Below are 57,671 nucleotides of genomic sequence, written 5' to 3' on the forward strand. Positions count from 1 at the left end.
CCGCCGGCCAAAGTCCGGTAGCGCGATCGGCGCCTGTGCGGTGGCGCGATTGGCGGGAAGCGGGGGCCCAATCGGCGATTATTACGGTAGCGCTAACACCGTCCGCGAGGACAGCCTCCTTCGTGTTGCTCGTGTTCGTGATCTGCGTGTTGGTCACGGGGTCTGCCGCCACGGCGTCGGAGACCGCATTGACGGCTCGGGCCTTCACGAGGGGGTCGCCCTCGTCGCCCCACGTGCGGTTCAGCCTCTCCACGATCCTCGCCATGGTGTCGCGCTTGGGAGCGGCGCCTGAGCCGCCCGCGCCCATCGGCATGAGCTCGCCGCCCTCGACCCCCTCGGGGACCTTCTGGGCCGATATGCGGAAGTCCCGGAGCACGAGGCCGCGCACGTCGACGTCGTCGAGCGAGGTGCCCGCGATCCTGTGGCCGAGCAGCTTTGCGAAGCTGTAGAACACCTCGAGGTCGGGGTCGCCGAAGTCGAGCGCCTGGGACAGGAACGTGTAGGCGGAGCAGTACTTGGAGAGCTTCTTCCTGAAGGTCATCAGCTCCGCGACGCGTCCCGCCGCCTCGTCCGCGCTCCTCTTGGCCCTCTCCGCCTCCTCGGCCTCGCCGGCCGCCTCCGCCCGGTTGGCGCACTCCAGCCAAGTCTCGTAGGAGTCCCTGGCCGCCGCGAACCTCTCGCGGAAGATCTCGGCGGGCCCGGAGACGGCGGAGTAGAGGGCGGTCCTGTAGGCATCGCTCTCCCCGCCGGCTGCGAGGCCCTTGGACCTGTAGAGCGCCTCCTTGAACCCCTCGACGTCTCGCGTCGCGAACACGTCGGCCGCGTCGAGGGCGTCCTTCAGGTCGTAGACGACGTTCGGGTCCTGGGCCGCGCTCATCGTCGCGCCCTTGTCGTAGGTCTTGAAGGCGGCGAGAACCGTCTCGGGGTCGTTCACGAAGTCGACGACGAAGACCCTGTCCTTGCCGGAGCACGTCCTGTTGACGCGCGAGTAGGTCTGCACGATCTCGATGGCGTTGCCGAGCGGCTTGTCGACGTAGAGGGCGACTAGCTTCTTCTGGTCGAACCCGGTCTGGAACTTGTTGGCCACGATGAGCAGCCTGCTCTCGGGGCGGTCGAACGCCCTCTCGACCGGGCCCTGCCCGGTCGGGTTCATGTTGGCCTCGGTGTACTCGTATCCGCGCTCGATGAGGGCGAACGGGTTGTCCTCGAGGTACTCGTCCTCGGGCAGGACGCACCTGTCGCCCAGGACCTTCTGGGAGAAGGCGACGAGCGGCTCGCCGGGCACCTTGAAGCGCAGCCTCGGCTCGACCTTGGCGGGGTCGAGGTCCGGGCGGGCGCGGAGGTACGCCTCTATCGCGTACTTGTAGCGCACGACCTCGGGACGCCCGGAGGTGACGATCATGGCCTTGGCCTCGCCGTTCAGGAGCGGCGCCACGTTGTCGACGAAGTGGTCGATGATCCACTTGGCCTTCTCCATGACGTTCGTCGGGTGGAGCGAGCGCCACTTGGCGATCTTCCTCCTGGCGCGGCGCTCGTCGACGAGTCTCCCGTCGGCGTCCTCGGACTCGTCCTCGATTCTCGTGAGGGTCTTCAAGGGCACGTATCCCGAGAGCGGGTCGATGATGTAGCCCTCCTCGATCGCCTGCCGCATCGGGTAGAGGTGGAAGCTGCCCATGACCGGGTTGCCGTCCTCGTCCTCCTCGCCCGTCGGCGTGCCGAAGAGGGTCTTGGTCTCGGCCTTGGGGGTCGCGGTGAACGCGAGGAAGGAGACGTTCGGCGGCATGAGGTTGCTCGCCTGCATCTGGGCGAAGTAGGCGTCCATGACCGACCCGTCGTCGCCCGAGTCGTCGTCGAAGTCGAGCATCCTCTCGAACTTCAGCTTGTCCGCCGCCGCGTTGAAGGCGGTCTTGAGGGACGCCGCCGAGCTGCCCTCCTGGGAGCTGTGCGCCTCGTCGACGATCACCGCGAAGCCGGCGCCGTCGAGCTCGGGCAGCACCGCGATGTCCGGCCAGGCGTAGAGGAACGTCTGGATGGTGACCACGACGATCTCCCTCTTCTGGCGCAGGGCCTCGACGAGCTGGGAGCTCTTTGAGCCGTCCGAGACGGCGTTGCCCCTCTCGTCGCGGCCGATCATGACGACCTGTCCCGTCACCTTGGAGAGCTGGGAGATGGTCTTCTTTATGTTCTGGTCGAGCGACAGCCTGTCGGTGACCACCACGACGCTCGAGAACATCTTCTCGCCGTCCGCGCGGCGGAGCCTCGCGAGGTCGTGCGCAGCCCATGAGATGGTCTCGGTCTTGCCGGAGCCGGCCGAGTGCTCGATGAGGTAGCGGCGCCCCGCCCCGTGCTCGCGCGCGTCGGCCAGGACCTTCCTCTCGGCGTCGAACTGGTGGTAGCGGGGGAAGATCTGGGTCGCCTGTCTGCGCCACCGGCCGCTCGCGTCCTGCCTGTCCTCGACCTCCTCGAAGACGAAGCGGTCGAAGATGGACAGCCAGTTGTCGCGCTGGAGGATGGTGTCCCAGAGGTAGTGGGTCCTGTACTCGCCCTCCGGCGCGTCCGGGTTGCCCGCCCCGCCGTCGCGTCCCAGGTTGAACGGGAGGAAGCGGGGCCTCGCCGACTTGCTCGGGAAGGGGCCGAGGTTCGTGCACATCCAGACCTCGTCCTCGGAGACGGCGAAGTGGACCACGGCGCCCCTCTTGTACATGAGCAGCGGGTTCTTCCTGCCGCCGTCGGGCTCCACCGGCTTACGCTCGTCGGCGTACTCGTCGATGGCGTCACGCACGGTCTGGGTGAGCTCGGTCTTGACCTCGCCGGTGGCGACGGGGATGCCGTTGACGAACAGGACGAAGTCGAGAGACTTGCTCCCGGCGGTCTGGTAGTGGACCTGGTGCATGAAGCGCAGGATGTTGGCGTCGTAGCGCTCCCTCGCCCCGGGCACGCGCTCGTCGTCCGGGTAGCCCGCCATGCACTCGATGGTCTGATAGCCCGCCATCTGGAAGCCCTTGCGCAGCGTGAGGACGGTGCCGTTCCTCTCGAGACTCTTCACCAGGGCGCGCTTCAGCTGGTCGGCCCAGCGGGCGCCCTTCTCTCGGCGCATCTTGTCGAGCTTCTCCGGCGCGGTGGCCTCGAGCCAGGCGACGAAGTCGTCGAACACGAGTGCGTCGTTCGGGTCGAACCCCGTATCGTCAGGTGAGAGGGCCCAGCCCGAATGCTCCAGCCCTGCGACCTTGCGAGATATGTAGCGCTCGAACGGCGCCTCCTGATGGATCTTCCGGCTGCCGTCGAAACTGACGTCGAGATCGGATTTGCCTGGGATATGCATATCGACCTTTGTCATGGTTAGGCCTCCATACAGTCGATTTTGCCGGTCACGGCGTGGTGGATGACGGACTTGCGGTACTCGCCGAGCTTCTCGATGAGCTGCTCCTGGCGGGCGATTGCCTCGTCGATGGCCGCGCAGCGCTCGTCGAGGTAGTTCGCGACGGTTATTTGCGTTTCAAATGGGGGTTCAACTATGGTGATGCCCTTCATCTCTGCCCATTTTGTGGTCCAAAGGTCGTCTACTATTCCGTGACCGTTCTTATAAAACTCATCAGCAAATAGGGTCGTGTGAAACAACCAGTCATAGAAGCGTGGCTCCATATGTTCTCGGGGGATAAGTACCGTATTGATAAGGGATACGGAGCCATCTTGTCTTGCTATTCCGCATGATCCACGTCTATCTGACCTGCTGTTGATTACGAAGTCTCCCTCCATAACCAACTTCCTATCGTCATGCGCATCGGTCTTGGCAGCGCTATCAAGTTGAGGAACGATGCCTTGCATGGTTACGGACAATGGCTCGTAATCGCAATCGCTGACTTTCGTGTTGCGCAGGTCATAGACCTGTCCGATTTTCGTTAGACGCCAATTCGCCGGCACCTCGCCGATCCAGTCGACTCCGCTGTCCTTCATCTCTGTGTTCGGGTCGAGGCCCTTCGTCACGGCATGCGCAATGAGTGACTTCTTGTATTCCTTGAGCTTCCCGATGACATCGCGACGCTTCGCGACATCCTCGTCGATGGCCGCGCAGCGCTCATCGAGGTATGAGATGATTCGTCGCTGCTCCGCAAGTGGAGGGCGGGGGATTCTCGAATTGTCCCAGTCAAATTGAGTCATACTCGGCTTAGCCGTGTTGGTCATATATGGCTTAATGTCAACACAGGTTGCAGCATAGTAGAAGAACTTCAGTGAGAGCTTTTTACTTGTGATTTTCGCATCAAAAGCTGTATCGACGTTCCAGTAGAGCCCGGTAACAAGTTGGGGGCAATCTAATGTTCCCTTTCGTCCAAGAAGCACCGCTGGCCCATTCTTATGCTCGCCACAGGTTTTAAAGGGTTCGCCCCCGCTGCCCCAAACCGGAATATCACCAGGCGTTGTGGGGTCGGAGCCATGTCCAATTGAAACATCCGCCTTTATCGGAACGATTTCCCAGTTGACCGGCACCTCGCCGATCCAGTCAACGCCACTGTCCTTCGTCTCCCTCATGCCAGGAACCCCCTCATGAGCTCGCCGAGGCCGTCCTCGAGCTCGAGGATCTCCTTAGCGATGACTTGCGGGTCGCGAGGCTTCTCGTACTTGTAGAAATACCTGTTGAACGAGATGGTCGTTCCGACGACGCCAACCCCGCCGTCGCCGAGCGGGTTGGCCGTGAGCCCGCTCTTGGCGTCGTACTTCGGCTCGTCCTTTACGGACTCGTCCACCACGGCGTCGGGAGCGTAGGGCAGCACCTCGGTCGCCATGTAGTCGTTGATTTCCATGCCGATTGGAACGTTCTCCGTGTCCTTGAGCTCGGGGTCGAACACCGGATTGCCCTTCGCATCGATTGCGGGAGTCGCGGACGGGTCTCGACGTCCGAAGACCTTGACGAGGGCGTCGGCGAGGGCGGCCTTCTGTGGCTTGGGCTTTTCGATCGCTTTGTGAAGCTTCTCGGTCGCAGCCAGGACCTCGCTGTATGTGAGCGAGGCGCCCTCGTTCTTCTCAACCCAGGAGCGAATGGCGGCGCGGCTCGCGTCCGACAGCTTCTCCATGGGCTTGCTGAGGGTAAAGAGGGCATCCAGCCCATCGACCGAGGGCTCAATGACAACGCGCAGCGGGCGCTGCGTGGTCACCTTGCGGTACATGAAGTTCTCGACCGGGACGATGACCGACCTGCCGTGGTCGTGCCCGTCTACGTAGGTGCGCACGATCCACGCGGCCTGGTCCTCGCCGATCTCGTAGCGCTTGTTCCCTTGGCTCTTGCGCAGGGCGGTCTTCTCCTCCGAGGCGTCGATGAGCTGCACGTACCCCTTGCGGTTCTCCGGCTTGTGGTTGTTGAGCACCCAGATGTAGGTTGCGATGCCCGTGCGGTAGAAGATCTCGGTCGGCAGCTTCACGATGCAGTCGACGAGGTCCTCGCTGAACAGCCAGCGGCGGATGCCCGATGGCCCGCTGCCGGCATCCCCGTTGAACAGCGGGGAGCCCGAGAGCACGATGGCGGCCTTCCCGCCGCCCTCCTTGGGAGGGGCCATCTTCGCCGCGACGTTCTGCATGAAGAGCATGCTGCCGTCGTCGATGTCGGGCTTGCCGGCGCCGAACCTGCCATCGAACCCACGGCCCATCTCCTCGAGGACGGCGTCCTTCTCCTTCTTCCACTCCTTGCCGTAGGGCGGTTCGTGAGCTGGTAGTTGAAGGTGCGTCCCTCGAACCTGTCGTCGTCGAGGGTGTCGCCGAGCATGATGCCGGCCGACAGGTCGGTCATCTGGTCGAGCACGTCTCCCGAGCCCCCGGCGATATTGCGCAGCATGAGCGCGGCCTTGCCCATGGCCCAGGTCGCGTCCTCGAGCTCCTGGCCGTAGGGGACAATCTTGGTTGGGCTCTTGAAGTGCCCCTTGTCGTGCCACTCGTCGAGCTGGTCGAGCGCGTCGCAGATGAAGCCGCAGGTGCCGCAGCTGCCGTCGTAGAGCGTGCGGATGTCGCCGTTGTCGGCGTTGAGGAGCGTGTCCTCGTTCGCGAACAGGAGCGCCGTGGCGAGCCTCGCCACGTCCTTCGGCGTCATGAAGTCCTCGGCGTCCTGCGAGATCTCCTCGCCGTATCGCTGGATGAGGTGCTCGTAGATGTCGGTCATCATGCGGTCGGAGACCGTCTCGGGCCCGAGGTCGAAGCCCGAGAAGCGTGTGCACACCTCGTAGAGCATGCCCTTCTCATCAAGCTTCTCGCAGGTCTGGCGCATCTCGAAGCGCTGCAGGACCTCGCGGGCGTTCACGGAGAAGCCGTTGATGTAGGCCATGAGGGCGTCACAGGTCTTCGTCGCCCCGAGGTTGGAGAGCGTGAAGCTCGTGACGTTGTAGAAGCAGTGGCCGGAGAGGGCGCAGTACTTCGGGTCGTCGTCGTCCCAGACTCCCTTGGCGGCCTGTCTGCTCACGGCCGCCCGCGTAGGCTCGAGGGCGCACTCGAAGCGCCTCAGCACAGCGAAGGGAAGGATGAGCTTGTTGTAGTCGGCGGGGCGGATGACGTCGCGCACGTAGTTCGCGATGCTCCATATCTCATTAACGTAGTCGAACGCGGTCTTATCGGCCATGGTCGGACCTCTCTGCGTAAAATACATTCCCAACCATGTATTTTACAACCTAGGTCCCTCATTTGGGTTAATGGCCAACCAATTGTTCAACAAATCTGGTAAGTGGTATCACCAACCACTGATTTAACGAACTCAACCAGTATATTTACATACCCCAAAAAAATAGGGCAGAAACGCTTTCGCGATCCCGCCCCGCAAACCCGAAGGTTTCTGTCTGGCTATAATTATCGTGATTGCGGCCCGTTTGTCAAATCGAGCATATAGGATTTACCAGTATCACCGTTGGCTCAGCCATGCCTGGAAGACCTTTGACAGAAAGTCGTATGCCGAGATGATAGTCGTGTTCCCCCTGTACCAATCCGAGTTCTCCTCTGCACGTTGCCTAAATGCCAGGAATCCGTCGTATGCTCTCGCCTGCCTTTCTCGGGTGACGAAACGGTTGCAGGCATAGGCGAGCACCGTCGTCTGGAGCACTCGCGGATTGCGCATCTTGGATCGTCTCAGGCGCTTCGAGACACCTGCGTCGCCGAGCGCTTTCGCGACCGATGCGGGGTATCTCGTCGACGTGGCCGAGGAGATACCCAAGCCGTTGATGATGGCGCTCGAATGGGCAGCGGCGTTCCTGAGCGAATTCGCTCGCCTGAGAAGGTAATGGTCATCTCTCATTTCCGTATCGCCCCATCGGTTTGCGCAGAAGAGGTAGAAGCTGGCAAACGCGCCGAACGACGACAGCTCCAGGAACACCCATGCCGGCATCTCGTCTAGCGGATAGCGCTCGACGAGCGGTCCGAGGTAGGCGTCGTTCTCCAAGCGCGAGATCTCGCCTTCGCGCCTGTTGCGCTCGGCGTGGTTGAGGTGCGTGAGGTAGTCGGCGAGGACGGAGTAGCCGTCCTCGTTGCGATTGTCGGTTATTTTCTCGACGAGTTTTGTCTTGGCGGCGTTCTCCACGTCGAGTGTGAGCGGCAGCAGGAACCTGCGCAGTTCCTGGTCTATCCCCGCGAGGTCGACCAGTTGCCCGAAGTCGAGCTCGGCATACTCGCCGTCGTGCTTGCCGCCCACCCGTTTGGGAAAGAGCACGCGGTACGCCGCGAGGCGGAAGTAGTGGTCCTGCTCGGAGAGGATGCGAGAGGCCTCTCCCTCGTCGCACAGCTCGAAGGTCACGCCCTTGGACTTCAGGTGCTCTATCTGCTCCTCGACGGTGAGCTTGGGCTTTCTTTTATTATCTTCTGCGATTTCGTTCATAGCTTCGATCTTTCGTGCTTGGATAGGGATCGGTCTCGAGGGACGGAATGCGCGCCGTTTCTCAATTATCCTTCTTTTCGCATGCAATTGCGCGTGAAACGGCGATTGGAAGGTGCGCCTTGCCTACATGAACCGGAACACCGCCTTGAACATCCAGCGGACGAACGCCCCGATTCCCCTGAACACCGCTTTAATCATTTCCGAATCCTTCCATCCAATCGTCTTCCATGTCGTCTGCTGGCACCTCCTGTGCCGCTTCGGCCTCGACCGCCCTTTCGAGTGTAAGCGGAGTGACGCCGACCGCCTCCGCCATGAGCGCCTGGCTTGCCGCCAGCCTCTCGTCGTCGTTCGCCAGGTAGCCGCTCAGCCTCACGATGCGGCTGGCGAGCGACCCTCCGGGCCCGACGAAGAGGGCGCAAGCGCGATCTACCCTGGCGACGTCCACGAGCTCGCCGAAGAGCCTCGCGAGCACCGTCGAGCCGTCCAGGGTGACGCTCTCGATTCCGGCGGCCTCTCTCGGGGTGGCGAGCTGGAACCTCCAGCCCTTCTCGCGCCTCGCCTCGGGGGCCTCTCCGCCGTCTGTCCGGTAGGCCTCGTTCGCGGCGTAGCAGTGCGCCGTGAGCCAGAGGCCCTTCTTCTCGACGTCTGCGTAGTCGAGCGTGAGATCGGCGAGCATGCTCTTGCCCGAGAACGGCTGCGCCTCGGTGAAACGGTCGGTGTCGAACGCCTCGATGCGCCCGCGGTAGGCGACCTCCACCCTCATCGGAGCTCCCTCCTTTCTCGCCGCCGTTCCTGCTGTGCCTGCGTCTCGCGGCTACGCGGTTTCGCGTCGCCGCGCCTGACGGGCGCTTCCTCGCCCTGCGGCTGCCTTTGCCGCCTTGTCTGCGCGGTTTCGGGCAGGAGCCTGTTCGCCGCCGCGTATGCGCGCACCTCGCGCAGCGCTTCCGCCCGTTCGGCGGAATCGCCGTCGGCGCGGCCTTCGAGCCTTTCGATCCTCCTGTCGAGGTCTGCCAGGCTGTGCGCGTTCGCGGACATGAACGCCTCTATCGCGCCGGCGAGACGTTCCAGCTCCGACAGGTCGTTCAGCTCGATGGCGCTTTCGGCTTCGGAGAGTATCCGTCGGGATGCCGCCGGGGCTGGGTGCCAGGCGGCGATCCTGTCGAAGCGCCGCCTGAGCGCCTCCTGGCCGAAGGAGAGCCCCAGCTTCTCGCCTCCGATGCGCCAGGTGGGGTGGTCTGAAAGCGAGTAGATCCAGTCACGTCGCCACGACTTCTCCGAGTTCTGCGAAACATCCACTTCGAGCGCCTCGAGCACGGCCATGAACTCGTCCTCGTTGCGGGCGAGCGCCTTGGCCACCGTGACCCGGTTGCGGATGTCTGCGACCCACGAGTAGCCACCCTCTTTCTGGATCTCCCGCTCGGCGCGCCGCATGTATACGCTCTGCAGCGTCGCGGGCGTCGCCTTGCGCGTCTGCCCCTCGTCCTCCTCCCTCACGGTGTCGTTGCGCATGAAGCGATATCCGCGTTCCTCTGCGAGATCCTGAAGGCTGCGGTTGAGCTCCAGCGGGTCGGGGGTCTGCAGCCTGCGTTCGGTGGCGAGGTTGGTGTTGTTGACGACGATGTGGGCGTGGGGGATCCTGCGCTCGTTGTCGTCGTGCAGGACAATCGCCGCCTCGAAGTCGGCGAAGTGCCTGAGCGCCCAGGCGCTCGCGAGCTCCGCCACCTGGTCTGCGGTCAAGCCGTCTTGAGGATCGGGCGACATGACGAAATGCTTGAAGGTCCTCGCCGGCTTGCCCCGATACGGGGTGTCGTTGCCGCAGGCGCGCCTCGTCGCGTCCATCGAGTCCGCCCAGTCGAACCCGGCCGGGGCGGCCGAGACGTCCTCGAAGGCGCGCTCCTCCTGCCATGCGAAGTTCATGACCATGATCCCGAGGGCGCGCCCTCCCTTCTCGAGGTAGTGCTTTATGCCGGCGCATCCCGTGTGGCCGGCTATGGGCTTCAGCAGCGGCATGCTAGTCTCCGCCCACTATGGCACGGCCTTCGAGCGAGGCAAGCTCGCCCGCCATCTCGCAGCGACCCTCGTCGACCTGCGCGAGCAGAAGCGCGCACTCGTCGAGCTTGCTGGACACCCACTCCAGGTCGCCCCTTCCGTGGTCCAGCGCGAACTTGATGGAGTTGAGGGCGTGCACGCCCTGGTTGTAGTGGTGCCCCCACCTGACGAGCTCGCGGGAGAGCCTGCGCATTGAGAGTCCGTCGAGCAGCACGCCTCCGCGCTTCGCGTTCTCGGCATCGTCCGCGACCATGCGGGCGACGTAGCGCAGGTACTCGGAGCGGGTGAGCCCCTCCTCGTCGGCGCGCTCACAGACCGCGCGGAAGTCCGCGTCGCTCACGCGGGCGGTCAGCACGTTGTCGTATCTCAAGACCTTCGTCATCTTCTCCATCCTTCGCATCCTCCGCCGCCCCGATGCGGTGGAGGCTCGGGCGGCGCTCTTTCCAGGGGCGCGGGGCATCCCCCGCATGGCGCGGGCCGGGGAGCTTGCGGCAGCTTCGCGCGCCCGGCGGCGTCGCCTCCGCTTCGGGCTCTGGGCTCCGGGGCGGGGTGCGCCGTGCGCCCAGGCCGCCATCTATCTCGTGTATACGAGATAGGCTACTTGCTGGAAACGGTGCAGGAGCCCCTTCGGGCGCCTGCATGGGACTAAATGCGTCCAAGGAGCCTGCTGGCCGTTCTCGAGATCTTCTCGAGCACCTGCCTGTCCAGCCCGCTCGGCGGGTTTTCCGCCTTCGACTCGTAGCGCCTGAGCGCGCGAAGGGCGCTTGCGAGCGCCGCCGCGGGCTTGGGCGCGGGGCCCTTCACGTCTTCTTCGGCGGCGGGCTCGGCGGTCGACTTCTTGAGGAACTCGGTCGTCTCCTTCTTGCCCAGGGGCTGCGCCCGCCATGTCGCATGGAGCCGGTCCTGCGCATCGGAATCCAGATCGGCGAGGATCCCCACGGCGTCCGCCGAGAGCGCGTCCGCGAGCGCGGCCTCGCGCCACTGGGGCGTGAGCCTCTCCTCGATCTTGCGCGCGAGCGACTCCTGGCGCTGGATGGTCTTGCCCGATACCTTGCGTCCGGTCTGCTCGGATATGATCGCCGCCTTGATGTCCTCGGTGCGCACGCCGGAAAGCTCGGGGTTCTCGGCGCGCATGCGCTCGACCTCCACGCCGAGCGCACGGCTCGCCGCCGCGCGCTCGGTCACGGTGAGGCTGCGCACGAAGTAGTTGGCGGCGTGCAGCAGCATGACCGACTGCTCGTCGGTGATGCCCCGGATGACGCGGCAGGGGATCTGGGCGTATTTCTCATCTTCTTTCGCGAGGAGTGCGTAGGCCGCCTTTCGGCGGTGCCCGCTCACCATCTGCCAGCCGCCGTCGTCGAGCTTGCGCACGAGCGGCAGGTCGGTGAGCCCCTCCTCCTCGATGCTCTTCGCGAGCTGCGCGATGCCGGCCTCGTCCATCGAGTAGGCGGCGTTGGCGGGGTGATCGGCTATCTCTTCGATGGGGATCCTCTCGACGGGGTAGTCGTTGCGGGTCGATGCGCTCCTGTCGAGCAGCCCGGAGATGGTGAACCCCGATGTCGTGGGTTTAGCCATGGAGCACCTCCTCGGCGAGCGCCTCGTAGTCCTTGGCGGGCCGGCTGTTCGGCTTGAAGGCCGCGACGGGCTGCCACTGCCAGCTTCCCTCGCAGACCTTCGAGCTCGCGTGGATGACGGTGGCGAACTGGTTGTCGGGGAAGTACGCGTCGAGCACGTCGGCCCCGGTGGCCTCCGCGTTGGTCATGAGCCCGGGCACGCACGTGCGCAGGATGCGCCATGCGGGCGTGGGCACGCGCAGCGCGTCGGAGATGGACTCGATGGCGCTGACCGTGAGGGCGGTGCCGCGCATGACGGTGGAGTCGAGCTTCACCGGCACGATCACCATGCCGTCGCCCGCAGCGGCTAGGTAGGCGTTGAAGGCGAGGCGCTTCATCGTGGGGCTGCAGTCCACGATGCAGACGTCGTAGTCGCCCGCGCAGTCGTCGAGCGCGAAGCGAAGGCGCTGCTCGCGCAGGAGCAGCTCGTTCTGGTCGACGAGTTCTATGGTCGAGGGCACGACGGAGAGCCCATCGGCCTCGGTTTCGAAGGCAACGTCGCCGACGGGCGCGTTCCCGTAGAGGAGCTCGACGGCTCCCCGACGCTCGGCCGCGGCGCGGTCGTAGAGCCCGAAGAAGTCCGTGGCCGACGCCTGCGGGTCCAGGTCTATCAGGAGCGTCCTCAGGCCCCGCCTGGCGTAGATGGTGGCGAGGTTGACTGCAGTGGTGGTCTTTCCGACCCCGCCCTTGTAGTTCGATATCGCGAGCGTCCTCATGCTTCCTCCGTCCTCTCTGCGATCGTCGATGGCGTTTACCCCGAGTATACAGAACGGAAACGTTCTGTTAATACTGACCGTTCGCCATGGGGTGGCGGTTCGCCATGGGGCGAGCCGCCTGCAAACGGCCCCCTCCGTCCGGAGGGGGCCTGCCCAGGCGGGCCGGAGGTCCTAGGCCTCGCCGAAGGCGTTGATGTGGTGCCTGAGCAGCGCGCGGTCCTCTCCGACGACAATCATGCTGATCTTGTCGAACCTCACGCCGACCGATTCGGCGAAGTCGTTCTCGACGAGCCAGGAGACCGCGAGCAGCTCCATCGTCTCGCGATCGTTCCTCCCGTCGCCGAAGCCGGCGCCGGAGTTCGGGCGCGCGGAGACGTCGACGAACACGAGGTCGTCGGACTCGGGGTCGCGTGCGACCAGGTCGATGGTTCCTCTCGTCTCGGGCGACTTCCACCCGGTCGCGAGCGTCTCGTAGCCGCGGACCTCGAGGAAGCGGGCCGCCGCCTCGACCGCCCTGTCCTGGAGAGTGGGATTGGTGTTCATGGTGACCTCCGTTCGGTTGGGGCGGAGCCCCTTGCCCCGCCTTGTGGCATCGGGGCCGCACCGCCTGCCGCGCCCCGCAAGGGAGGAAGCGAAGGCGCGTTCCTCGCCCCATCGGGCCGTTGGTTTTCCGAAGCCCGGAGGGCGCTTTGTTTTGCCGCTTTCGCCTTTTCTCTCGGGCGGCAAAAGAAATCGGAAAAGCATCGCGACCCTTGCGGGGCGCATCGGGCGGCTGTGCGAGCCTTTGATGCCCAAGGAGGAGGCAAGGCGATCCGATCGAACGGAGCCCGCCGTGCCGCGAATGCCCCCAGGAGGCTGTCTGAGGGTCGGCTGCTCGGGGGAAGCCCTTGCCGGGCCGCCCGGCGGAGCTAGCCCCTCGCCATCCTGAGAACCGCCGCGTCCTGCTGCGCCACGTCGTCCCCGACCGCCCCGAGCTCGTCGGCGCCGAGGTCGACGAACACGCGCGTCAGCACCTGCATGAGCTCGATGAGGCGCTCGTCGATGCCGTCGGCGCTCCTGAGCCTCCTGAGCTCGACGTAGACGGATTTCATCTGGTCGCGCAGCATCCTATAGACCCTCACGTTCGGGCTGACGTTTATGTCGCGGCACTCGAGCCTGGAGGTTATGTAGTCCTGCTTGGTCATGCCGCTTGCCGCGACGAGGGCGTTTATCACCTCGTCCTCCTCCGGCGAGACCCGGAACGCTATCGTCTTGCTGCGCCGGCGCCCTTTGTAGTCGACGATCGGCCTGGACATCAGGGCCTCCTTCCCTGGTCGAGCGCCGCTGCCATGTCCGACTGCTTGCTGGGGAAGAGGTGGGCGTAGCGAAGCGTCATCTCGTAGGTCTCGTGCCCCAGCCGGTCCGCTATGGCGATCGCGCTGAACCCCATCTCTATGAGGAGCGAGACGTGGCTGTGGCGAAGGTCGTGGATCCGGATGGGCTCGAGCCCGCATGCGGCGCAGCCGCGCTTCATCTCGTGGTGCAGGTAGCTTTTGGTGAAGCAGAAGATGCGGCAGGCGCGCCGCTCCTCAGGGATGGATCCGAGGAAATCGGCGAGCTCGTCCGCGAGGAACTCCGGCATGACCACATCCCTCTTCGATTTGGGCGTCTTGGGGGAGGTGATGACGTCCCTCCTCCGAATCCGCTGGTAGCTCTTGGTGACGTGGATGAGGCACTTTCCAAGGTCGATGTCGTTCGGTTCGAGGGCGAGGAGCTCGCCGACCCTCAAGCCGCACCAGTACAGGATCTCGAACGCGTAGAAGCTGGCTGGCTTGTCCATCACCTCCTCGCTGAACGCGAGGTACTGCTCCTTCGTCCAGAACCTCATCTCTGCGCCTTTCCGCTCGCCGATCTTGATTGTCGGGGTGGCGGGGCTCTTTCCCAGGCCGTAGTACTTGACCGCGTGGTTGAAGATGGCGCTCAGCTGGTTGTTTATGGTTCTCAGGTAGGTGCCGCTGTACGGCTTCCCCTCGTCGTCGTACGAGCCCACCATCCTGTTCTGCCAGTCAACCACGTCTTTGGGGGTGATGTCGCACATCCTCTTCGGCCCGAAGAACGGCACTATCTTCGTGCGGATGATGTGCTCCTTGGTGAGCCAGGTGTTGAGCTTGAGCCTTGGCCTCACGTCTTCGGAGTACCTCTTCACGAACGCCTCGAAGGGCATCGACATGGACCCGTCGGCAGAGGCCAGGAAATCAGCCTCCCACGCCAAGGCATCGCCCTTGGTCGCGAACCCCCGTTTCACCTTGTGCTTGCGGTTGCCGTCGATGTCGCTGTAGTAGCACTGGACGTACCAGGAGCCCGTCTTCCCGTTCATGTAGGCGGGCATCAGCGGGCCTCTTGTCTGGGGGCGGCGTCTCCGCAGTGGAAGCGCTCGTAGAAATACTTTCGGCTCACCTTCCCTTTGATGGTGGTGTAGCCTCTCTGCTCCATCTCGGAGTTCAGCATCCTGATGATGCGGTAGGCGTAGGGCCTGCTGATGCCGAGGGCGTGCATGACCTCCTCGACGCCCATGATCACCGGCTTAGAATTCTGCTCCATATCTTCCTCCTTCGTTCGATGAACAGAACAGAAACGTTCTGTAATTCGTGACACTAACAGAACGAAAATGTTCGGTCAAGACAAATTGAGAACGTTTTTGTTCTCTAGTATCATGGGGAAAACGATCAGAGGAGGAGAGATGACGACGGGAAGCCGCATACGGGCATTGCGCGAGTCGCGGGGGATGACGCAACGGCAGCTCGCTGAGAGGGCCGGCTGCACCGACGCGGCCATCAGAAACTACGAGGCGGGCAGGAGGGCGCTGAAGGGCTCCGCCTTGGATGCGATTGCAGGCGCCCTCGGGGTCGCCCCCGAGGCCCTCATGCCCGTCCAGGCTGAATCCGTCAGGGACGCCCTCGAGCTCCTCTTCAGGATCGAGGAGGAGTTCGGGCTCAGGCCCGTCGGCGGAGGCAGGCTCGCCGTCGCGCCCGGCGCGGAGAAGGCGCCTAAGCTCGCCGCCGCCATCAAGGCCTGGGAATCCCAGGTGGATGCGCTCGACCGCGGAGAGATAACCCCCGAGGAATACGAGTCCTGGAAGATGGGGATTGGCGGATGCTAGGCGATTCGAGGAGGATTTCGAGGGCGCGCCTTATCGGCAGCCTTCTATCAAGAATCCAAGAAGAGGCTCCGAAGCTCATCGCATTGAAGCGCGAAGGCGCCTACTGGGACTTCAAGAAGGAGTGGCACAAAGACAATTCCGAGCTGATCCACGACATACTATGCCTTGCCAACAATCTCGAGAGCGACGTGTCGTACCTCTTCATCGGCATAGACGAGGAAGAGGGCTATTCGGTGTGCGATGTCGAGAACAATGATCATGCCGAACGGAAGGCGAACCAGATGATCGTCGATATGCTCTCGAAGACAAAATGGGACAACGGTCAGCCTCCCTTCGCGGTCGTGGAGCCAATGGAGCTTGACGGGGGAACAATAGACATCCTATGCGTCGTGAGCAGGCGGGAGGATATGCCTTATTCCCTCTCGAAAGGGTCGGGGAAAGTGCGCGCGCATATGGTCCACACGCGACGCGTCGACTCGAACACGCCCATAGACGAAGGAGCGTCGTGGAACGAAGTGGAGGACATCTGGCGCCATCACTTCTCGCTCGACGAATCTCCTCTTGCGAGGGTGAAGGTGATGCTCGAAGACAAGGAGCATTGGAGGTTTCTCTCCGAGGTGGTCGGCACGGAGGACAAGTATTATCTGTACGCTCCGGAGTTTACCGTCTGCCATTATTCGGACGACGAGCGGGACGGCTACGAGTACTACATGCTGAACCAGACAGACCCTAGTCCGAGCTGGTATATGATCGAGATCCGCTATTTCCAGACTCGCATATTCGACACTCTCGGCATCGCCCTCGACGGCGGCAGGTATTTCGCGCCCGCCCCGTCGCGTTCCTTCGTGCGCTGGAATCGGCGCAGCCTGGATTTCAATCTCATGTATTGCTACTACACAAGGGATTCTTTGGATTGGAACCTGAACGAGTTCTTCTTCGACGAGAACTACGGCGATGCCAGGATAGCGCGCAGGCGGTTCCTCGAAACCGTCGTCATCTTCCAAGACGAGGAAGAACGTAAAGGCTTCGAGATCCTTCTTCGCGAACGTCATTCCGAATTCGAGGAGGAGATGTCAGAGGCCCCCGACCCGTACGGCGCAGAGCGACTTCCCGAGGACTATCCCCAGGAGGCGAAGGACCAAGCCACCCGCGAGCTGAAAGCGATTCCCATCCTCAAGCGCATGCTCGAAGAATTCAGGGACGATCTCGAAGGGTTGCGCTTGCCCACTTCCAGGGATTGGTAGTTTGGCCCGCAAGCCCTCTGCTGCTACTCGGGAGGAGTAATAGCGAAATCCGACCGTCTTCGTGAGTTTGCGAGAATGACACTTCCAGGCTCTCCGCCAGGGGCATCCGTCATTCTTGAGTTTCGTTTTTCCGGGTGAGTTTCGTTTGAGTTTCGTCGATTTTCGGCGGCACCTGCAAGCCTCCCGCCATCATTGCCTCTCGTCGGCTTGCAGGTTCTTCGGTTCGCGTCGGTTCCCTTCGGTTCCGTTCGAGTCGTTTCAGGCTCGTTCGACCCATGCCCGTTTGCCATGGGGTGACAACCGACCATGCGTCTACCTGCGGAAACGAAAAGGCTCCTCGATTCTTTCGAGGAGCCTTGTGAGTTTCTATCTGATTTCGGAATCATGCGGTTTGCAGGTGCGGACGTTCTGAAATGTCGTCATCGGTCGCCATTGGAACCGCTAGAAACCGTATGAAAATCACAAACAAATGTTCTATTACTATTCCCACTCGATCGTTGCGGGCGGTTTGCTGGTGATATCATACACCACTCGGTTCACGCCGGGGACTTCGGCTACGATGCGGCCGGAGATGCGGGCTAGGACGTCATAGGGCAGGCGGGCCCAGTCGGCGGTCATGGCATCCGAGCTTTCTACGGCGCGCAGGATCACCGGGCGCGCGTAGGTGCGCTCGTCGCCCATGACGCCAACGGACTTGATGTCTGGCAGCACGGCGAAGTACTGCCAGACACTGTGCTCGCTGTTGCGCTCGCCTGTCTCGGCGAACAGGCGCTCGTTGTAGGTGTCCAGCTCCTCGCGGACGATGGCGTCGGCGTTCTTCAGGATGCTCAGCTTCTCGGCGTCCACGTCGCCGATGATGCGGATGGCCAGGCCCGGCCCCGGGAAGGGCTGGCGGTGCACGATGTAGTCGGGCAGCCCCAGCGCCGTGCCCAGCGCGCGTACCTCGTCCTTGAAGAAATGATCCAAGGGCTCAATCAGGTCGAAATGCACGCCCTCGGGGAACGGAATCAAATTATGGTGCGACTTGATGGTGCTTGCCTTCCCGCCGGTCTTGCGCGCGCCGCTCTCGATGATGTCGGGGTAGATGGTGCCCTGGGCCAGGTACTTCACCGGACGCCCGTCCTGGGCCAGATCCTCCGCCACGGCGAAGAACTCCTTCCAGAACTGCGTGCCGATGATGCGACGCTTCTGCTCCGGGTCGGTCACGCCTCGCAGAAGCTCAAGATAGCGCTCCTCGGCGTGCACGTGGATGAAGTCCACGTCGAACTGCTTCGTGAACACCTCTTCCACTTCCTCGGGCTCGCCCTTGCGCAGAAAGCCGTGGTTCACGAACACGCAGGTCAACTGTTTGCCAATGGCGCGGGCGCACAGCGCCGCCACCACGGACGAGTCCACGCCGCCCGAAAGGCCTAAAATGACGCGGTCGTCCCCCACCTCGGCGCGGATGGCCTCGATGGAGTCGTCGATGATGGAGTCCATCGTCCAATCCGGCTCAAGCTCGCACACGCCGAACAGGAAGTTCCGCAGCATGGTCTGGCCGAACTCGGTGTGGCGCACCTCGGGGTGGAACTGCGTGGCGAACAGGCGCCGCTCGGGGTATTCCATGGACGCCACCGGGCACACCTCGGTGCGCGACGTGATGGAGAAGCCCTCGGGCACGCGGCTCACAGCATCGCGGTGGCTCATCCACACGGTCTGTTCGCCGGGGGTGCCGTCGAACAGCGCCGACTCGCCCGCCCGCGTGATGACCGCCGGGCCGTACTCGCCCTTCTCGGTATGTCCCACTTCCCCGCCGAGCGCCACGGCCATGGCCTGCTGCCCGTAGCAGAAGCCGAGCACGGGAATGCCCAGGGCAAGAATCTCGGGATCGATGGAGGGGGCGTCCTCCGCGTACACCGACGCCGGGCCGCCGGACAGGATGATGGCCGCCGGCGCGATGGCGCGCACCTCCTCGGCCGTGATGTCGCAGGGCACGATTTCGGAATACACGTGCAAATCGCGCACGCGACGGGCGATGAGCTGCCCGTACTGGGCGCCGAAATCGACGACGATGACTTTCTGTTCCGGGGTAGCGGACTCGGCCACAATGCCTCCTTGGGTCGCGAAATGTTCGAGGGCGATTTTACACCTCCCCGCGCGCTGAGGTATTTCTACGAGGTGAAATGTCGAGAAAGTGCGGAATGGATGGAGGATAGGGAGATTAGGGCAGACCAAGGTCTGCCCTTACGGGCGGACGGGCGAGATTGCTCAAGGCCGCACGAGCAGGCGCAGCGCGAGGGAGGGCGGGCTACCGGAGATACTTCGCGCGGAGAGCTTGGCGTTTTTCGGGGCCAAAATCCAGGGCCTCGGCGAGGTAGGCATCGAAAGAGCCGTAGTTGGCGTTCACCGCCGCCATGGCGCAATCGTAGTAGTCGTTGTAGGCGTAGAACAGCGAGTCGATGTCCGCGTCGAGCCCCTTCATGAGACCCAGCTTCTTGCTGATGGCGTCGACGATCCCCTCGGCGCGGTTGCGCACGAACAAGTTCGTGGCCAGGTAATCGGCGCGCACGTAGGCCTCGGGCACCCCGAGCGCCCGCTCCACGATAACCGCGCCCAGACCAGCGCGGTCCTTGCCCTCGGTGCAGTGCCACAGATAGGCTCCGCCGGCGCCTTCCAGAAGCACCTCGAGAAACGACGTATAGGCCACCCGCCCCGCCTCGTCCAGCAGAATCTGCGGGTACATGCCGCACACCAGCTCGTGGGGGCCGGCGTTGTAGCTGGCGAAGGTCTTCAGGTCCTCGGCCATGCCCGCACCGTGGGTGATGCCGATGGTCTCGCCGGTCAGCGCCGGGAAGTCGTAGAAGACCACGCCTTCCATAAGCTCGCGAGGGTCGGGCTCCTTGTCGCGCTCGAGCTGGGTGCGGAAGTCGATGACGCCGGCGAGGTCGTAGTCGCCCACGAGCCGCGCCAGATCCTGCTCGCTCGCCTTGTGCAGCGCGCCGCTGCGCAGGAGCTTCGCCGGCGCGATGGTGCGCCCGTCGGCCGTCGGCATGCCGCCCAAGTCGCGCGTGTTGTGCAGCCCCTCAAAGGGAATGTGCCCGAATTCGGGGAACCCGGGAATGGGCTCGGGCCTATCGAGCTGCGAGGACTTCTCCTCGTCGATGCGCTTCTCTTCCGTGGTCATGGCAGCCTCCCGTCTTCGCGAACGCGGGCCTCCCGCGTCGATGTCTCCCGCCTATGGTAGGACAGCGAAGGGCCGCCTGCCACGGACAGACGACCCTTGTCATCGTTTCGTCGCGACGGGTGCATCGGCATCGGCATCGGCACCGGCAGCCCCAGACGTCCGGCCCGCAGGTCTTCGCGCCCTCCTACGACGCCTTCGCGAAGGCAACCGACGAGGCCTCCACGGGACGCGCCGGGTCGCGCATCCAGTCGTTCATGCTGCCGGCGTACAGATACAGTCTACTGTAACCCGCCGACGCCAGGTAATCGCAGGCGATCTTGGCATGCACGCCCATCTGGCAGTACACGATGACCGCGTCCTCGGGGAAAATGCCGTTGTCCTGGAACATCTCGGCCAGCTCCTCGGCAGGATCCTCCGAGGCGGCGGCCACATCGAGCCGAATGTTGATGGCCGAGGGAATATGGGCCGTGTCGTAGCGCAGCGGCGGCCGCACGTCCACGATGGGCATGCGCCCTATCTCGCGCTTCACGAAGTCGGCATCGACGATTTGGTAAGCCTTCATTGCAACACCTTTCAAATTCGCATCGGGCGCGACGGGACGACCGACCGCGCCTTCTTCCCCAGCTCATATCAATGATGGGGAATTGGCCGGATCGTGCAAGGCAAAAGCATGCGGCACTGCGTCCTATCGCGTTTTCTGCTTTCAATGGTAGCTTTGGCGCGCCTTCCGATGGCGACGGAGCCGTTACGCTTCCCCTTCCGTTGCTCTTCCAAACGAAATCTTTTATTCCGCCCCTTGACAGAACGGTGGCGGTGCCTATACTTATGAACAGTTGCTCATATGTTTAATAGTTTGCAAGGAGCTGAGATGAGCGAACCGACAGCCATAGAGAAAGAAGCCGGCAAAATCGTGGAAGGCGCCTGCGCATCGCTGGAGGCCTGCCCCTGCGGCTGCAACCGCGAGGCCACGGCCGGCTTGTTCGCGGAAATGCCCGACGAGGAGCTGCTGTTCGACGTGGCCGACCTGTTCAAGGCCTTCTCCGACACCACCCGCATCAAGATCCTGTTCGCGCTCATGGGCGGCGGCCTATCCGTCGGCGACATCACCGCCGTCGTCGGCTGCACCCAAAGCGCCGTGAGCCACCAGCTGCGCACGTTGAAGCAGGCGCGCCTTGTGAAGGCCACCCGCGACGGCAAGAACGTCATCTACGCCCTCTCCGACGACCACGTCTACACCATGCTCGCCCAGGGCATGACCCACGTGTGCGAGTAACCCTGCCCCCGATTCACCGAACCGGCCCCTCCTAGCGAGTGGGAACAACACTGAAAGGAACCACCATGCGCAAGTCATTCAAACTGGAGAACCTTGATTGCGCCAACTGCGCCGCGAAAATGGAAGCCGGCATCAACGAGCTGCCCGGCGTGAACAAGGCATCCATCAGCTTCATGACGAGCAAGCTGATGATTGACGCGGACGCCGCCGACGCCGAGGCCCTGTCCGCCATCGTCGACGCCGCCCAGGCCGTCTGCACCAGCTACGAGAAAGACTGCCGCATCGTCCGTTAGGATTCCCCATGAACCCGAAGCAGAAGAAACTCCTCACGCGCATCATCGTCGCCCTCGTGCTGTTCGTCGCCATTGAAGCGGCGACCCAAACCGGCATCCTGCGCGCCGCCTTCGGCACCCCCGGCGATGTGTACGCCGAGTTCGCGCTCTTCCTCATCCCCTATCTTATCGCCGGCTACGACGTCATCGCCGGCGCGCTGCGAGGCCTTGCGCACGGGCACGCGCTGGACGAGGACTTCCTCATGACCGTGGCCACCTTCGGCGCGTTCGCGCTGGTGCTGTTCCCCGACACCGAGCCGCACATGGCCGAAGGCGCGGCGGTGATGCTGTTCTTCCAGGTGGGCGAGCTGTTCCAAAGTTACGCGGTTGACAAGTCGCGCCAGTCCATCGCGGACATGATGGACATCGCGCCGGAGTACGCCAACGTCATGGAAGAGGGCAAGCTGAAGCAGATCGATCCCTTCGAGCTGGCCCCCGACGACGAGTTCATCGTCATGCCCGGTGAGCGCATCCCGCTCGACGGCACGGTGCTGACCGGCGAAAGCCAGATCGACACCGCGGCGCTTACCGGCGAGTCGGTGCCCCGCACGGCGCACCCGGGCGACGAGGTCATCTCCGGCTGCGTGAACCTGACGGGCAAACTCGTCGTGCGCGCCACCAAGCCCTTCGAGGACTCCACCGTGAGCCGCATCCTGGAGTTGGTGGAAAACGCCGCCGAGAAGAAGGCCCGCACCGAGAACTTCATCACGCGGTTCGCCCGCGTGTACACCCCCGTCGTTGTGGGCGTGGCCGCCGTGCTCGCCGTCGTGCCGCCGCTGCTGTTCGGCGGCCAGTGGTCTGACTGGGTGCTGCGCGGACTCACCTTCCTCGTGGTGTCGTGCCCCTGTGCGCTGGTCATCTCCGTGCCGCTGTCGTTCTTCGGCGGCATCGGCGGCGCCTCGCGCCTCGGCATTCTGGTGAAGGGGTCGAACTACCTGGAGGCCCTAGGCTCCACCGAGACCGTCGTATTCGACAAGACCGGCACGCTGACCGACGGCACGTTCTCCGTGACCGAGCTCGTTTGTGCCCCCGGCGTAAGCAAGGCCGAGCTTGCTGACATCGCCGCGGCGGCCGAGACCTTTTCCACCCATCCCATCGCGCAATCGGTGCGGGCCTATCGCGGAGCCGCAGTGGCGGCCGAGCGGGTGCGCGACGTCCGCGAGGTGAGCGGCCAGGGCGTGGAGGCGGTCGTGGACGGGCGCGAGGTGCTCGTGGGCAACGGCAAGCTCATGGCGGCCCACCATATCGCCTTCACCGCCGTCGAGGCCCCGGGCACCGTGCTCTACGTGGCCGCCGACGGCACCTACCTGGGCGCCATCGCCATCGCCGACACCGTGAAGCCCGGCGCCGTGCGCGCCATCGCCGACTTGCGGGCGGCCGGCGTGAAGAAGACCGTCATGCTCACCGGCGACCGCGCGCCCGTGGCCCAGGCCGTCGCCGCCACACTCGGCATCGACGAGGTGCACGCCGAGCTGCTTCCCCAAGACAAGGTGGCCGAGGTGGAAGCGCTCCTCGCCCAAACCGAGCGCGACACCCACGGCAAGGGCAAGCTGGCCTTCGTGGGCGACGGCATCAACGACGCGCCGGTGCTCACCCGCGCCGACATCGGCATCGCCATGGGCGCTATGGGGTCGGACGCCGCCATCGAGGCCGCCGACATCGTGCTCATGAACGACAACCCCGCAGACATCGCCCGCGCCATTCACCTGGCCCGGCGCACCATGGGCATCGTCTGGCAGAACATCGTGTTCGCCCTGGGCATCAAATTCGCCGTGCTGGTGCTGGCCGCCTTCGGCATCGCGAACATGTGGATGGCCGTCTTCGCCGACGTGGGCGTGGCCGTCATCGCCATCTTGAACGCCATGCGCGCCATGAACGTGAAGCGCTACCTCGACTAAAGGCAACTAAAGGCGAGCGGCCAAATCAACTTTAAACTGCATTTCGGCAACCGCCCGTTCACAGGCTGGCTCATAGCCCCCGATTTTCCTCGTCGGGGGCTATGCTCTTTCCAGCACATCAGTTGCACCACGCGCCGTCGCCTTCCAACGTCAACGGCGCGGCGACACTGCTGCGCGCACTTTGTGTTCCCGACCACTTTGGAGGTTCGTCATGAAAGACGAGAAGGAGACCTTGCGGAAGACCGCCGATAGCATTCACGTGATGGAGGACTTCGATCCGGCCATCCTCGCCGATGTGACCGCGCCCGTCGTGTCGCTCTACATCCCCGTGCACCACACCGAGCGCGAGGAGCGCCGCGATATCTGGGATCGTGACATGTTCAAGGATCTGATGAAGGACGCCGAGCGCACCCTTGCGGAAACCTACGACAAGGACGCCTATAAGGGCATTGTGGAAAAGGCCGACTACCTGCTCGAGCATCCGGACATGCCGCTTTGGCTGCACGCCGGCGAGGGCCTGGGCTTCCTCATGAGCAACGACGACATCTACGTGTACAACCTATTCTTCGCCCCCGACCCCATGGTGGCCGCCGGCGACACCTACTTCGTCAAGCCGCTGCTGCGCAATTTTCAGTACGGCACCGAGTACTACGTGCTGGAGCTGGGCAACGACCGTTTCAGCTGGGTGAAGGGCGACCGCACCCATGTGGAGCGCCAGCAGCTGCCGCAGGAAGTGCACGACTTCTTCAGCGAGCTGTTCGCCAACAGCGACGACACCGCCGCCGACATGAAGAAGGGCGAGCTGGGCGCGCTGGACTACATCACCCTGGAAGGCCACATGGGCCAGTACCATGACCGCCAGTCCCGCAACGAGGTGAAGAAGGACGACGCCCTGCCGTGGTTCCGCTACGTGAACCAGGCCGTGAACGACTACCTCGTGCGCGATGACGCCACTCCCATCATCCTGTGCTGCGACGAGGAGTACGAGCACGCCTTCCGCAAGCTCTCCACGCTGCGCCACCTCCTGCCCGTCGGCATCAAGAAGGATCCCGCCGGTCTTGACGGCAAGGCGCTTCTGGAAGAGTCGCTGACCGTGATGGACGGCATCCGCGATGCGAACATCAAGGAAACCGCCGAGAAGTTCGGCGCCGATGCGGCCCACGGCAAGGCCTCGGACGACTTCGACGCCATCGGCATGGCACTGGCCGAGCGCCGCGTGGGAGCGCTGTTCCTCGTGAAGGGCAAAATCCTCCCCGGCGGCTTCGACATCAACACCGGCACCGTCACCTTCGACGGGAACCCCAACCCAGTCGACGACGGCTACATCGACCCGGCCGCGCCCGACATCACCGACGCCTTCGCCCAGGCGGCACTGGCCCAAGACGCCCACATCTACATCGTCGAGCAGGATCAGATGCCCACCGACCAACCCGTCGCCGCCCTCTTCCGCTACGCGGAGTAGGAAAGGGGGCAGCACGGCAAAACCCGCGACGTGCCGCCCCCTCGCACCCGCCCTTCCAGGAGCCACCTTCGGATGGCTCCTTTTTTGTTTCGCCTGAAGCGCCATCGAGTTGTCTATCTCAATGAGCGGCTAACTCCCCCTCGATTAAATCGTGCAGTTCTTGGCGGCCGGAAACTCCGGTCTTCTCATAGATGTGCCGAACATGGGTCTTTGCCGTCGAATGGGAGACAACAAGCTTTTCTTCAATATAGGGAAGAGACCTCCCATTGGCCAACAACGCAAACACCTCGGTTTCCCGCGGAGAGAGCCGGAAGCGCAGGGCAATCTCATTCACAAGCAAATCGCGATTGCATGGGACGGCGACCGCGCCCCCAAATGCATGGCCAGTAAACCCGATTACGTCCATCTCCTTGAAAATAAAGAAGAACAAAATCGCAAGGGTCAGAAGTGCCGCAGCCGAGAAAAGCACTTCGTATTCCGTTGCCAGTGACGCAAGAATATCGCCCGCAACAAGCCCTAGCAGCGAACCTACATGAAGAGCGACGGCTGTCCACCCGAAAAGACAAATCGTCCGTGTCTTCGTATGCACCGTAATAAAGGGAAACAGAAGAAGCATAAGTCCTTCGAACAAAACGCTTCCTCCCATGATGAACCCCAAAGAAAGCAAGGGGGCGGCCTCCACGCTGAAGAAAATCGTTGCATAACCCACGATCAGAAGAATAGAGCATGCCCTATACAGGGACACTACAGGCGACTTCCACCCCACTAGCAGCAGAACTGTCAGCACGACTGCAAAAATGGCAACAACCGTGCCACCCACCATTACACGATCGTGGGAAAGAATGGCGCCATACACAGGAAGGGCGCGTATTATCCCCAAAAAGAAAGCGGCCACGAGGCAGGAAAGGAGAATCCTCGTAAACCCTGTGCGCCAATCGAGAGGTTGCGCACTCGCCTCAACGCTCGAGGGAATGCCAGCACATATTACAAGGGTGACAGCAGAGGCAATGGGACATGCCACCACGATTCCAAAAGCCAATTCAGAAGGAATAAATTGCAGGACCGCATAAACCGCACCGGCAAACAGACATGAAATGGCAACATGCCCCGCTAAACGACCCGCCCCAACTCCTACAAGGTGGCGGCCCCAAGAAAGATAAAGGACACTGTTGCCCATGCCAAGTAGCACAGTGGAGCAGAATATCAGCGCAAACGAGTCCACATAATTCAGCGAGAACACCAAAACGACGGTGCCAAGTGCCGATATTCCTCCCGCCAAGGCCAGCGCCCATTTTCCTGTGTTCAGAAAATCGAAGCGCTCCGAGGCAACCATCGCAAGAATCATGCAAGCGGCAATAGTCCCTGATAGCATCATGCGAACTAAAACCAAGGAATCGCATCCGCCATCCGCGAAAACAAGCCCTTGCAAATCGAACACCACGTAGAGCATCCATGCAAAATAATACCCAATGCCGACCAAAAGCCACGGCTTAAAGTGCCACGAATCAATTAGTGTCGCCCGGCTTGAGAGTCTCGACTCTCCCAATAGTCCGCCTCCTTCCGTTTTCTCTCAATATTGTAGAACACCAGGCCCAATTCGTTATCGACCCTTTTGGCCGATAACGAGACTGCGGCAAATCGGAAGGTATGGACGATGCTGCAGTTGTGCTTCAGGCCATACATTCACTGCGGGATCTCAAAGCCCTAATACAAATTCTTTAAGAGGAGGAGGAACGGAAAATGGAGAAGCAGTTTTCTAGGCGGTCGTTTATCAAAGGTGCAGCCACCGGCGCCATGGCAACCGCCGGCGCAACCCTGCTCGGCTGTGCACAGCCCCAGGTTAAGCAGATGGACGGAAATTCCCTTATAGCCGAAACCGGCAGTTCGTGGCGCGATGCGCCAGCCCCTATCGATAACGCACAGATCACCTCGACCGTGGAAGTAGATCTTGTGGTGGTAGGTGCCGGCCTGGGAGGAATCACAGCCGCCCTCACGGGCGTGGAAGAGGGTGCCAAGGTGCTTCTTCTGGAGAAAGACGAGGGTCTGGCTCCCGGTGCGCACTGGATTGGCGCCGTCAACACCAAATACTACCTTGACGAAGGCATCACCTACGACCGTGCCGCCATTGTGAACGACCTCATGTGGCATGCGAACTATCGCGCCGACCAGCGGCTCATTCAGCTCTGGTACGACAAGAGCCCGGAGGCTGTTGAGTGGTATCTCGACCGCTGCACCTCCGACGGCACCATGAGCGTCATGATTGAGCTGGACCAGAAGGACACGGGCGGCGCTCACATGAGCCCCTCCATTGCCCACGTGCCCATTCTTGGCACACCCACCGAAATGGGCCCCAACGAGTCCGGTCTTCACTATTCGAACCGCGTGCTGCTCGACTTGGCCATCGCCAACGGTCTTGACTATCGCGACCACACCCGCGCCGTGCAGCTCATCAAAGACGATAGCGGCCGCGTGACCGGCCTTATCGCCGAAGGGGCAAACGGATACATCGAGTGCATAGCTTCGAAGGGCGTCGTCTTGTGCACGGGCGGCTATATCGCTAATGACGAAATGCGCGAAGATCTCAACCCCGCGCAGAATGCTAGTTCCATAGCGGCCGCCCCTGTGGCACCCGGCTGCACGGGCGACGGTATCCAAATGGCTCTGTGGGCCGGCGCGGCGCTGTCGGACGTGCATTGGTGGATGGACTCCGACCGCGGCATTCTCACGGGCGGCAACTGGCGTCCGGGTAGCCAGCCTTGGCTAAAGCTCGACTGCTTCGGAAACCGTTTCTGTAATGAGGACACGCCCTATGACTACGGTGCATACGCCGGATCGCTGTGCCCCGGACACGTTTGGTGGAACATCTTCGATGATAACTTCTGGGAGGCCATAGAGTCCTATGGCACCACCATCTGCTCCCGCATGTATCCCAAGGCGGGAGCAGTCAACTCCGAACTCGTGATGCATAGCAAGGAGGAGTTCTACAGTGAGTATATCGGCCCCAACATCGAGCGAGGCGTGATGATTCAGGCCGCCACCCTCGATGAGTTGGCCGAAGCCATGAAGGCCCAGGACGATCGACTAGATGTTGCGCAGTTCAAGAAGTCTATCGAGCGCTACAACGAGCTGTGTCGCAAGGGCGTCGATGAAGACTTCGGAAAACTTGCCCGTCGCATGAAGGCAGTGGAAAGTGGTCCGTTCTACGCTATTCAGCTGACCGGCTCGTCTATTTGCACCCTGGACGGCGTACGCATCAACGAGAATATCAATGCCATTGACGAGAACGGCTATCCCATCGAGGGCCTTTATCTGGCCGGCAACGATCAGGGCGGTTTCTACGGCATGAGCTATCCGTGGTACTACGGCGGCTTGAACTGCGGACGCACTGTCACCTTCGCGCGCCTGGCCGCTAAAAACGCCCTTGGCGCATAAAAGACCCCTATCCCCTCCCCATGAAAGGCGCAGAGCAATTTGCGCCTTTCTTTTGCTCCTAGCGGCTTACTCCACCGAGGCTTCCAAGAAATCCAGCAACTCCTGTCTGTTGTGCACGCCCAACTTCTTGTAGATATGCTTCACATGAGTCTGCACCGTGGTCGGGGCAATGTAGAGCTTCTCGGCCACATAGGGAAGCGTGCGACCCTGGGCGATAATCTCCAGAATCTCCGTCTCGCGCTTCGTTAAGCCGCCCTACTCCGCAATCGTCCGAAGCCGATCGGCGTGATGGCCATTAGGCGATTTGACCAACTTTTCTTCATTCTCATCCTGCACGCCAGGCGAACCGGAAACGGTCACCAACCACCCCACGGACAGCACCATGGCAAGCACAGCGACGATGGAAAGCGTCGTCAGGCTGAGAGCCCCTGCCAAATGAAGCTCCCGCAGTGCGATTCCGCTGGCCGCACCAGCAGCGCCGCCGAAATAGGAGAACATGAATCCAACACAGAACACGATTCTCCATGCGCCGCCATTTCGCGAGGCTAGCGCGATGAAACTCGCCCAGAACAGCAGCGAGGCGCATCGCGTGCCCGTCATGATGGATGCTATGGCCAGCACGCTGTCCTCGCGGTCGATAACCGAGAACACCAAGGCTCCGAGCACCACCAAAGGCAGGGCGACCTTGAACAGAAGCGAGAAGTCGATGCCCTCCCCCATCGCCAGGCTTATCAAAAGCAGCAGAATACCCAGCCCCGCGCTAAGCGCGAACACGATATCGGCAGACTGGGCCGCTTCCAGCCTTGTTTGAAACGGCAACAACTCGCGAAATATGCAGAACATGAACGAAGACAGAGCCGCCACAGCACTAAGGCGGATGAACAGCTGCTTGTCGTTGTGCTTCCATGCTCGCCCATCGCTCGAGTGATCTTGTTCGCCAACGGCAGCGGACAAACGGCCCATGGCAACGCCCAGAACCACGGGGAAAATCGCTACGACGCCCATCCGCACACCGTCAGGCACGCGACTGAGCAGAAAGTAGAGCAGCACAGCGCCCAGAAAAGAAAGCAAGAGAGCGACCTGAGACTGCTTGGCGCCCAGCATGGAAAGCTGTCGAGCCCACGGCAACGCAAAATAGGCCAGGGTCAAGCCTCCGAGGGTGGAGCCAGCTAAGACAGCCCATCCCGCTGTTTCGGGCATGGCAATCGACCATGTCAGAAGAACCGTCGATGCCACCATGACGACGGTGACGCCCCACCGAACCGCGCGGCTCCATAATCTCGCATAGACCGACCCCTTCAAACCATAGAGCAGCGCGAAACCCACAGCCGTCGACAGCATGGATGCGACCCACACCGTCTGCGACCCCGCAGCGGCAAACCCCTCGCTTATTCCACTCGGGCTGAAGATGACAAGGAATATCCACCCCCACCAAAACGTGAAGCCGTAAGTGGACAGCGGTATCTCGGCACAGTGTTTGAATGTCATACTGCTACCCTCCTACGACCGACAGCCCTCGCCTATTACTGCGGCACTACTGCGCGGAAATTCTACCAAGAAAAAGAGTCCTGTTCTCGAAAAGGCCTTAGGAACAGCCGGTTCCCGGCCAAAATCCTAGCAAACAGGGTACCCCGAAACGACGATTTACCCCACTTGCCACGATAGTCAGCGGCCCCGGTGCCCCCTAGGATTCATCTCGTCCAGCCAATAGGAGCCCAAAGCACGGGCCCATGATACAACAGGAGGGATCATGGACAAGCAGAATCAGAACATCGCAAGGGGAACGACCGACTCGCTCAGCCGCCGCTCGTTTCTCTCGGGAGTTGCAGGCGTAGCCGGCGCTGCGGCGCTCAGCGCAAGCCTGGCCGGGTGCGCGCCCCAGGGCAAAACACCCACGGCCAATACGAGTGGGAGTGCCAGTATCACCATGAAGCCGGGGACGTATTCCACCGAAGGGCATCCAGGTGCATGGCAGATTTGGAACTTGCCGGTCACCATTACCGTCAACGAAACCGCTCTTCTCAAGATTGAGGTGCCCGAGTATCGCTTCGACCATGGTGAGACCGAAGTCGTGCTGGAAAGTGTCAAGGAGAAGCTGTTCCCCCGCATCATTGAATCCCAATCGCTCGATGTGGACGTCATCGCTGGCGCCACCATGTCTTCCATGTCGGTGCTGCAATCCGTCGAGGACTGCCTGAAGGAGGCCCTTGCTGCGGGCGGCTCCGATGAGTCCGCCATCGACCACTTCCATCAAGACGTCGAATTTGAGGCCGGCGAACCCGAGACGATTGACACCGACCTGCTTATCGTAGGCATGAGTACCGGTGGCATGATCGCCATGTGCAACGCCGTCGAGACCATCATGTCTCTGAATGGAGACAAGCGCGTCAGCGTGCTCGCCATCGACAAGGCCGGCAAATACGGCGGTCGCTCCGCCCTCGCCCACGAGGCCCAGTCGGTGAATCCGAAGCGCTACATCGAGACCCACAACAACGGCGAGCTGTTCATCGATCCGGCAGCATACAAGAAGATGTGGATCGAGTCCGTCACCGACGCGGAGGGCAATGTCCGCGCCAAGGAAGACGTCATCGACATGTTCATCGAGAAGTCGGGCGACACCATCGACTGGCTCGTCGAGCACGGCTGGCACTATGGAACCATGCACTCCCTGTCGGATGTGGCCGGCGGCCTGCTGGAGTTCAATACCGCTCTCTCCTCCAACATCGACATGGGCACCTACGAAGACCGCCGCACGATGCTCGATGGCTACTACAAGGGCATTCTCTCCAAGTCCTGCGCCCAGGGCGCCGACTACATGCTGGAAACCGAAGCCTACGACTTCATCTACGATGAGGCCACCAGCACCGTCAAAGGCGTGAAGGCGCGCAACGTGGTAACGGACCAGGAGTACACCATTAACGCCAAAGCCGTCATCATGGGTTGTGGCGGCTTTGGCAATAACCCCGAGCTAATGGACAGCTTGCTGGATCCGCGCTGGTCTGGCATACACAAGAATCTGGGCTTCGGCACCGATACGGGCCTCATGATGCAGGCTGCCCTGAATATCGGCGCCGGCACCTGGAACGCAGACATGTCCCCCATCATCATGCACCTAGGTCTTCCCCACTACCTGAACAAGTACGAGATCAACCAAGACGAGAGCAAGCTCGTAGGTCGTACTGGCCGCTACGCCACCTGGACGCTCGACGACGTGCCCCTGGGCCTCGGCCTGCGCGGCGACTCCATCGCCATCGACACAGCAGGCAAGCGTTTCGGCAATGAGGCGACGCTCATGTCCTTCGCACCTGACATCAAAGGCCAGTCCTTCAACTCCTACATCACAGGCCCGTACTTCTACTCGCTGTTCACGCAGTCCCAGGCCGATGAAATTTCCGCCAACGGCTTCACCACCATCCCTCGTTGGGAGGGCTACGTGTCTCGCGGCGGCGTCCCCGACGAGCTGCCCATTCCCGAGATGAACGACATCCTCACCCACACCATGGAAGCCGACATGATGTGGAAGGGCGACACCCTCGCTGACCTGGCTGCGCAAATCGGCGTAGAAGCCGCCGCCCTGGAGACCACGGTGGCCGACTACAACGCCGCCTGCGCCGCCGGCGAGGACGCAGCCTTCGGGAAGGCCCCCGAGTTCATGGTCGCCTACGATGACGGCCCCTTCTACGCGGTGAAGATCATGAACGTGGCTTTCTCCACTATCGGCGGCCTCGATGCCGACCCGGACATCCGGGTGCTCAAAGACGACCACACTACCCCCATCAACGGCCTATACGCCATTGGCAACGATTCGGGCGGCGTGCTGCTCACACCTGAGAACAACTACACGGTGTTCCCGGGCATTGCCCAAGGCTGGAACCAGACGTCTGGCCGCCTAGCCGGCGAGAACGCAGCCCGCTACATCGGCGATGCCTACGGATTCGCGGAGGTAACCGGCGTGCTCATGGAGATCGACTCTCACACGGTCTAGCCTCTGCCGCATACAACGGGCGGGCGAGTCCCCTCCCTCTCGCCTGCCATTATCCGACGGCCTCCGCATCGTTGTTCTGCGGGGGCCGCCTGGCATTTGCCAATGGATGTAAGCACTCGCTCGACAGGCTCGATAGCCTTCCGTCGAGTCCTCGATGAAATTTTGTCGAGTCCTCGACAAACCACTTGTCGAGCCTGTCGAGTCGGTGCATAATGCCAGGTAGATCTTCAAGGAGGGTGCCATGGCCATACCTGTCAACATTGATGACCTGCTCAACAGTCGCGTTGTTGAATCGACGCGCATCGAGTTGAAAGCGGGATTCAACCCCAATCCCATCATTCACACCATATGCGCCTTCGCCAACGACATCGACAACATCGGCGGCGGCTACCTTGTCCTGGGCGTTGAGGAGCAAGATGGTGTGCCCGTGCTGCCTCCGAAGGGCATCCCCCAAAACGAAATTGACGGCATCCTGAAGCGTCTCATTGGCCTGTGCCACTGCATCGAGCCTTTGTACTACCCCATAGCGGAGCCTGTTTTCTTCCAGGGAGCGCATATTATCGTCATCTGGGTTCCTGGCGGCCACGGACGTCCCTACAAGGCGTCGAAGGACGTGTTCTCCGCCGGCTCCGCCAAGCTGTACTATATCCGCCGTCTGAGCAGCACGGTCGTCGCATCGCCCAACGAGGAGAAGGAGTTGTTCTACGTTTCCACCGACATTCCCTTCGACGATCGGCCGAACCTGCTCGCATCGGTGGACGAGCTCGACTTGGGTCTCATGCGCGATCACCTCTCGCGCGTCGGCAGCAACCTCTACGAGCAGTCGGAAAGCCGCGAGGCGCTGGCTATCGCCCGGGATATGCAGCTTGTTGCGGGACCGCCCGAAGATTTGCATCCCCTTAACGTGGGCATCCTCATGTTCACCGAGTATCCTGAGCGTTTTTTCCGCTATGCGCGCATCGAGGTGGTCTCTCTGCCCGACCCCACGGGCCAGGGCATGACCGAAATGGTGTTCACAGGACCCATTCAGCGGCAGCTACGCGACGCGCTGGCCTACATCAGAAACAGCGTCATCGAAACGCGGGTGGAGAAACGCCCCGATGAAGCCGAGGCCGTGCGCACGTTCAACTACCCCTATGCTGCCATAGAGGAGATTCTCGCCAACGCGGTCTACCACCGCTCCTACCAGGTGAACGAACCCATCACAGTGCGCATTACCCCGGAGGCCATCGAGGTCACCAGCTTCCCTGGATTCGACCGCAGCATCACGCGGGAAGATATTGAAGAGAGGCAGTTTAGGGCACGCAGCTACCGCAACCGGCGCATCGGCGACTTCCTCAAAGAGCTCCGGCTCATCGAGGGGCGCAACACCGGTTTCCCCACCGCCTATCGGGCGCTCGAAGAGAACGGGTCGGGAGATCTCGGCTTCGACACCGACGAGATGCGCGGGTACCTGTCGGTGACCATCCCCGTGCACCCGGATTTTCTGCCGAAAGCACCTGCAAGCAACGTGAAGGCCGCCGCCTACACGGACGCGCTGATCGATGTGCTGAAGGACGAGGACCTTACTCTGACTCAACTCGCCCATGCCCTGGGCTATCGCTCCATCTCAAAGAAACTGAGCAGCACCGTGAACGCCCTCGTGGCCCAAGGACGGATCGAGCGCATTCCAGCCGCCGGCTCCACCATCTTGCTTCACGCTACGGAAGGGATCTCCCATGAATAACGACCTTGCCATCAACCAGCCCGATGTGGCGCTCATTTTCGAGGGCGGCGGGATGCGCAACAGCTATACGGCGCCGGTGGTGGTGGAGCTGCTCGCGCGCAACATCAACTTCGGGCGCGTCTACGGCATCTCGGCCGGGTCCAGCCACACGGTGAACTATCTCGTGCGCGACGCCGTGCGCGCCCGGGCCAGCTTCGTGGAGTTGGTGCAGTACCCGCGCTTCGGCGGCTGGAAGAGCTTCCTTGCCGGCCACGGCTACTTCAACGGACCCTACCTGTACGAGGAGCTCATCGAGACCGCGCCCGCCGGCGACCCCATGCGCTTCGACTGGGACACCTTCCGCGCCAACCCTGCCGACGTGCACATCGAGGCCCTGGACTGGGATACCGGCGAGACCGTGGCCTTCACGAAGGCCGACATGAGAGAGGCCCGCGACGTGGGGCTCATGGTGCGCGCATCGTCCACCATGCCCATCTTCATGCCGCCCACCACCATCGGTAATCGCACCTACGTGGACGGGGGCATGGGAGACAGCTGGGGCATCCTGCTGAATGCCGCGCGCGCCGACGGCTTTACGCGCTTCTGCATCATCCGCACTCAGCCGCGCGGGTACCGCAAGAAGCCCATGAGCGCCCTTGAGCAGCGCCTCTTCCGCGCCGCCTTCCGCAAGCACCCCGTGGTGACCGAGCGCACCATCGCCCGCTGGCAGCCCTACAACGAGCTCTGCGACGAGATCGAGTGCTTGGAGGCAACCGGCGCCGCCTGGGTGTTCTATCCCGATGCCATGGAGGTCACCAACAAGACCACCGACTACGACGCCCTCGTGCGCTCCTACGAAGCCGGCCAGGCCCAGGCCCGCCGCGACATAGAGTCCCTGGAAGCGTGGCTCGGCTAAGCTGGTAAAACCGCGCCTTGGCCAGCGCTCAAAAGCCGACACCGCATCCCAAACGCAAAAAGACCCCCGCACAAGACGGGGGTCTCGCAAAGCCTTATCGGCTGAAGAAGTATTCGCGAAAGCGAATTTACTTCAGGGTCACAGCGGCGCCGGCTTCCTCCAGCTTGCCCTTGATCTCCTCGGCCTTGTCCTTGGCAACGCCCTCGGCCACCGGCTTCGGAGCGCCCTCGACGACCTCCTTGGCCTCCTTCAGGCCCAGGCCGGTGATCTCGCGGACAACCTTGATGACGGCGATCTTGTTGTCGCCGAAGCCCTCGAGCACGACGTCGAAGTCGGACTTCTCCTCGGCGGCAGCGCCACCCTCAGCCGGAGCAGCGGCGGCCACGGCCACCGGAGCGGCGGCGGACACGCCAAAGGTCTCCTCGATGTCCTTCACGAGCTCGGAAGCCTCGAGCAGGGACATCTCCTTCAAAGCCTCAATGATCTCTTCACGAGTAACAGCCATGTTAGTTTCCTTTCAAAGGGGGCCGGCACCTCTTCGCGCCGACCGTTATTTCTTCTTGCGTTACGCGACCCGTCTCAGGCCGCCCGAGCTGTTAGGCAGCTTCCTTCTGCTCGGCCACGGCCTTGACGACCTGGGCCAAACCGCGCGGCACACCGTTGATGGTGGTAGCCAGACCGCGAGCGACGCCGGAGATGGCACCGGCGATCTGAGCCATGAGCTGCTCGCGAGAGGGCAGAGAAGCGATGGCCTCCACCTCTGCGGCCGACACGGCAGCGCCTTCCATCAGGCCGCCCTTGATCTCAAGGTTCTCGTTGGCCTTAGCGAAGGTCTTCAGGGCCTTAGCCGATGCGGCCACGTCGTTGCCGGAGAACACGAACGCGCTGGGGCCGGCGAGCATATCGTCGAGCGTCGGCAGTTCGGCCTCAGCGAGCGCCAGGTGAACCAGCGTGTTCTTGTAGACCTTCATCACCGAGCCGGTCTCGCGAATGTCGCGGCGCAGCTGCTGCATCTCCTTCACGGTAAGGCCGCGGTAATCCACGACCCACATGGCGGAAACACCGTCGAGATCCTCCTTGATGCTGGCGAGCATCTCCTTGTTCTGAGCGTTGGGCATGTTGTACGTACACCTCCTTCTCAAGCTTATCCGGGTTCCGCACCTTGGTGGGTGGGCCGCAAGCCTGAGAAGCGAAAACGGCCCCCGCCCATAAGACGGAGGCCGCACGTATTCACGGAAGCGAATCTGTCGACCACCTCGGCGGGCCGCTTGCGCGATTAAACCGAGCCGTTGCGCCGGGTGTCGCCCCTTTCGGAACGCCCCACAGGCGGTTGCAGACTCGGTACCTGCTGTCTTAAGTAGCGGAACATATCTGTTCGTTGCACTGCCCACCTTTGGGCAGCTCGTCTATTCTAGAGCGAATCCCGCCCGTGTCAACGGGTTTTTCTCCCCTCTTCAAAAAACCCGCGCGAGCGGCATGCCCGAATGGCATTCTTTGGATGCGCTATGGGCGCCTTAGGGGTGCGCTACGAGGACACGCCCAGCAGCTCGAAGAGCTCCTTGCGGGAATTGATGCCCATCTTCTCGTAAATATGGCGCGTGTGCGCTTTGAAGGTACCCTCGGCGATGAACAGCTCCTGCTGGATGACGCGTCCGGTCTTCCCCTCGGCCAGAAGCGCCAGCACCTCCTGTTCGCGGGGGCTCAGCCGGTAGGTGGCGGACAGCTCCTCCACGCGTTCGCTTACCCGCTCCTCCTCGGCCGTACGCTCGATAAGACCGCCCTCTTCCAGAATGGAGACACCCCACTTGCTCGCCAGCTCCTTCTCGGAGAACAGCAGCACCGTGGCCGCCAAAATGAGCACCGCCACGATAATCGTCACCACAAAGTCCTGAGTGGCCGCAGGCAACCCCGCTTGCGCAAGCAGCCCCGGAACCTCGCCGCCGACCACTTGAAAAAGTTGTTCGGCGTTCTTGATCGCCATGAAGACCACGATGGCAACGCCAAGCCGTCGGGAAATATCATAGAGCAACAGCACCACGAGGAACGACATGAGCGAGTAGCTGATGGCGATGAGATAGCTTGACGCCGCCGCACCGAGCAAGCTTTGGGCCGGCACCAAAAGAAAGCCGCACACCATGAGCACCACAGGCGACCGGTACAGAAGCCCGATGTTAAACCGGCGCGAGGCGAAGTAGGCCGTGAGGAACAGCACCGCCATGAGGATGAACGTGGAAAGCGACGAATGTCGACCCGCGCCCCACGCCAGCTGGTTCGCGCGCATGCCATAGGCGAAGGCGTACAGGCCGTACAGCACGAACAGCTTCCACGGATAGGAGAACTTCGGCACACCCCGCTTGGGTCGTTCAGCCGCGGGAATCCGCTCATAAGCTCCATGCAGATACAGCGAGGCAAGCACGGGAAGCGCCACTAAAGCCGCACTCGCTTGCCACACGCCCATGCCCTGGCAGAAGAACGTGATGACAACCCCAAGCAGCATAGCCCCCGACAGAAACAGGAAAATCCGCAGCAGACTAAACGAGCATAGAACCTCAGCAGCCAACAGCAAAAAGAGGCCGTATCCCACCCCCGCAGCAAGCGAGCCTCCCACCATCAGAGAAAACGACGCTTCGGGCACCCACGGGGCCAAGACTACGGCAATCGAAGCCGCGAGCATGCACCCGAACGACACGAACTTCATCATGCGATTCTCGTTGAGGGGAATGAAGCGGCGGAACAGCAGCACCAGCAAGATGCTCACGACAATATAGGCAAGATCGAAGGTGAAATGAGTGTCGAACGACCAAGGAATCGCCGCTGCGACCGCAGCGCCTCCCGCAGGGCCACCCGCAGCGCCTCCCGCAGGGCCGCCAATCGCCCCGGCACTTGCCCCCGTGAAGGTCAACGTCGCCCAAGCGCGGGCGCACCCGTAAGCCATCACATAACGGCGCCCGCCCCGCAAAAGCGCCCGGCGATCTTCCACGTTTTCATTTTTCACGCTCGCAGCCCCTTTGCAACCCTTGCGTCAATCTTACCCGCCCATTATGGCAGAAATTTCGAGTTGTTAGACATGCCCCTGCTCACGCTTGAACCAAACTATCGCTTTTCGCCTTTCAAAAGGCAGAAACGCCTCTTTCGAGTTCCTCTTTCGCTGAAATCAGGCTGCCTTCAGGGAGCAAATGTCTAACAACTCGAAATTTTCCCCGGAAAAGATGCCCCGCATTTTCTGGAAAGCCCCGACTCAAAGCAAGCCCCGCCTCTTCCATGTTCCCGGCCCGACGGAAACAGCAAAGCCGACGCCCGGTGAGGGGCGTCGGCTCAGAGGGAGGGTACGGAAAACTCGATGCGGGACATACGAGCACGAGAACCCGGGGGTGGCCCCCGAAAGCTCAGGCAGTCGAGTCCCGCAATTCCCGCCGAATCCTGCGACCTACAGGCCGGCGACGTAGCGGCCCGTGGCGAAGCCGGTGGTGATGGCGCGGCCCACCGACAGGCCCTCGATGTCCATGGGGTAGTTGCTGTTGCCGAAGAAGGGACCGGAAGCGTTTCCGACGGCGAACAGGCCCTCGATCGGCTTCATGTCGACGTCCAGGCACTGGAAGTTGCCGTCGCACCACAGGCCGTCCACCAGGGCGTCGATGTTGTTCGCGCCGCGCGGCACCGCGTAGCAGGGGGCCTCGATCGGCACCATATACTCGTCGCGCTTGCCGAAGTCCTCATCGCCGTTGCCGGCGGCCACCAGCTCGTTGTAGCGGTTGATGGACTCGACGATGGCCTCCACGGTGTAGTCGTGGGCCCAGCCCTCCTCGTCGGCGTAGGCGATCATGCCCTCGGCCAGCTCCTCCAGCGTGTCGCCCTTGATCCAGGCTTCGGGATCGACGTTGCGGTAGGCGTTGTGGATGGAGATGTCGGAGAAGTCCTTCCAGGCATCGTAGTGCTCCTCCCAGTTCGTGGGCACGATGGAGAAGAACTTGGCGGCCGTGGACTCGGTGAAGTCGACCTCGGCCAGGTATTTGTTGGTGAACTCGTTCAGATAGCCCATGCGGCAGCACCCCTCGTCCATGAAGCGCTTGCCGTGACGGTCGAGGAACAAATACGGCATCTCGAAGCGCACCTTCGGGCCCTCGCCGTGCACCATCTTGGTGTGAGAGGCGGGGCACATCTGGGCGCCGGCCCACATGGCGGCCTTCAGGCCCGTGCCGTTGCGGAAGTCGACGGCCTGGTGCAGGCCCTTGGCATCAGGGGTGTAGTAGTACAGCATCTCGGAATCGCCCACATAGTCGCCGGCGGCCATGATGACGCCCTTGTTGGCACGCAGCAGCACGTGAGCGCCGTCCTTGGTCTCGCCGATGGCACCCGCCACGCGGCCGTCCTCCACGAGCAACTGCACGCAGGGGGTCTCGAAGAAGATCTCGGCGCCCTCGGCCTGCACGGCGTCGCCGATGACGAGCGCGCCCTTCTGATGGCCCTCGTCATGGAAGTAGGTGTTGGCATGGAAGAACACCTCATGCCCGTTGCAGTTCACCGTGTAGTCGTAGGGCTTCGACTCGCTGCCGCCCTTGGCCGCAGCCTCGGCCCACCAGGCCAGCGCCTCCTGGGAGTTGCGGGCCCAGGTCTCTACCTGGCCCAGGTTGGCGCGGTAGTCGCTCTTGTAGTTGATGAAGGACAGCACCGCCTTGATGCCGGCCTCGTTCGTCTTCGTCAGGTCGATGGAAGCGCCCATGTTGCCGGCGGTCTGCACGATGGAGAGGCTCTGCAGCGCGCCCACCGTAGCGCCCGCCTCCAGGGCGGCGTGCATGGCGGAAAGCCCCGACTCGCCCGCGCCGACGACCACGACATCGTAGGTGTGCTCCTCGTCGAACTCGGTGATTTCGGCCGGCTTCTGCAAAAAGCTCGGGCCCACGTAGGTAGATCCGTCCTCGGCAGCGGCGGCGCCCGTGCTCGCCATCTTCTGCTGGGGAGCGCAGCCCGCGAGCGCGCCGGCGCCGGCGGCGGTGATGACGGCGAGGCCGCCGAACTTGAACAGGTCGCGGCGAGAAACATTCATTCCGTTAGTCATGATGGGTCCCTTTCCCTCACTCGTGACGCCGAGCTTCTCTGAAAGCTCGGTTGCAGCGTCCGTGCTGCGTTGGTTTGCGGAGAAGCTTTTCGCTTCGCCGCCGCAGCTCCCTCGCTGCACCACGCACTATGGACGCCCCGGCAAATCCACGCATCGACCAAGCGGAAAAAAGAAGTTTAAAGCTTTAAACCCTCCTATAAACCTTTACGTTGACCTGGGAAAACAAAAAGCGAGCGAGATTGCTCCCGCTCGCTTTAAACCTTGAGAATTACGCTGGCCCCGAAGCGCCCCTAGGCCACTTTCTCGGTATCCTCGCCAGAGGCGACGTCGGCAGGCGTCTGGGCGGCGCCGTCCTGCTGCACCACGTCGTCCTCGGGCTCGCCGGAGGCGTTCTCGTCTCCAGCCGGCGCGCCGCTGCCCGCAGCATCCTCGGTCGCCGGCGCGTTGCCGCCCTCGCCCAGAATCTCATAGGCCGGGCTCACGTTGGAACCGGCAGCTTCCACGTAGGTGAAGTTGATCTCGTCGCCCACCTTATAGCCGACGATGTCCAGCAGCCCCGGCAGCGCGAAATCGAAGATGGAGCCGTCCTCCCCTTCCACGGTCAGGTAGAAGTGGGTGTTGCCCTCGATGACCGCCTGATTCATGGAGCGGATGGTGCCCTTCACCGTCACCACATCGGTCGCGCCGCCCTCGCCCTCGGCCACCACGCCGTTGGTGGCGAGCAGCGCCTCGTAGGCCTTCTGGGTGTCGGCCACCGTATCGCCCACGGCCACGTTCTGGTAGCGCTGGATGTCGATCATGGCGAACTTCTTCACCAGGCCCGCGCCGTCCTTCAGGGCCATGAAGTAGGTCGGCTGGTTCGACACGTTGATGAGCAGCGGGAACGTGGAGGTGTAGCGCAAGTTCTGTACCTGGCCCTCGGCGGACTGCATGGCCGAGTCCTCCGTGGCGCCCGAGACGCTGTAGAAGTGCGACTCCTGGGTGCGCTGGTTCACCAGCACGAAGCCGATGATGGAGTTGTCGGCCGTGGCCGAGGTGACGCCGGTGTACACCCACACGTCGTCGTCCTTGGCGATGTAGTTGTAGCCCAGCGTGCCGTCGGTGCCGGGCGTCGTGCGCACCACGCCCTCCTGGCCGAGGAACGAGTTCAGCCAGCCGTTGTTGTAGGCGCCCCACCAGTTGTACTGCTGGATGAGCAGCTCGGCGGGGAACACGCGGTCGACCCACTCGGGGCAGTCGGCCACGGCGAGGTCTTGGGTCTCGCCGGTGGTGGCGTCGCACAGCACCACGCGGCTGATGGTCTCGCCACCGAAGAGTCCGATGGTGAAGTCCTTCACGGGACAGATCCACCAGGGGTGGCCGTCCTCATCGATTTCGAAGGACTTCTCGCCGAACATGTAGAAGGGGTAGGAAAGCTGCACGTGGCGGTCGATGTTGCGCACGAGCGGCTCGGACTGCGAGTAGTGGATCGGCGAGTCGCCCAGACGCACGATCTCGGCGTCCTGGGTGGTCATGTTCACGAGCGCGTAGGCCGGGATGCCGCCCTCGCGGTTGGTGAACCACTTGAACAGGTCGGCGTAGCCCAAGGGGCTCACGCGCACCGGCGTGCCCTGGTAGTTGATCTGCGAGTACAGGTTCGACACCTCGAACTGGCTGACGTACTCGGGGATGGAGCCCATCTCGCGGTTGCCCAGCAAAATGGCGGAATCGCGGTCGATGACGGGAATCTCCGAATAGTTCACTTCCTTGATGTCCTGGGCAAACTCCAGCGTGTCGGTCTTCAGCACGTTGGAGTACTTCTCGGCATTGCCCGGGAAGATCGCCATGGACATAAGGGCGCCAATGGCCACGAGCGCCACCACGGCCACGGGCACGAAGGACAGAATGCGGAAGGTCTTCGCCTTGCCCTCGTTTTTCGTCACTTCCTTGGTGCCCGTCTTGTACTGCTTGGAGCGCATCCAGAAAACGAGGAACAGCGGCAGCAGGATAACGATGAAGACGAAACCCCAGAAGTCCGTGGAGTGAATGTTGATGGCCGGATGGAACCACCAGTAGGCACCGGCGATGACGAGCAGCGCCAGTACGATGATGAGCGCCAGCCATTTCTTAGAAGGCAGGTGGAAGTCGTTGGCGAGGAACTCGAAATCGACCGTAGGGCCACCATGGCCGCCATCGCCGCCGTCACCGGAGCCGGAGCCGCCATGGCCGCGACCGCCGCCGTTGCCCGCACCCCCGAACCCGCCGAAGCCTCCGAAGGGAAAGCCGCCCACACCGCCGCGCGAGCCCGACGCTCCCGCGCCGGCGCCCGAGCCGGAACCCGGCGTCTGCGGCCCGGACGACGCCGAATCCGACGCACCGGTGCCCGAGCCCACGCCATCGGTGTTCATACCCGACTGGCGCAACGCCTCAAGCAGCGAATCCAAACCAGATTGTGCCACGTAACTCATCCTCTCTTATCGGCCGCAGCGCACCGCGCGGCGACCTCGTCCTGGGGCCCCGTTGGCCCCGTAGAAGGTTTCGTGACACTATACAGGAAGGCCCCGCGCCAACACCCAACCCGTCAAATACCCGAAAGAAAACCACGGGCCTGAAGATTTTCTTCACTGCGACCTTAAAAGTCTACCTCCGCCCACAACTCCAGAAGCAATCCCTCGACACGCCGGAACACCCTCGTGTTGTTCGAAACGAGCGTCGCGCCATGGGCAAGGGCCGTCGCGGCAATCAGCAGATCGTTCGGCCCGATTATGCAACCGCGCCGCTTCAAGTCGGCCCGGACTCGCGCGTAGCAGGCGGCGCACCGGGAATCGAAGGGAATGATGTGCAGCGGCGACAAGAGGCTCTCTACAAAATAGCGGCCCTCTTCGGGATTGTTACTGTTCTCGGCCCCGTACAGCAGCTCGGCCTCGACGATAGCCGGCACGCCGAACAGATCCGGCGAGCTTTTCCGCATGATCTCCTGGGCCCGCGGCAGATGGCCCCGCATGATCTCGATGCACACATCGGAGTCGAAGAAATACATGACGGCCCCTTACGCGAACAGAACGATCTCGTCGAGGTCTCCCTCTTCCTCGGGGACGACGAACGTCGGATCCTTCAGACAGCCGTAGACGTTATCCCAGTAGCCCGACGGCCAGCCGCGCCCTTCCCCACTCTCGCGAATGAGCCCCGTCACGTACCTCGACATCGACTGATGCGCTCGAGACGACTTCTCGCGCAGCATTTCCATGGTCGGCTCATCCAGATACAAAGACAACTGCGGCATAGCGCACCTCCTGTATACTTGCAATTCAAGTATACTTGCAGCTATACTTGCTGTCAAACCCGAAGAAACAGGAAAAGCTGTCGACGCATCGCCGCATCGACAGCTCCCTCTTTGACGCCAGAAAGCAGAACGAGAAAGTTCCTACGAAATCGCGCGACCTAGCTCGCCGACGACTTCTTCCAGGCGCACCTTGGCCTCGGTGTGGGTGGCCATGTCGCGCAGAGTCACCTCACCCGCATCCAACTCGTCGGGGCCGAGGACGGCCACGCGGGCCGCACCCAGCTTGTCGGCCAGCTTGAACTGGCTCTTCAGCGAGCGCTTCTGGTGATCCATCTCGGTCGTGAAGCCGGCGTCGCGACATTCCTGTACGAGCGCGAAGGCCCGGGCGCGCACGGAATCATCGACGCAGGCCACGAACAGGTCGCACTTCTGGGCCCGCGGGAATTCCACGCCGGCCGCTTCCAGGGCCAGCACGCAGCGCTCGAAGCCGAGCGCGAAGCCGAGACCCGGCGTGGGACGGCCCCCCACCTCCTCGGCCAGCTTGTCGTAGCGCCCGCCGCCACCGATGGCGTTCTGGGCGCCCATGCCGTTGTCCACCTGCACCTCGAACACCGTACGGGTGTAGTAATCCAGGCCGCGCACGAGCTTGTAGTCCTCCTCGTAGACAACCCCGGCGCCATCGAGCAGAACCTTCACCGCATCGTAGTGCTCGCGGCACTCGTCGCACAAGTGGTCGGTGATCTTCGGCGCGTCAGCCATAATGGCCGCGCACTGGGGATTCTTGCAGTCGAACGCCCTCAGCGGATTCACCTCGGCGCGCGTCATGCAGGTGTCGCACAGCTCGTCGGCGTGCTCGTCCATGTAGGCGCGCACGAGCTCGCGGTAGGCCGGACGGCACTGCTCGCAGCCCATGGAGTTCAACAGAAGGCGCATGGAATCGCGCGGGATGCCCACCTTCTCGTAAAAGCGCATGAGCATGATGATGGCCTCGGCATCGATCGTAGGCTCCTCGGCGCCCAGGCACTCCACACCCACCTGATTGAACTGGCGCTGACGCCCCTTCTGCGGGCGCTCGGCGCGGAACATCGGGCCTGCGTACATGAGCTTCGCCGGGGCCGCGCCCTGCGGCACCAAATCGTGCTGCACTACGGCGCGCACCACACCGGCCGTGCCCTCGGGGCGCAAGGACAGGCGGCTCTTCGCCTTCGGGGCCTTCCCCTCTTCCACCCAGCGACGCAGATTCTCACCGGAAATGGCCGTGAACATCTCCTTGGACACCACATCGGTCGCTTCGCCGATGCCGCGGACGAAGAGCTCGGTCTGCTCCATGATGGGCGTCTCGATGGGCAAATACCCGTAGGCGCCGAACACCTCGGCCGCCGTCTGCTTGAACTGATTCCAGAACAGCGCCTCGTCAGGCAGAAGATCGCGAGTCCCCTCGGGAGCGTTAATGGCCATGGTGATATCCTTTTTCGTCGACGGGGCTTTGCGGCCCTGGTAAGTGAAACTTCGGGTATTGTAACGCAGAAAGGACGACCCCGCAGGCCGCCCTTTCCCAATGGTTTTGCAAGTTTAATCCCAGCGGCGATGGCGGCGAGCCGACAGGCCGACGAAACGGGCGAGGCGCTACAGATGCTCGACCACCAAGTCGCCCATCTTCGCGGTGCCCACAACCTTGTCGACCGGGGTCTCGGCGTCCTTGATGTCGCCGGTGCGCCAACCGGCGTCCAGCACCTCGGTGACGGCGCGGCGGATGTCGTCGGCGGCCTCGCCCATGCCGAAGCTGTAGCGCAGCATCATCTCCACGGAAAGGATCTGTGCCAGCGGGTTGGCGATACCGCGCCCGGCGATGTCCGGCGCGCTGCCGTGGCTCGGCTCGTACAGGGCCACGCCGTCGCCCAAAGAAGCGCTGGCGAGCATGCCCAGCGAGCCCGTGATCTGGGCGGCCTCGTCAGAGAGAATGTCGCCGAACATGTTCTCGGTCACCACCACGTCGAAATCGGCGGGACGGTTGATGAGCTGCATGGCCGTGTTGTCCACCAGCAGGTCCTCCAGCTCCACATCGGCGTAGTCCGCGTCGTGCACGCGATGCACGATCTCGCGCCACAGGCGGCTCGTCTCCAGCACGTTGGCCTTGTCCACACTCGTCACCTTGCCGCGGCGCTTGCGGGCGATTTCGAAGGCCTGGCGGGCGATGCGCTCGATCTCGTACTCGGAGTACTCCAGCGTGTCGTAGGCGCGCTGGCCCGGCGCTCCGTTCACGCCGGCGGCCGGCTCGTCGTAGAAGCGCTCGCGGCGACCGAAGTACAAGCCACCGGTGAGCTCGCGGACGATCATCATGTCCACGCCGTCGACGATCTCCGGGCGCAGCGTGGAGGCGTCGGCCAGAGCGTTGAAGATCTGCACGGGACGCAGGTTGGTGTACAGGCCCAGCTCCTTACGGATGCCCAAGAGCCCCTGCTCCGGGCGCGGGGCGGCAGGATCGGTGGTGTCCCACTTAGGGCCGCCCACGGCAGCCAGCAGCACCGCGTCGGAGGCGCGGGCCGCATCCAGCGTCGCCGTCGGCAAGGGCTCGCCTGTCGCATCGATGGCCGCACCGCCGATGAGCGCGTCGGTGTACTCGAAGGCGGTGTCGTACTTCGCACCCACGGCGTCCAGCACCTTCACGCCCTCGGCAATAATCTCCGGCCCGATGCCGTCGCCGGCAAGCAGGCAAATCTTGTAGGTAGTCGTCATGCTACGCGTCCTTTCCGAGCTTCTTCTGCCAGCGGGGCACGAGGCCTCCCGCGTTGATGATCTCCATGAGGAACGGCGGGAAGGGCTGGGCCGTGAAGGTCTCGCCCGTGGTCTCGTCGGTGATGGTGCCCGCATCGGCATCCACGCTCACAACATCGCCGTTGCTGATGGCGTCCACGGCCTCGGGGCATTCCATAATGGCCAACCCCGTGTTGATGGCGTTGCGGTAGAAGATGCGCGCGAAGCTCTTGGCGATGACCACGTCCACCCCGGCTGCCTTGATGGCGATGGGGGCGTGCTCGCGCGATGAGCCGCAACCGAAGTTCTCATCGGCCACGATGATGTCGCCGGGCTGCACGTTGTTCACAAATTCCGTGTCCAGATCCTCCAGGCAATGCTTCGCCAGCTCCGCCGGATCGGAAGTGTTCAAATAGCGGGCGGGAATGATGACGTCAGTGTCGATGTCGCGCCCGTAGCGGTGCACGGTTCCCTTAAATTTCATGGAGCTTCCTCCTACTCCGCCGCGTCCGCGACGGCTTCCAAATCTTCCGGAAGGCCGATGTGGCCGAGCACGGCCGAAGCGGCGGCCACGGCCGGCGAGGAGAGGTACACCTCGCTGGTGGGGTCGCCCATACGGCCGACGAAGTTGCGGTTGGTGGTGGCGATGGCGCGCTCTCCGGCAGCGAGGATGCCCATGTAGCCGCCCAGGCACGGCCCGCAGGTGGGGGTGGACACGGCGCAGTGGGCGTCGATGAAGATGTCCATGAGCCCCTCGGCGATGCACTGCTGGTACACCTTCTGAGTGGCGGGGATGACGATGCAGCGCACGTCCGGATGCACCGTGCGGCCCGCGAGCACGGCTGCGGCCTGGCGCATGTCGGCGAGGCGCCCGTTGGTGCAGCTGCCGATGACGGCCTGGTCGATCTTCACGTCGCGAGCCTCGGCCACCGGGCGCGTGTTGCTCGGCAGGTGCGGGAAGGCCACCGTCGGCACGATGTCAGCGGCGTCGATTTCGACGACCTGGGCGAACTGCGCATCGTCATCGGAGTAGTAGGCGGTATAGGGCCGCTCGGCGCGCTCGTCCAGATAGGCGCGGGTCACATCGTCCACGGGGATGAGGCCCGCTTTGCCGCCGGCCTCGATGGCCATGTTCGAAATGGAGAGGCGCTCGTCCATCGGCATACTTTCGATGGCGCTGCCCGTGAACTCCATAGCCTTGTACAGGGCGCCATCCACGCCGATCATGCCGATGATGTGCAGGATGACGTCCTTGCCGGTGACGCCGGGGGCCAGCTCGCCGTCGATGACGAACTTGATGGTCTCGGGCACCTTGAACCAGGCCTTGCCCGTGGCCATGCCCACGCCGGCATCGGTGGAGCCCACCCCCGTGGAGAACGCGCCCAGCGCGCCGTAGGTGCAGGTGTGGCTGTCGGCGCCGATGATGAGGTCGCCCGCGCCCACGACGCCCTGCTCCGGCAGAAGCGCGTGCTCCACGCCCATGCAGCCCACCTCGTAGTAGTGGGTGATGCCCTGCTCGCGCACGAAATCGCGCACGATCTTGGCTTGCTCGGCGGACTTGATGTCCTTGTTGGGGGTGTAGTGGTCGGGCACGAGGGCGATCTTAGTCGGATCGAACACCTTGTCGGTGATCTCGCGAACGGTCTTGATGGCGATGGGGGCCGTGATGTCGTTGGCGAGCACCAGATCCAGATCGCATTCGATCAACTGGCCCGGTTCCACCTCATCCAGCCCCGCATGGGCGGCGAGAATCTTCTCCGCCATGGTCATGGGACGAGTCAAGGGATGCTCCTTTGCGCGCGATAAACATTACTCTCAAACTCGGCTATTGTAGCACCGCGCGCTTTTCCACTTGGTTTCCCTGGGCCTAAGTGCGAGATTTTCCACGCAAAAGCACTCGTCGCCTTTTTCGGGCCCTTCCCCATCCCTCTTTTCGGAATTCTCGCAGTAAATGCCAGTTCGACCCCGAAATGGCCGGCTTCCATCTGTCCCTTCTGCCATTTCTGCCCTCAACTGGCATTTTTCTGCCGCTTCAGGCCCGTAATGGCAGAGAGCTTCCGAACGTATCGACCATTTCGGGGTCGAACTGGCATTTGGCGGGAAGATTTCGAAAACGAAGCCAGCCGCTAACGTAAAAAGCCGCGGCACCCGCAGGGAGGAACGGGTGCCGCGGCGTCTCGAAGATGGCAGTCGCTAACTTACTTCTCGGCCAGCATCTTGCCGACCATACGGCCGAAGGTGGCGCAGCGCCCGGCGTTGAAGCCGGCGGCCAAGTTCGGGTAGGTGTCCGCGTAGTAGCAGCCCTGGTCGTTGCCGACGACATAGACACCCTCGATGGGGGCGCCGTCCTCGCCGTAGGGCTGCAGATCGTCGTTTACCTGGATGCCGTCCAGCGTGCACAGCGTCAGGCCGCAGTTCTTCACCGAACCGTAGAACGGCGGCGTCTTGATGGCCGACAGGCGGAAGGCCTCCTTGCCGAACTGCGGATCGACGCCGGCCTCGTAGTTCTTGGTTTGCTGGGCGCAGGTGTCCAGGAACACCTGCTTGTCATCGCCCGTAAAGCCGAGCTTGTCGGCCAGCTCCTCAAGGGTATCGGCCTTCTGGATGAAGCCGGCCTCGACGAAGGCCTCCATCTCGGGCTCGATCCACTCCTCCAGCATCCCGGGGAAGGCGTCGTGGTCGCTGCCGCCCTCGGGCTGCATGTAGATGGTGGAGCAGCCCACCGTGTGGAAGACGGGGATGTACTGCTTCCAATCGCCGTCCCAGATCTGATGCCAGTAACGCTCAGCCGCAGGGCGCTTCGACGATGCGTTCATCACGTAGTCGTAGGGAGCGCTCTCGTTGTGGAAGCGCGCGCCGTGTGGATCGACCCGCAGGAAGGGCTGGGAGGCGTAGAAGAAGTACCCGTAGGAGTCGCCGCCGATCTCATAGGGATGCGCGATCTCCTGATCCGCCGTCAGCAGGCAGCGGTTAAACGTGAGGGAGGTGTGCACCTCATCCATCTTCGCGCCGGCCCACATAAGCGCCTTGATGCCGTCGCCGGTGCAGGAGGGGAAGGCGTCGAAGGTGCCCAGGCACGAGTAGCGCGTGGGCTGCAGGGCCTGGTACATGTCCTGATTGCAGGCGTAGCCTCCCGTGGCCACCACGACGCCCTTGGCGGCATTGATGCGGATCATGCCGTCCGGCCCTTCGGCATAGGCGCCCACTACCTTGCCGTCTTCCACGATGAGGTTCTTCATGGGCGTGTTGAAGCGGATCTCGCAGCCGTCGAAGGAGGTGAGGTAGTTGTTCAGGCACTCGGACACCTGCGGCTCGCGCTCGGCGTAGCCGGCACCGTCGCGACCGTTGGTGCCGTGGCCGGTGGGCCAGTCCTTGTAGAAGGTGCCCTTGGGCATGTTCCACTCAAGCTGAACCTCAAGGCCGTCCTTGGCGATGACGTCGGCGTACCAGTCGATGGCCTCTCCGGAGTTCTCGGCCCACTTGCGGTAGAGGGACGAGTGCACCTGGCCGTCGGCGTAGCGATCCATGTCGTTCATGATCTCCATGGGATCGATGGCGGCCGCCTCGCCCACCTCCTGCTGGAAACGGGAGTTCACCGCGCCCAGTGCCGAGGAGCGCACGCCGTTGCCGGCGGACGACTTCTCGATGAGCAGCGTTTTGGCCCCGTTCTCGGCGGCAGCGCACGCGGCGAAATAGCCCGACGTTCCCGCGCCGATGACGAGCACGTCGCACTCGATGGTCTCCGCGCAATCACCATCGCTGATGGCGGGCGCTTCGCCGAGCCAGTCGGGCGCGCCGGAAGCCGAGGCGGTGTCCTCTTCGGTCGCAGCTCCCTCGGTCGGCGCCTCCGCCGGCGTCTTCGGGGAGCAGCCGGCCAGAGCGCCTGCAGCAGCCAGCGACCCCAGGGCGGCGGCGCCGGTCAGAAACGAGCGGCGGGAAAGCGAAGATTCAGTCATGATAGTTCCTCCTTTAGCTCCTTCGGCCGTGGTGCTGTTTGTCGCAGAGGCCCATCCCCTGCGAGCGCAACCGAACGTACCCGGCCGAAATCCCTCCCTTGAGATTTCAAGGTGGACTCAGTGTGGCACCGACAACATAGACAAACATCGCCTAAAGGCTGGGTTTTCATCCGTTTTCACCTACAATAGGTGAGGGTGATAGACCCCATGGAAGCCTATGATGGTTCCGCAAGAGCGCTTTCAGGGAGGGAACGTGACGAAACCGAAAACGAAAGCAACGGCACAAAGCTTGACGAGACTCGAGAGGACGCTGAAGGTGCGCTATCTCGGCATCGGATTTCTCTGGGCGTGGGTCTACGGATCCTTCGAGACCTTCGCAGTCTTTCCGGAGCGCGCGGGCATCGGCATCAACGCCGACAGTTCCTGGCTCGCCTCGGCTGTCGTTGTGACGCTCACGCTTTTCGTTTTGGGATTCGTCCTAGGGAGGCGCCAGACCATGGCGCCCCCCTGGCTCACCGTCGCAGCGGGAGTGGCAACGGCGGCAGGAACGCTTCTCTCGGGACTGGCGGCCGCCGAGGGGATTCTTGCGCCAGCAGTGGTCAGCGGCGCGCTTACGGGGCTCGGCACGGGCGCTCTTTACGTACTGTGGGGACAGGCCTTGGCAGCGCTGGACATCGAAAGCTCCGAAGTCGCCATCCCGGCTGCTTCCCTTATCATGCTCGGCTGCGCTTTGGTTCTCCCCTACTTGCCAAGCACCGTCGGCATCCTGGCGACCGCCTCTTTGCCTCTCGCGTCGGGCCTTATGCTGCTGGCCACCTATCGAGATATTCCACCAGTTGAAAACGCAAGCGTCGCAACAGACGGCCTGCGCCGGCCGGCGCTCTTTACCCTCGCCCGCATCGCCGCGCTGCTTTTCCTCTCATATTTCGTCATCGGATGCTCTGGCGCGCTGCAAGCGAACGCCGACGCGCCCTTCATTGATTGGGGCATCGACATCGCCACCGTCATCGGCTCAATCTGCGGCATCGCCCTCGTGGTCGGCATCGTACTGTTCGCCGCACGTCCAAGTTTCGACGGACTCTTTCGGCTCATTGCCCCGCTCGTTGCCATCGCCCTTGCCCTCCTGCCGTGGGCAGATCTGTGGGCCGTTGCTCTCTCCACGAGCCTTGTTGCCATTGCGGACACCACGCTTACCATCGCCGCAGTGCTTTTCGTGGTGACAGCGGCCAAAAGCAATGGGGCAAAAGCAGCTCTCGGCATCGGCGTAGCGGAAGGGTCGCTGCAGCTGGGTGTTCTGGCGGGCAACCTCGCCGGGCGTGCCTTGAGCGAGATGACCTCCATCGAGCCATTGGGGTTGTTCGCCATCGCCCTGGGTCTTTTGGTCGTGTTTTCCCTCTCCTGGCTGGGATACCCCACCAACCGCTCCTCTGTGCTTGAGATCTCCGCTGCTCACAACACCGCTCCGCGCAATGAGGCCGTCCTGCCGATTGGCAGGATCGACAAGCCAGATGACCCCGGCGAGGCAGGCAGCATCACCTCTAGCGCCGACACGACCATCGACGGCATCTGCCAGCGCCTCACCGAGGAGCACGGTCTGTCGGGCCGCGAGGCGGAAATTCTCGGCTACCTGGCGCGCGGGCGCAGCCAACCTTACATCCGCGAGGAGCTGGTGCTTTCGAAGAACACCGTGGCCACCCACGTCAAGCATATCTACCAGAAGCTTGGCGTTCACTCCCGTCAGGAGCTGCTCGACCTGTTCGAGTAGCTACTCCTGCAGCGCGGAGCAGAGGGCGTCGAGCAGCGTAATGGCGTAATGCTGGGCGGAGCGCTCCGGGCCGGCTTCCAGCCAAACGGTGCCGGGGAGCAACACCGACACGCGGGGCCAGCTCGCATCGCGGGCCACGTCGACGGCCGAGGCCAGACGCAGCGCCAGCGTACCTTCCTCCTCGTAGGACACCAGCGGCACTCCGACCTCGGCATCCGTCGCTTCCAACAGCACGTGCACAAGCATCATTGACGCATCCGGCGGTACCGACAGCGCATCGGCGCTGATGATCTTGGAGGCCGGGTTGGTCGCCTGGGCCACGTTCGACATGCGCGAAGCCACGGCGCGGGAGAACTCGTCGGTGCCGAACAGGCACACGGCGTTGCGTTCCAGCACGTCGGCGGCGCGGGCGAAGCCCAGATGGCGCACGGGCCCGTGGGTCGCCTCCTTGCCAACCCAGGAATGGGCCAGGTTGCGCAGAGCCGCGTAGGTGTAGGCTCCGGCAATGCCATCGGAAGGCAGCCCCAGGTTCAGCTGGAAGCGACGCAGCGCCTCCTCGGTATGGGCGCCGAAGATGGCGTCACGTGTACCGTAGAAGAACCCGAGCGCGCCGAGCGCCTGCTGCAATTCCAGCACGTCATGACCGTGGAAGTAGGGCATGCGCAAGTACAACGTGCGGTCGCCCAAGTTGTAGGTGGCATCCACCAAAGCGGCCCACACCTTCTCGGTCACATCCTCACTCGGCGGCAGTGCCGACGCGGCAAGGAAGTCAGCCAATGCGGCGGCGGTAGCGTCGTCGAAGGTGCCAGTGATGGCATCCTCGGGAAGGTGCCCGATGCGGGCCAGGCGCGTCTGCACGTCCTCGACGGCAGCGCCGGTGTCATTTCTTTTGATAGGCTCCATGTTACTTCAACCTGTTCACAAACCAGTCGGCCATGGATACGAGCAAATCGCGATACGGCGAGGGAGGCAGCGCCCCGGCCAGCCGTGCCTTGGCGTTCAGGGCGAGATCCTCGGCGAACGTGCGAGCGTAGTCGATGGATCCCGTTTTCTCCATAATGGCCACGGCCTCGGCGAGCACCTCCGGATCGCGCTCCTTCGAGGACAGAATCTCGACGAGACGCTCTCGGGCCGCAGGCTCGGTGTTCTGCAGAGCGTGCACGACAACGAGCGTGCGCTTGCCCTCGGTGATGTCGCTGCGGAAGTCCTTCTTCTTGGCCTCATCGGTGCCCACGAGGTTCAGCAAATCATCCTGGATTTGGAAGGCGAGGCCCGTGTCAAGCCCGTAGCTGCGCAGGGCTTCCACGATCTCGTCGTCGGCGCCGCCCACGATGGCGCCCACGGCCAGCGGCACCGCGCCGGAATAGTGGGCCGTTTTGTGGATGGCCATGGTGAGGTAGTCCTCGGGCGTGATGTCGTAGCGGCCGTCGCGGGCCCAGCCCAGATCGAGCGCCTGGCCCTCCACCGTGCGGCAGGTCATGGCGATGAGCTCCTTGATAACGCGCACCTTCACGGCGTCTTCCAAAAGCGGGTCGTTCACCACCGGACCGTTTACCATGGAAAGAGCCAGATCCCCCATGTTGATGGCCAGCCCCAGCCCCTCGGTAAGGTGCAGGCAGGGCTCGCCGCGGCGCAGCTCGGCCTCGTCGGCGATGTCGTCGTGGATGAGGGCCGCGGAATGGAAGTGCTCAATGGCCGCGGCGGCGGTGGCGGCACGGTTGGGGTCGCCGCCCACGGCCAGACAGGCCGCGAAGCAAATGAGCGGACGATGACGCTTGCCCGCGTTCTCGCTGTAATGATAGAGCGGATCGTACAGGTAGCGGTCCATATCCCCGTGAGTCCCATGGGGAATGTAGCTGTTGATCAGCTCCCCGACCGGATCGGCGTAGGCTTTCAAATAGTCTTCGAACGTGGCGGGCGTCTCTTCGACGCTGGCGAGGATTTCTGAGATGTTCTTCATAGCGCTTTCTTGCCAGAGGGCGGTCGTTTCAGCATCGAACCATAATACCACGGGCACCAAGGCCCGCGCCGCGCGATCAGCCCACCGACAAGAATGTAAGATTTGGCGGCGAGGAGCGACGCCGGCACCATGGCCCTAAGCAGCGTAAGGGCACGACTGCCCTACAGATCGAACTCCCGAAAGAGCTCGTCTCGCCGGACGGGATCGGATGCCGCTTGCGCGAGATCGTCGACGCGGCCGGCCTCGATGAGCCGGGACGCCAGGGCGGCGAACCGCGCGGAGCCCTCCTCGAGGCCTTCTTGGCGGCCTTCTTGGCGGCCTTCCTCGCGCGCCTCCTCGCAGGCGATGCGGCCGTTTATGCGCTCGCGCCGCGCGGCGTTCTCCACGATCGTGCTCACCGACCACACCTTGTCCACCCACTCTCGATCCTCGTTGGCCCGCCCGACCGCCTCCTCTATCTTGCGCGAGAGCGAACCCAGGGCCTTGCCCGTCTGGGCATATCTTAGCAGATCGAGCAGGTCCCCGCCCGGCGCGTCCTCCCACGCCCGGGCGTTCAGCGCGAGCCAGTGCGAGGCATTCCCGAGCCGCAATTCGGGGACCTCGTCGCATCGGCGCTCGAGGTGGTAGACGGGCAGGTCGTACCCGAAGGGATCCTGGCTGCACAGGAAGACGACGAAGCTCTCGGGCAGCCGGTCGTAGTCGTCCCCGGCGGGAAGCTCCCTCACGTCCAGGACAGCCTGGTAGTACCGGAAGCGCTTCCCGAGCAGGGGCTCCCGCTGCGCCTGCATCTCCAGGTCGTAGACCCGCTCGCCCGACCCGCGCTCCCTGGCGTACACGTCCATGCGGACGCCGTGGCTCTCCGGGGCGGGGTCGAGCACCTGCTCGGCGTTCAGGTAGTCGATGCGCACGGCCTCGATGCCCAGCACGGCCCTGATGACATCGCGACATATCGACTCGTCGGTCATGACCCTCCCGAACATCCAGCTGTTGGTGAAATCGACCCTTCTTTGGCGCTCCCGCATGACTCCTCCTCCATCGGACTTGCAGCATGAGCCTAACAGAGCCGAGCCGTAGAAATGACGCGGGAATGTCCCGTTTCGTTCCTCGCGCCGACCGCAGTCGCGTCGCAAAATGAAGCGGGCCCCGGCGAAAAAAGCCAGGGCCCGCTCTTGGGAGACTATTCGATTCGTATCAGCTAGACGGCGCAGTCCCCGGTCTCGAGATCGAAGCCCGATGCAGCATCCAGGGCACCGACCGCTGCAACAGCGCGGCGGTCGACAAACGCCCGGCGGACGCGCAGCACGGCGTAGGCGCCAAAGATCACCGTGTACATGACCACACTTGCCACAGCGGCCTCGCCGCCCTGGCTCGCCGCCGGCGCCAGCATCAGCATGAGGTGCACGTACACCAAGCCGAAGAACACATAGGCCCACCGCTGCAGGCGCTTCCAGCTATCGGTGCGCATGCGGCGCTTTACGAAGGCGAAAGAGGTCACGCCCAGCACCAGCAGAAGCACGAGCAGCGCGAGCGCTACCACCAGGGCGCTCACCACATTCACCCCCAGCGTGCCGCCGAGTCGCGGAGCGTAGGAGCCCAAATACACCGCCATATGCCCGCAAGCCAAAATGCATGCGATAATGGACAACTCGCTGCGCACCGGCTTAAGCCACTGATGCACCTTCGATCCCTTGGCGAACACACCGATGTACATGACCACCACAAACAGCGCCAGCGACAGCACACACTTGCCCATGAGCAGCGTAAGCGGCCCCATTACAACACGGGGGAGCAGCCCCTCGACGCCAATGACGTAGGCCACGTCAGCCGCCACAGCCAGTACGTAAAACGCCACCGGCCACTTATGCAGCGGCGTGCGCAGAGCCAGGCAAGCCGCCACCGTCACCGCCAAAACCATAAGGAATGTCATTGCTTGCTCCTCACCCTCGCCTATGCCGCACGCTCAGCAAGCGTTGCCAGCAGAAAACGCCCGTACGCCGCCAGCGCGCCATAGAAGCGCTCGGCCGCCGGGTCCACCTTGCCCGCCTGCGCGAGGCGTTCGACCTCTTCAGCCGTGCGCGTCAGGAAATCCGGCAGCCACAAAGCCGCGTGGTCTCGAACGAAATCAGCAACCCGACCCCGCCAAAGCGCCACGGCCTCTTCATCTTCCGCCTCTAAAGAAGCCGCCTCGCTGCCAAGGAGAAACGAGAGGAACGCCCATTCGTTCCACGCGCTGTCGCACGGCTCGGTCTCGGCGTCCTTCGGCAGAACGCCGCTCTCACGCATGGTTTTCTCGACACGCAGGGTCAGCGCCGTACGGAACAGCGCCGGCGCTCCGGGCAACCCCTCGCGAACGTGCACAAACGCGCTCTCGTAGGGAAAAATGGCCACTCCGCTTCCTTGGCGCGCGTACAGCAGCGACCATGCGCGGCGCAATGCGGCCCCGAGCGCCTCAGCATCTTCGTCGGCAGCGCACACGAAGCCTTCGCAAAGCGCCTCAATGTCACCAGCGCGCCCGTCATCACGCGCTGCCGCCACGTCTTTCGCGCAGCCAACCGCGTCGTCGTGCACCGATCCGCTCGCCACCGCTGCCGCCACATCGTTGTCAGGAAAGCGCGTCAGCGCGCTCATCAATTCGCAACCGTCGGCCAAGCCGACAACTTTCCTCATATCCTCTGCGCTCACGAAGCCTCCTTACAAAGAGGCGGGCGCCGTACTTTCCGACGCCCGCCCTGCCGTTTCCAGATACGCGCTTACTTCAAGTAGTAGACACTCGGGTTCGTCCCCGCCGACTCCAGCATGAGGTGATAGTCGCGGCCCTCGATGGCCTTCGACACCTCAGATTCCGGATCGTCCAAATCGCCCCAGTAGCGGGCGCGGGCCGGGCACAGCTGCATGCAGGCCGGCACATCTCCGCGATCGACGAGGTTCTTGCAGAACGTGCACTTCTCCACCGTCCCGGCCTTGTGGGGCGGGGCGTCGAACTCGCCGACCTCAACCTCAAGGTAATACTCGGGGTTGTCGCTGATAAGGGTGCGGACGCCCTCGTAGGGGCACGCCTTGATGCAGGACTCGCACCCGATGCACAGATCCGTATCAACGAACACGATGCCGTCCTCGCGCTGCTGGGTTGCGCCAGTGGGGCACACGCTCAGGCAGGCCGGATCAGCACAGTGCTGGCACTGCATGGGCAGGAAGTTCAGCGTGCAATTGGGGAAGGTGCCGCCGGCGTTGTCGTTGGCAAGGGCGCCGCGGGACACGGCGGTACCAATGGTGTCGAAATCGTCATCGGTCTTGGTGTACACGACGTTGTACGTCAGCTCCTTCGGCAGATTGTTCGCTATCTTGCACGCCGCAGCGCACGCCTGGCATCCGATGCAGCGACGAAGGTCGATCGCCATTCCGTATCGAGTCATCTATCTCAGCCTCCCTAGAGCTTCTCGATGGCCACAGCGCAGTCGAAGTAGGACTGGTTTCTGCAGGCCTGGTTGTATTCGTTGAAGGTCGTACGAGCAAGGTCGCCGTCAATGTGCTCGCGCGTCAGGAAGCTGCGCGGGCAGTGAACCGCCTTGCGCTGCTCACCGGGATTGAGGACGGCCAGCATGGTAACCGATCCGCGGTCGTTGTAGAGACGGACGGTATCTCCCTCTTCGATACCCAGCTCGGCGGCATCTTCCGGATTGATACGGCACACCGGTGCGGCCTCGAACTCCTTCAGATAATCGACGTCGTACCACTGAGTGTGGGCGCGGGTGCGCATATGCTCGCAGCAGATGGTGAAGGGGTACTTCTCGCGGATGGGGTTGGAAAGATCGGCCTCGCGCGCCGGCTCCCAGAAGACCGACAGCTTTTCCTTCTCCAAATCCAGCTCCTGGCCCATCATGTAGTCGGGCTTGGGATCCTCGCGGTAGAACATGGCGCGTCCCGTAGGCGTTCCGAAAACAGCGCCCTCGAAGGCGATGGTGGGATCGTTGTCGCAACGCAAGTAATTCTTCTCGCGGATCTTGTCGATAGTGATCCCCTTCTCCTTCCCATAGGGAGTGGAGAGAAGGACATTCAAGTACTCGTCGGCCGTGAACTGGAAGAAGTCACCGTATCCCATAGCCTCGGCGATGAGCTTGTAAATCTCGAAGTCCGGCTTGCTCTCGTACAGG

47 protein-coding genes and 2 pseudogenes (1 of these 49 running past the window's edge) are annotated in these 57,671 nt (G+C 62.8%); 11 read left to right on the forward strand and 38 right to left on the reverse strand.

The window, feature by feature from the left end; all coding sequences use genetic code 11:
• The 13 genes and pseudogenes from ACYVRU_RS10205 to ACYVRU_RS10265 form a co-directional block, all read right to left on the reverse strand.
• Window positions 1-3,337: type I restriction endonuclease (locus tag ACYVRU_RS10205; RefSeq protein WP_461186105.1), on the reverse strand; the 3,337-nt coding region annotated here is incomplete at its 3' end.
• 2 nt (window positions 3,338-3,339) lie between these two features.
• The gene (locus ACYVRU_RS10210) at window positions 3,340-4,527 is read right to left on the reverse strand and encodes a restriction endonuclease subunit S domain-containing protein (RefSeq protein WP_015760612.1); all 1,188 of its coding nucleotides are present in this window, start codon (window positions 4,525-4,527) and stop codon (window positions 3,340-3,342) included.
• Window positions 4,524-6,625: pseudogene (locus ACYVRU_RS10215) on the reverse strand (class I SAM-dependent DNA methyltransferase). Before ACYVRU_RS10215 ends, ACYVRU_RS10210 begins: the two are co-directional and overlap by 4 nt.
• A 249-nt stretch (window positions 6,626-6,874) precedes the next feature.
• Window positions 6,875-7,840 (reverse strand): Abi family protein, encoded by a 966-nt coding sequence (locus tag ACYVRU_RS10220; RefSeq protein WP_015760614.1) that lies wholly within the window; start codon window positions 7,838-7,840, stop codon window positions 6,875-6,877.
• A 190-nt stretch (window positions 7,841-8,030) separates the two neighbouring features.
• Window positions 8,031-8,603 carry a hypothetical protein gene (locus tag ACYVRU_RS10225; RefSeq protein WP_013978955.1) on the reverse strand — a complete coding sequence of 191 codons (573 nt, stop codon included), beginning with the start codon at window positions 8,601-8,603 and terminating at the stop codon, window positions 8,031-8,033.
• Window positions 8,600-9,850: a relaxase/mobilization nuclease domain-containing protein gene (locus tag ACYVRU_RS10230; RefSeq protein WP_013978954.1), complete on the reverse strand. Its 1,251-nt coding sequence runs from the start codon at window positions 9,848-9,850 to the stop codon at window positions 8,600-8,602. Before ACYVRU_RS10230 ends, ACYVRU_RS10225 begins: the two co-directional genes overlap by 4 nt.
• Before the next feature lies 1 nt (window position 9,851).
• Complete coding sequence (locus ACYVRU_RS10235) at window positions 9,852-10,271, reverse strand: DNA-binding protein (protein ID WP_229026828.1); 420 nt, start codon at window positions 10,269-10,271, stop codon at window positions 9,852-9,854.
• Window positions 10,272-10,534: 263 nt separating this feature from the next.
• Window positions 10,535-11,464 carry a ParB/RepB/Spo0J family partition protein gene (locus ACYVRU_RS10240; protein ID WP_015760615.1) on the reverse strand — a complete coding sequence of 310 codons (930 nt, stop codon included), beginning with the start codon at window positions 11,462-11,464 and terminating at the stop codon, window positions 10,535-10,537.
• Window positions 11,457-12,218: a ParA family protein gene (locus tag ACYVRU_RS10245; protein ID WP_015760616.1), complete on the reverse strand. Its 762-nt coding sequence runs from the start codon at window positions 12,216-12,218 to the stop codon at window positions 11,457-11,459. The genes ACYVRU_RS10240 and ACYVRU_RS10245 overlap by 8 nt, the downstream gene beginning before the upstream one ends.
• 171 nt (window positions 12,219-12,389) lie before the next feature.
• Entirely contained in the window at window positions 12,390-12,761 is a 372-nt protein-coding gene (locus ACYVRU_RS10250; RefSeq protein ID WP_015760617.1) for a YraN family protein, read from the reverse strand.
• A gap of 365 nt (window positions 12,762-13,126) precedes the next feature.
• Window positions 13,127-13,513, reverse strand: a complete 387-nt coding sequence (locus ACYVRU_RS10255; protein WP_015760618.1) for a plasmid mobilization protein — start codon at window positions 13,511-13,513, stop codon at window positions 13,127-13,129.
• Window positions 13,513-14,586: a site-specific integrase gene (locus tag ACYVRU_RS10260; RefSeq protein ID WP_015760619.1), complete on the reverse strand. Its 1,074-nt coding sequence runs from the start codon at window positions 14,584-14,586 to the stop codon at window positions 13,513-13,515. The genes ACYVRU_RS10255 and ACYVRU_RS10260 overlap by 1 nt, the downstream gene beginning before the upstream one ends.
• Window positions 14,586-14,798, reverse strand: a complete 213-nt coding sequence (locus ACYVRU_RS10265) for a hypothetical protein (protein ID WP_015760620.1) — start codon at window positions 14,796-14,798, stop codon at window positions 14,586-14,588. The genes ACYVRU_RS10260 and ACYVRU_RS10265 overlap by 1 nt, the downstream gene beginning before the upstream one ends.
• Window positions 14,799-14,937: 139 nt before the next feature.
• Between ACYVRU_RS10265 and ACYVRU_RS10270 the strand changes: the two genes are divergently transcribed.
• Entirely contained in the window at window positions 14,938-15,357 is a 420-nt protein-coding gene (locus ACYVRU_RS10270; RefSeq protein ID WP_015760621.1) for a helix-turn-helix domain-containing protein, read from the forward strand.
• The gene (locus ACYVRU_RS10275) at window positions 15,351-16,601 is read left to right on the forward strand and encodes an RNA-binding domain-containing protein (RefSeq protein WP_015760622.1); all 1,251 of its coding nucleotides are present in this window, start codon (window positions 15,351-15,353) and stop codon (window positions 16,599-16,601) included. Before ACYVRU_RS10270 ends, ACYVRU_RS10275 begins: the two co-directional genes overlap by 7 nt.
• Window positions 16,602-17,081: 480 nt before the next feature.
• Here ACYVRU_RS10275 and guaA read toward each other — a convergent pair whose 3' ends face one another.
• From guaA to ACYVRU_RS10290, 3 genes are all read right to left on the reverse strand, one after another.
• Complete coding sequence (gene guaA / locus ACYVRU_RS10280) at window positions 17,082-18,686, reverse strand: glutamine-hydrolyzing GMP synthase (protein WP_114549293.1); 1,605 nt, start codon at window positions 18,684-18,686, stop codon at window positions 17,082-17,084.
• Between the two features lie 202 nt (window positions 18,687-18,888).
• On the reverse strand, window positions 18,889-19,764 hold the full coding sequence (locus ACYVRU_RS10285; protein ID WP_452039260.1) for a tyrosine-protein phosphatase: 876 nt from the start codon (window positions 19,762-19,764) through the stop codon (window positions 18,889-18,891).
• 184 nt (window positions 19,765-19,948) lie between these two features.
• Window positions 19,949-20,326 (reverse strand): sulfurtransferase, encoded by a 378-nt coding sequence (locus ACYVRU_RS10290; protein WP_161128395.1) that lies wholly within the window; start codon window positions 20,324-20,326, stop codon window positions 19,949-19,951.
• A gap of 306 nt (window positions 20,327-20,632) precedes the next feature.
• On the opposite strand from ACYVRU_RS10290, the gene ACYVRU_RS10295 reads away from it, so the two are divergent.
• The 4 genes from ACYVRU_RS10295 to ACYVRU_RS10310 all read left to right on the forward strand — a co-directional run bounded on the left by ACYVRU_RS10295 (window position 20,633) and on the right by ACYVRU_RS10310 (window position 24,729).
• Window positions 20,633-21,037, forward strand: coding sequence for an ArsR/SmtB family transcription factor (locus ACYVRU_RS10295; protein WP_181869679.1), 405 nt, complete (start codon window positions 20,633-20,635; stop codon window positions 21,035-21,037).
• 65 nt (window positions 21,038-21,102) lie between these two features.
• Window positions 21,103-21,330 (forward strand): cation transporter, encoded by a 228-nt coding sequence (locus tag ACYVRU_RS10300; RefSeq protein WP_161128396.1) that lies wholly within the window; start codon window positions 21,103-21,105, stop codon window positions 21,328-21,330.
• An 8-nt stretch (window positions 21,331-21,338) separates the two neighbouring features.
• A complete protein-coding gene (locus ACYVRU_RS10305) occupies window positions 21,339-23,267 on the forward strand; it encodes a heavy metal translocating P-type ATPase (RefSeq protein WP_461186106.1) in 1,929 nt (642 codons plus the stop codon).
• A 211-nt stretch (window positions 23,268-23,478) separates the two neighbouring features.
• Complete coding sequence (locus ACYVRU_RS10310; RefSeq protein ID WP_412668586.1) at window positions 23,479-24,729, forward strand: baeRF8 domain-containing protein; 1,251 nt, start codon at window positions 23,479-23,481, stop codon at window positions 24,727-24,729.
• Between the two features lie 118 nt (window positions 24,730-24,847).
• On the opposite strand, the gene ACYVRU_RS10315 is transcribed toward ACYVRU_RS10310, so the two are convergent.
• Complete coding sequence (locus ACYVRU_RS10315) at window positions 24,848-26,275, reverse strand: response regulator transcription factor (RefSeq protein ID WP_461186107.1); 1,428 nt, start codon at window positions 26,273-26,275, stop codon at window positions 24,848-24,850.
• A gap of 389 nt (window positions 26,276-26,664) precedes the next feature.
• Between ACYVRU_RS10315 and ACYVRU_RS10320 the strand changes: the two genes are divergently transcribed.
• Entirely contained in the window at window positions 26,665-28,161 is a 1,497-nt protein-coding gene (locus ACYVRU_RS10320) for an FAD-dependent oxidoreductase (RefSeq protein WP_461186108.1), read from the forward strand.
• Window positions 28,162-28,227: 66 nt separating this feature from the next.
• Here ACYVRU_RS10320 and ACYVRU_RS10325 read toward each other — a convergent pair.
• Both ACYVRU_RS10325 and ACYVRU_RS10330 read right to left on the reverse strand, forming a co-directional pair.
• Window positions 28,228-28,398 (reverse strand): annotated as a pseudogene (locus ACYVRU_RS10325) (response regulator transcription factor); the annotation flags it as partial.
• 18 nt (window positions 28,399-28,416) lie between these two features.
• On the reverse strand, window positions 28,417-29,649 hold the full coding sequence (locus tag ACYVRU_RS10330; protein ID WP_461186109.1) for a hypothetical protein: 1,233 nt from the start codon (window positions 29,647-29,649) through the stop codon (window positions 28,417-28,419).
• A 262-nt stretch (window positions 29,650-29,911) separates the two neighbouring features.
• On the opposite strand from ACYVRU_RS10330, the gene ACYVRU_RS10335 reads away from it, so the two are divergent.
• From ACYVRU_RS10335 to ACYVRU_RS10345, 3 genes are all read left to right on the forward strand, one after another.
• Window positions 29,912-32,146, forward strand: coding sequence for an FAD-binding protein (locus tag ACYVRU_RS10335; protein ID WP_461186110.1), 2,235 nt, complete (start codon window positions 29,912-29,914; stop codon window positions 32,144-32,146).
• 241 nt (window positions 32,147-32,387) lie between these two features.
• Window positions 32,388-33,872, forward strand: a complete 1,485-nt coding sequence (locus tag ACYVRU_RS10340; RefSeq protein ID WP_461186111.1) for an RNA-binding domain-containing protein — start codon at window positions 32,388-32,390, stop codon at window positions 33,870-33,872.
• The gene (locus ACYVRU_RS10345; RefSeq protein ID WP_461186112.1) at window positions 33,865-34,767 is read left to right on the forward strand and encodes a patatin-like phospholipase family protein; all 903 of its coding nucleotides are present in this window, start codon (window positions 33,865-33,867) and stop codon (window positions 34,765-34,767) included. The genes ACYVRU_RS10340 and ACYVRU_RS10345 overlap by 8 nt, the downstream gene beginning before the upstream one ends.
• 127 nt (window positions 34,768-34,894) lie before the next feature.
• On the opposite strand, the gene rplL is transcribed toward ACYVRU_RS10345, so the two are convergent.
• From rplL to ACYVRU_RS10405, 12 genes are all read right to left on the reverse strand, one after another.
• Window positions 34,895-35,272, reverse strand: a complete 378-nt coding sequence (rplL, locus tag ACYVRU_RS10350; protein WP_135970084.1) for a 50S ribosomal protein L7/L12 — start codon at window positions 35,270-35,272, stop codon at window positions 34,895-34,897.
• Window positions 35,273-35,363: 91 nt separating this feature from the next.
• Complete coding sequence (gene rplJ / locus ACYVRU_RS10355; RefSeq protein WP_114539434.1) at window positions 35,364-35,885, reverse strand: 50S ribosomal protein L10; 522 nt, start codon at window positions 35,883-35,885, stop codon at window positions 35,364-35,366.
• A gap of 407 nt (window positions 35,886-36,292) precedes the next feature.
• Complete coding sequence (locus ACYVRU_RS10360; protein WP_114549282.1) at window positions 36,293-37,762, reverse strand: helix-turn-helix transcriptional regulator; 1,470 nt, start codon at window positions 37,760-37,762, stop codon at window positions 36,293-36,295.
• A 432-nt stretch (window positions 37,763-38,194) separates the two neighbouring features.
• Window positions 38,195-39,823, reverse strand: coding sequence for an FAD-binding protein (locus ACYVRU_RS10365; protein ID WP_461186113.1), 1,629 nt, complete (start codon window positions 39,821-39,823; stop codon window positions 38,195-38,197).
• 290 nt (window positions 39,824-40,113) lie between these two features.
• Window positions 40,114-42,210 (reverse strand): Tat pathway signal sequence, encoded by a 2,097-nt coding sequence (locus ACYVRU_RS10370; protein WP_407925158.1) that lies wholly within the window; start codon window positions 42,208-42,210, stop codon window positions 40,114-40,116.
• A 224-nt stretch (window positions 42,211-42,434) separates the two neighbouring features.
• Window positions 42,435-42,842: a type II toxin-antitoxin system VapC family toxin gene (locus ACYVRU_RS10375; protein ID WP_157012433.1), complete on the reverse strand. Its 408-nt coding sequence runs from the start codon at window positions 42,840-42,842 to the stop codon at window positions 42,435-42,437.
• 9 nt (window positions 42,843-42,851) lie between these two features.
• Window positions 42,852-43,085, reverse strand: coding sequence for a hypothetical protein (locus ACYVRU_RS10380; protein WP_022740633.1), 234 nt, complete (start codon window positions 43,083-43,085; stop codon window positions 42,852-42,854).
• A 141-nt stretch (window positions 43,086-43,226) separates the two neighbouring features.
• The gene (gene hisS / locus ACYVRU_RS10385; protein ID WP_173114222.1) at window positions 43,227-44,543 is read right to left on the reverse strand and encodes a histidine--tRNA ligase; all 1,317 of its coding nucleotides are present in this window, start codon (window positions 44,541-44,543) and stop codon (window positions 43,227-43,229) included.
• Window positions 44,544-44,711: 168 nt separating this feature from the next.
• Window positions 44,712-45,821, reverse strand: coding sequence for a 3-isopropylmalate dehydrogenase (gene leuB, locus ACYVRU_RS10390; RefSeq protein ID WP_161127596.1), 1,110 nt, complete (start codon window positions 45,819-45,821; stop codon window positions 44,712-44,714).
• A 1-nt stretch (window position 45,822) separates the two neighbouring features.
• Window positions 45,823-46,323 carry a 3-isopropylmalate dehydratase small subunit gene (locus tag ACYVRU_RS10395; protein WP_161127595.1) on the reverse strand — a complete coding sequence of 167 codons (501 nt, stop codon included), beginning with the start codon at window positions 46,321-46,323 and terminating at the stop codon, window positions 45,823-45,825.
• 11 nt (window positions 46,324-46,334) lie between these two features.
• On the reverse strand, window positions 46,335-47,621 hold the full coding sequence (gene leuC, locus ACYVRU_RS10400) for a 3-isopropylmalate dehydratase large subunit (RefSeq protein ID WP_117284323.1): 1,287 nt from the start codon (window positions 47,619-47,621) through the stop codon (window positions 46,335-46,337).
• Between the two features lie 416 nt (window positions 47,622-48,037).
• Complete coding sequence (locus tag ACYVRU_RS10405) at window positions 48,038-49,795, reverse strand: FAD-dependent oxidoreductase (protein ID WP_461186114.1); 1,758 nt, start codon at window positions 49,793-49,795, stop codon at window positions 48,038-48,040.
• 289 nt (window positions 49,796-50,084) lie between these two features.
• On the opposite strand from ACYVRU_RS10405, the gene ACYVRU_RS10410 reads away from it, so the two are divergent.
• Window positions 50,085-51,560, forward strand: coding sequence for a helix-turn-helix transcriptional regulator (locus ACYVRU_RS10410; RefSeq protein WP_418914852.1), 1,476 nt, complete (start codon window positions 50,085-50,087; stop codon window positions 51,558-51,560).
• Here ACYVRU_RS10410 and ACYVRU_RS10415 read toward each other — a convergent pair whose 3' ends face one another.
• The 7 genes from ACYVRU_RS10415 to ACYVRU_RS10445 form a co-directional block, all read right to left on the reverse strand.
• The gene (locus tag ACYVRU_RS10415) at window positions 51,561-52,463 is read right to left on the reverse strand and encodes a peptidoglycan-binding domain-containing protein (protein WP_302011352.1); all 903 of its coding nucleotides are present in this window, start codon (window positions 52,461-52,463) and stop codon (window positions 51,561-51,563) included.
• A 1-nt stretch (window position 52,464) separates the two neighbouring features.
• Window positions 52,465-53,520 carry a polyprenyl synthetase family protein gene (locus ACYVRU_RS10420; RefSeq protein WP_302383720.1) on the reverse strand — a complete coding sequence of 352 codons (1,056 nt, stop codon included), beginning with the start codon at window positions 53,518-53,520 and terminating at the stop codon, window positions 52,465-52,467.
• Window positions 53,521-53,681: 161 nt separating this feature from the next.
• Window positions 53,682-54,542, reverse strand: coding sequence for an Rpn family recombination-promoting nuclease/putative transposase (locus ACYVRU_RS10425; RefSeq protein ID WP_302383719.1), 861 nt, complete (start codon window positions 54,540-54,542; stop codon window positions 53,682-53,684).
• A gap of 173 nt (window positions 54,543-54,715) precedes the next feature.
• Window positions 54,716-55,447: a hypothetical protein gene (locus ACYVRU_RS10430; protein ID WP_418381821.1), complete on the reverse strand. Its 732-nt coding sequence runs from the start codon at window positions 55,445-55,447 to the stop codon at window positions 54,716-54,718.
• A gap of 20 nt (window positions 55,448-55,467) precedes the next feature.
• Window positions 55,468-56,202 (reverse strand): molecular chaperone TorD family protein, encoded by a 735-nt coding sequence (locus tag ACYVRU_RS10435; protein WP_114549272.1) that lies wholly within the window; start codon window positions 56,200-56,202, stop codon window positions 55,468-55,470.
• Between the two features lie 68 nt (window positions 56,203-56,270).
• On the reverse strand, window positions 56,271-56,933 hold the full coding sequence (locus tag ACYVRU_RS10440; RefSeq protein ID WP_114549271.1) for a 4Fe-4S dicluster domain-containing protein: 663 nt from the start codon (window positions 56,931-56,933) through the stop codon (window positions 56,271-56,273).
• Window positions 56,934-56,947: 14 nt separating this feature from the next.
• Window positions 56,948-57,671: the final stretch of a molybdopterin-containing oxidoreductase family protein gene (locus tag ACYVRU_RS10445; protein ID WP_161127590.1), read on the reverse strand. The gene runs 1,757 nt beyond the window's last position; the window shows 724 of its 2,481 coding nt (coding positions 1,758-2,481); its start codon lies off the right edge, out of view; it ends in the stop codon at window positions 56,948-56,950.

Source organism: Adlercreutzia sp. CNCM I-6216 (genome assembly GCF_977113345.1).

Coding starts and splice junctions, on each gene's coding strand:
- ACYVRU_RS10210 (WP_015760612.1), bottom strand. CDS start 4,527: ATGAGGGAGACGAAGGACAGTGGCGTTGACTGGATCGGCGAGGTGCCG.
- ACYVRU_RS10220 (WP_015760614.1), bottom strand. CDS start 7,840: ATGAACGAAATCGCAGAAGATAATAAAAGAAAGCCCAAGCTCACCGTC.
- ACYVRU_RS10225 (WP_013978955.1), bottom strand. CDS start 8,603: ATGAGGGTGGAGGTCGCCTACCGCGGGCGCATCGAGGCGTTCGACACC.
- ACYVRU_RS10230 (WP_013978954.1), bottom strand. CDS start 9,850: ATGCCGCTGCTGAAGCCCATAGCCGGCCACACGGGATGCGCCGGCATA.
- ACYVRU_RS10235 (WP_229026828.1), bottom strand. CDS start 10,271: ATGACGAAGGTCTTGAGATACGACAACGTGCTGACCGCCCGCGTGAGC.
- ACYVRU_RS10240 (WP_015760615.1), bottom strand. CDS start 11,464: ATGGCTAAACCCACGACATCGGGGTTCACCATCTCCGGGCTGCTCGAC.
- ACYVRU_RS10245 (WP_015760616.1), bottom strand. CDS start 12,218: ATGAGGACGCTCGCGATATCGAACTACAAGGGCGGGGTCGGAAAGACC.
- ACYVRU_RS10250 (WP_015760617.1), bottom strand. CDS start 12,761: ATGAACACCAATCCCACTCTCCAGGACAGGGCGGTCGAGGCGGCGGCC.
- ACYVRU_RS10255 (WP_015760618.1), bottom strand. CDS start 13,513: ATGTCCAGGCCGATCGTCGACTACAAAGGGCGCCGGCGCAGCAAGACG.
- ACYVRU_RS10260 (WP_015760619.1), bottom strand. CDS start 14,586: ATGCCCGCCTACATGAACGGGAAGACGGGCTCCTGGTACGTCCAGTGC.
- ACYVRU_RS10265 (WP_015760620.1), bottom strand. CDS start 14,798: ATGGAGCAGAATTCTAAGCCGGTGATCATGGGCGTCGAGGAGGTCATG.
- ACYVRU_RS10270 (WP_015760621.1), top strand. CDS start 14,938: ATGACGACGGGAAGCCGCATACGGGCATTGCGCGAGTCGCGGGGGATG.
- ACYVRU_RS10275 (WP_015760622.1), top strand. CDS start 15,351: ATGCTAGGCGATTCGAGGAGGATTTCGAGGGCGCGCCTTATCGGCAGC.
- ACYVRU_RS10285 (WP_452039260.1), bottom strand. CDS start 19,764: ATGACCACGGAAGAGAAGCGCATCGACGAGGAGAAGTCCTCGCAGCTC.
- ACYVRU_RS10290 (WP_161128395.1), bottom strand. CDS start 20,326: ATGAAGGCTTACCAAATCGTCGATGCCGACTTCGTGAAGCGCGAGATA.
- ACYVRU_RS10295 (WP_181869679.1), top strand. CDS start 20,633: ATGAGCGAACCGACAGCCATAGAGAAAGAAGCCGGCAAAATCGTGGAA.
- ACYVRU_RS10300 (WP_161128396.1), top strand. CDS start 21,103: ATGCGCAAGTCATTCAAACTGGAGAACCTTGATTGCGCCAACTGCGCC.
- ACYVRU_RS10305 (WP_461186106.1), top strand. CDS start 21,339: ATGAACCCGAAGCAGAAGAAACTCCTCACGCGCATCATCGTCGCCCTC.
- ACYVRU_RS10310 (WP_412668586.1), top strand. CDS start 23,479: ATGAAAGACGAGAAGGAGACCTTGCGGAAGACCGCCGATAGCATTCAC.
- ACYVRU_RS10330 (WP_461186109.1), bottom strand. CDS start 29,649: ATGACATTCAAACACTGTGCCGAGATACCGCTGTCCACTTACGGCTTC.
- ACYVRU_RS10335 (WP_461186110.1), top strand. CDS start 29,912: ATGGACAAGCAGAATCAGAACATCGCAAGGGGAACGACCGACTCGCTC.
- ACYVRU_RS10340 (WP_461186111.1), top strand. CDS start 32,388: ATGGCCATACCTGTCAACATTGATGACCTGCTCAACAGTCGCGTTGTT.
- ACYVRU_RS10345 (WP_461186112.1), top strand. CDS start 33,865: ATGAATAACGACCTTGCCATCAACCAGCCCGATGTGGCGCTCATTTTC.
- rplL (WP_135970084.1), bottom strand. CDS start 35,272: ATGGCTGTTACTCGTGAAGAGATCATTGAGGCTTTGAAGGAGATGTCC.
- rplJ (WP_114539434.1), bottom strand. CDS start 35,885: ATGCCCAACGCTCAGAACAAGGAGATGCTCGCCAGCATCAAGGAGGAT.
- ACYVRU_RS10365 (WP_461186113.1), bottom strand. CDS start 39,823: ATGACTAACGGAATGAATGTTTCTCGCCGCGACCTGTTCAAGTTCGGC.
- ACYVRU_RS10370 (WP_407925158.1), bottom strand. CDS start 42,210: ATGAACACCGATGGCGTGGGCTCGGGCACCGGTGCGTCGGATTCGGCG.
- ACYVRU_RS10375 (WP_157012433.1), bottom strand. CDS start 42,842: ATGTATTTCTTCGACTCCGATGTGTGCATCGAGATCATGCGGGGCCAT.
- ACYVRU_RS10380 (WP_022740633.1), bottom strand. CDS start 43,085: ATGCCGCAGTTGTCTTTGTATCTGGATGAGCCGACCATGGAAATGCTG.
- hisS (WP_173114222.1), bottom strand. CDS start 44,543: ATGGCCATTAACGCTCCCGAGGGGACTCGCGATCTTCTGCCTGACGAG.
- leuB (WP_161127596.1), bottom strand. CDS start 45,821: ATGACGACTACCTACAAGATTTGCCTGCTTGCCGGCGACGGCATCGGG.
- ACYVRU_RS10395 (WP_161127595.1), bottom strand. CDS start 46,323: ATGAAATTTAAGGGAACCGTGCACCGCTACGGGCGCGACATCGACACT.
- ACYVRU_RS10405 (WP_461186114.1), bottom strand. CDS start 49,795: ATGACTGAATCTTCGCTTTCCCGCCGCTCGTTTCTGACCGGCGCCGCC.
- ACYVRU_RS10415 (WP_302011352.1), bottom strand. CDS start 52,463: ATGGAGCCTATCAAAAGAAATGACACCGGCGCTGCCGTCGAGGACGTG.
- ACYVRU_RS10420 (WP_302383720.1), bottom strand. CDS start 53,520: ATGAAGAACATCTCAGAAATCCTCGCCAGCGTCGAAGAGACGCCCGCC.
- ACYVRU_RS10425 (WP_302383719.1), bottom strand. CDS start 54,542: ATGCGGGAGCGCCAAAGAAGGGTCGATTTCACCAACAGCTGGATGTTC.
- ACYVRU_RS10430 (WP_418381821.1), bottom strand. CDS start 55,447: ATGACATTCCTTATGGTTTTGGCGGTGACGGTGGCGGCTTGCCTGGCT.
- ACYVRU_RS10440 (WP_114549271.1), bottom strand. CDS start 56,933: ATGACTCGATACGGAATGGCGATCGACCTTCGTCGCTGCATCGGATGC.